This is a genomic window from Kribbibacterium absianum, assembly GCF_030067705.1.
GTDB classification, from domain to species: domain Bacteria; phylum Actinomycetota; class Coriobacteriia; order Coriobacteriales; family Atopobiaceae; genus Kribbibacterium; species Kribbibacterium absianum.
The window spans coordinates 1-57,671 of record NZ_JASJEX010000005.1 but is presented as its reverse complement, the minus strand read 5'-3'; the positions used below and the strand labels follow the sequence as shown (position 1 = coordinate 57,671).

42 protein-coding genes and 1 riboswitch (1 of these 43 running past the window's edge) are annotated in these 57,671 nt (G+C 69.5%); of the genes, 29 read left to right on the top strand and 13 right to left on the bottom strand.

From position 1 onward, the window contains the following. The 3 genes from QJ043_RS09345 to QJ043_RS09335 all read left to right on the top strand — a co-directional run. On the top strand, positions 1-532 hold the 3' end of the coding sequence (locus tag QJ043_RS09345) for a heavy metal translocating P-type ATPase (RefSeq protein WP_347177810.1). It extends 1,745 nt beyond the left edge of the window; the window shows 532 of its 2,277 coding nt (coding positions 1,746-2,277); the start codon falls outside the window, past its left edge; it ends in the stop codon at positions 530-532. Between the two features lie 155 nt (positions 533-687). Further along, a complete protein-coding gene (ligA, locus tag QJ043_RS09340) occupies positions 688-2,907 on the top strand; it encodes an NAD-dependent DNA ligase LigA (protein ID WP_283713483.1) in 2,220 nt (739 codons plus the stop codon). A 495-nt stretch (positions 2,908-3,402) separates the two neighbouring features. Then, positions 3,403-4,083, top strand: a complete 681-nt coding sequence (locus QJ043_RS09335) for a YczE/YyaS/YitT family protein (protein WP_488192452.1) — start codon at positions 3,403-3,405, stop codon at positions 4,081-4,083. Positions 4,084-4,286: 203 nt separating this feature from the next. Here the strand turns inward: QJ043_RS09335 and QJ043_RS09330 are convergent, their stop codons facing one another. Further along, on the bottom strand, positions 4,287-5,651 hold the full coding sequence (locus QJ043_RS09330) for an amidohydrolase family protein (protein WP_283713485.1): 1,365 nt from the start codon (positions 5,649-5,651) through the stop codon (positions 4,287-4,289). Positions 5,652-5,685: 34 nt separating this feature from the next. Here QJ043_RS09330 and QJ043_RS09325 point away from each other — a divergent pair, with 34 nt between their 5' ends. From QJ043_RS09325 to QJ043_RS09305, 5 genes are all read left to right on the top strand, one after another. Continuing rightward, complete coding sequence (locus QJ043_RS09325) at positions 5,686-6,615, top strand: M48 family metallopeptidase (protein WP_347177808.1); 930 nt, start codon at positions 5,686-5,688, stop codon at positions 6,613-6,615. Positions 6,616-6,762: 147 nt separating this feature from the next. Beyond that, complete coding sequence (locus tag QJ043_RS09320; RefSeq protein WP_283713487.1) at positions 6,763-7,902, top strand: glycerate kinase; 1,140 nt, start codon at positions 6,763-6,765, stop codon at positions 7,900-7,902. A 76-nt stretch (positions 7,903-7,978) separates the two neighbouring features. Then, entirely contained in the window at positions 7,979-8,647 is a 669-nt protein-coding gene (locus QJ043_RS09315; RefSeq protein WP_283722808.1) for a YczE/YyaS/YitT family protein, read from the top strand. A 224-nt stretch (positions 8,648-8,871) separates the two neighbouring features. Then, positions 8,872-13,560 (top strand): glutamate synthase large subunit, encoded by a 4,689-nt coding sequence (gene gltB, locus QJ043_RS09310; RefSeq protein WP_283713489.1) that lies wholly within the window; start codon positions 8,872-8,874, stop codon positions 13,558-13,560. Positions 13,561-13,562: 2 nt separating this feature from the next. After that, positions 13,563-15,197: a glutamate synthase subunit beta gene (locus tag QJ043_RS09305; RefSeq protein WP_283713490.1), complete on the top strand. Its 1,635-nt coding sequence runs from the start codon at positions 13,563-13,565 to the stop codon at positions 15,195-15,197. A gap of 245 nt (positions 15,198-15,442) precedes the next feature. Here QJ043_RS09305 and QJ043_RS09300 read toward each other — a convergent pair whose 3' ends face one another. Further along, positions 15,443-16,963, bottom strand: coding sequence for an ATP-binding cassette domain-containing protein (locus tag QJ043_RS09300; RefSeq protein WP_283713491.1), 1,521 nt, complete (start codon positions 16,961-16,963; stop codon positions 15,443-15,445). Between the two features lie 497 nt (positions 16,964-17,460). Continuing rightward, positions 17,461-18,354: a proline iminopeptidase-family hydrolase gene (locus QJ043_RS09295; RefSeq protein ID WP_283713492.1), complete on the bottom strand. Its 894-nt coding sequence runs from the start codon at positions 18,352-18,354 to the stop codon at positions 17,461-17,463. 200 nt (positions 18,355-18,554) lie between these two features. Here QJ043_RS09295 and QJ043_RS09290 point away from each other — a divergent pair, with 200 nt between their 5' ends. The 4 genes from QJ043_RS09290 (at position 18,555) to QJ043_RS09275 (ending at position 23,690) form a co-directional block, all read left to right on the top strand. Further along, complete coding sequence (locus QJ043_RS09290) at positions 18,555-20,210, top strand: ABC transporter substrate-binding protein (RefSeq protein WP_283713493.1); 1,656 nt, start codon at positions 18,555-18,557, stop codon at positions 20,208-20,210. 426 nt (positions 20,211-20,636) lie between these two features. Then, the gene (gene galE / locus QJ043_RS09285) at positions 20,637-21,689 is read left to right on the top strand and encodes a UDP-glucose 4-epimerase GalE (protein WP_283713494.1); all 1,053 of its coding nucleotides are present in this window, start codon (positions 20,637-20,639) and stop codon (positions 21,687-21,689) included. Continuing rightward, complete coding sequence (locus tag QJ043_RS09280) at positions 21,689-22,744, top strand: polyprenyl synthetase family protein (RefSeq protein ID WP_283713495.1); 1,056 nt, start codon at positions 21,689-21,691, stop codon at positions 22,742-22,744. Before galE ends, QJ043_RS09280 begins: the two co-directional genes overlap by 1 nt. Before the next feature lie 22 nt (positions 22,745-22,766). Next, positions 22,767-23,690 carry a peptidoglycan-binding domain-containing protein gene (locus QJ043_RS09275; RefSeq protein ID WP_283713496.1) on the top strand — a complete coding sequence of 308 codons (924 nt, stop codon included), beginning with the start codon at positions 22,767-22,769 and terminating at the stop codon, positions 23,688-23,690. A gap of 386 nt (positions 23,691-24,076) precedes the next feature. On the opposite strand, the gene QJ043_RS09270 is transcribed toward QJ043_RS09275, so the two are convergent. The 6 genes from QJ043_RS09270 to QJ043_RS09245 all read right to left on the bottom strand — a co-directional run bounded on the left by QJ043_RS09270 (position 24,077) and on the right by QJ043_RS09245 (position 30,038). Beyond that, positions 24,077-25,081, bottom strand: a complete 1,005-nt coding sequence (locus QJ043_RS09270) for an SPFH domain-containing protein (RefSeq protein WP_283713497.1) — start codon at positions 25,079-25,081, stop codon at positions 24,077-24,079. 231 nt (positions 25,082-25,312) lie between these two features. After that, positions 25,313-26,638, bottom strand: a complete 1,326-nt coding sequence (locus QJ043_RS09265) for a coiled-coil domain-containing protein (RefSeq protein ID WP_283713498.1) — start codon at positions 26,636-26,638, stop codon at positions 25,313-25,315. Between the two features lie 222 nt (positions 26,639-26,860). Continuing rightward, entirely contained in the window at positions 26,861-27,655 is a 795-nt protein-coding gene (locus QJ043_RS09260) for an energy-coupling factor transporter transmembrane component T family protein (RefSeq protein ID WP_283713499.1), read from the bottom strand. Continuing rightward, the gene (locus tag QJ043_RS09255; RefSeq protein ID WP_283713500.1) at positions 27,652-28,545 is read right to left on the bottom strand and encodes an ATP-binding cassette domain-containing protein; all 894 of its coding nucleotides are present in this window, start codon (positions 28,543-28,545) and stop codon (positions 27,652-27,654) included. Before QJ043_RS09255 ends, QJ043_RS09260 begins: the two co-directional genes overlap by 4 nt. Further along, on the bottom strand, positions 28,542-29,468 hold the full coding sequence (locus QJ043_RS09250; protein WP_283713501.1) for an ATP-binding cassette domain-containing protein: 927 nt from the start codon (positions 29,466-29,468) through the stop codon (positions 28,542-28,544). The genes QJ043_RS09255 and QJ043_RS09250 overlap by 4 nt, the downstream gene beginning before the upstream one ends. Continuing rightward, the gene (locus QJ043_RS09245; RefSeq protein ID WP_283713502.1) at positions 29,469-30,038 is read right to left on the bottom strand and encodes an ECF transporter S component; all 570 of its coding nucleotides are present in this window, start codon (positions 30,036-30,038) and stop codon (positions 29,469-29,471) included. Positions 30,039-30,043: 5 nt separating this feature from the next. After that, positions 30,044-30,184, bottom strand: a riboswitch (FMN riboswitch). Positions 30,185-30,327: 143 nt separating this feature from the next. Here QJ043_RS09245 and murB point away from each other — a divergent pair. Further along, positions 30,328-32,184, top strand: a complete 1,857-nt coding sequence (gene murB / locus QJ043_RS09780) for a UDP-N-acetylmuramate dehydrogenase (RefSeq protein ID WP_347177746.1) — start codon at positions 30,328-30,330, stop codon at positions 32,182-32,184. 79 nt (positions 32,185-32,263) lie between these two features. Here murB and QJ043_RS09230 read toward each other — a convergent pair whose 3' ends face one another. Further along, the gene (locus tag QJ043_RS09230; protein WP_283713503.1) at positions 32,264-33,628 is read right to left on the bottom strand and encodes a PFL family protein; all 1,365 of its coding nucleotides are present in this window, start codon (positions 33,626-33,628) and stop codon (positions 32,264-32,266) included. Between the two features lie 117 nt (positions 33,629-33,745). Here QJ043_RS09230 and QJ043_RS09225 point away from each other — a divergent pair, with 117 nt between their 5' ends. From QJ043_RS09225 to QJ043_RS09200, 6 genes are all read left to right on the top strand, one after another. Then, on the top strand, positions 33,746-34,291 hold the full coding sequence (locus QJ043_RS09225; RefSeq protein ID WP_283713504.1) for a histidine phosphatase family protein: 546 nt from the start codon (positions 33,746-33,748) through the stop codon (positions 34,289-34,291). Positions 34,292-34,587: 296 nt separating this feature from the next. Then, entirely contained in the window at positions 34,588-35,460 is an 873-nt protein-coding gene (locus QJ043_RS09220) for an ABC transporter substrate-binding protein (protein ID WP_283713505.1), read from the top strand. A gap of 566 nt (positions 35,461-36,026) precedes the next feature. After that, complete coding sequence (locus QJ043_RS09215) at positions 36,027-36,707, top strand: TetR/AcrR family transcriptional regulator (protein ID WP_283713506.1); 681 nt, start codon at positions 36,027-36,029, stop codon at positions 36,705-36,707. Further along, complete coding sequence (locus QJ043_RS09210) at positions 36,704-41,299, top strand: 2-hydroxyacyl-CoA dehydratase (RefSeq protein WP_283713507.1); 4,596 nt, start codon at positions 36,704-36,706, stop codon at positions 41,297-41,299. Before QJ043_RS09215 ends, QJ043_RS09210 begins: the two co-directional genes overlap by 4 nt. Before the next feature lie 175 nt (positions 41,300-41,474). After that, positions 41,475-46,508, top strand: a complete 5,034-nt coding sequence (locus tag QJ043_RS09205; protein WP_283722807.1) for a DEAD/DEAH box helicase — start codon at positions 41,475-41,477, stop codon at positions 46,506-46,508. A 171-nt stretch (positions 46,509-46,679) separates the two neighbouring features. Then, entirely contained in the window at positions 46,680-47,480 is an 801-nt protein-coding gene (locus QJ043_RS09200) for an SDR family NAD(P)-dependent oxidoreductase (protein WP_283713509.1), read from the top strand. A 135-nt stretch (positions 47,481-47,615) separates the two neighbouring features. Here the strand turns inward: QJ043_RS09200 and glsA are convergent, their stop codons facing one another. Continuing rightward, positions 47,616-48,596, bottom strand: coding sequence for a glutaminase A (glsA, locus tag QJ043_RS09195; RefSeq protein WP_283713510.1), 981 nt, complete (start codon positions 48,594-48,596; stop codon positions 47,616-47,618). A 160-nt stretch (positions 48,597-48,756) separates the two neighbouring features. Between glsA and pepT the strand changes: the two genes are divergently transcribed. The 4 genes from pepT (at position 48,757) to QJ043_RS09175 (ending at position 52,563) form a co-directional block, all read left to right on the top strand. Beyond that, positions 48,757-49,986: a peptidase T gene (gene pepT / locus QJ043_RS09190; protein WP_283713511.1), complete on the top strand. Its 1,230-nt coding sequence runs from the start codon at positions 48,757-48,759 to the stop codon at positions 49,984-49,986. 160 nt (positions 49,987-50,146) lie between these two features. Continuing rightward, positions 50,147-51,310: a hypothetical protein gene (locus tag QJ043_RS09185; protein WP_283713512.1), complete on the top strand. Its 1,164-nt coding sequence runs from the start codon at positions 50,147-50,149 to the stop codon at positions 51,308-51,310. Between the two features lie 30 nt (positions 51,311-51,340). Then, positions 51,341-52,024: a PspA/IM30 family protein gene (locus QJ043_RS09180; RefSeq protein WP_283713513.1), complete on the top strand. Its 684-nt coding sequence runs from the start codon at positions 51,341-51,343 to the stop codon at positions 52,022-52,024. 149 nt (positions 52,025-52,173) lie between these two features. Further along, entirely contained in the window at positions 52,174-52,563 is a 390-nt protein-coding gene (locus QJ043_RS09175) for a hypothetical protein (RefSeq protein ID WP_283713514.1), read from the top strand. Here QJ043_RS09175 and QJ043_RS09170 read toward each other — a convergent pair. Next, positions 52,461-52,853, bottom strand: coding sequence for a protease inhibitor I42 family protein (locus QJ043_RS09170; protein WP_283722806.1), 393 nt, complete (start codon positions 52,851-52,853; stop codon positions 52,461-52,463). The genes QJ043_RS09175 and QJ043_RS09170 overlap by 103 nt on opposite strands. 289 nt (positions 52,854-53,142) lie before the next feature. Here QJ043_RS09170 and QJ043_RS09165 point away from each other — a divergent pair, with 289 nt between their 5' ends. From QJ043_RS09165 to QJ043_RS09145, 5 genes are all read left to right on the top strand, one after another. Further along, a complete protein-coding gene (locus QJ043_RS09165; protein ID WP_283713516.1) occupies positions 53,143-53,841 on the top strand; it encodes a hypothetical protein in 699 nt (232 codons plus the stop codon). A gap of 71 nt (positions 53,842-53,912) precedes the next feature. Then, the gene (locus tag QJ043_RS09160) at positions 53,913-54,239 is read left to right on the top strand and encodes a hypothetical protein (protein WP_283713517.1); all 327 of its coding nucleotides are present in this window, start codon (positions 53,913-53,915) and stop codon (positions 54,237-54,239) included. Positions 54,240-54,241: 2 nt separating this feature from the next. Next, on the top strand, positions 54,242-54,853 hold the full coding sequence (locus QJ043_RS09155; protein WP_283713518.1) for a hypothetical protein: 612 nt from the start codon (positions 54,242-54,244) through the stop codon (positions 54,851-54,853). A 12-nt stretch (positions 54,854-54,865) separates the two neighbouring features. Continuing rightward, on the top strand, positions 54,866-55,756 hold the full coding sequence (locus QJ043_RS09150; protein ID WP_283713519.1) for a hypothetical protein: 891 nt from the start codon (positions 54,866-54,868) through the stop codon (positions 55,754-55,756). Between the two features lie 51 nt (positions 55,757-55,807). Further along, positions 55,808-56,449, top strand: a complete 642-nt coding sequence (locus tag QJ043_RS09145; protein WP_283713520.1) for a flavin reductase — start codon at positions 55,808-55,810, stop codon at positions 56,447-56,449. Between the two features lie 81 nt (positions 56,450-56,530). On the opposite strand, the gene QJ043_RS09140 is transcribed toward QJ043_RS09145, so the two are convergent. Beyond that, a complete protein-coding gene (locus QJ043_RS09140) occupies positions 56,531-56,821 on the bottom strand; it encodes a helix-turn-helix domain-containing protein (RefSeq protein ID WP_283713521.1) in 291 nt (96 codons plus the stop codon). A 254-nt stretch (positions 56,822-57,075) separates the two neighbouring features. Here QJ043_RS09140 and QJ043_RS09135 point away from each other — a divergent pair, with 254 nt between their 5' ends. Continuing rightward, entirely contained in the window at positions 57,076-57,357 is a 282-nt protein-coding gene (locus QJ043_RS09135) for a hypothetical protein (protein WP_283713522.1), read from the top strand. Positions 57,358-57,671 lie beyond the last annotated feature (314 nt).

Below are 57,671 nucleotides of genomic sequence, written 5' to 3'. Positions count from 1 at the left end.
CAAGCCAACGGCCGTCGAGGGCATCCGGGCACTGCTCGACATCGGGCTGCACGTGTCGCTGCTGTCGGGGGACTCGACGGAGGCTGCTCGGGCGGTCGCGGCCGAGGCCGGCATTCCGGAGGAGGACGTGATGGCCGACGTGCTCCCCGCCGACAAGTCCGCCGCGATCCAGGCGCTCGTGGATGAAGGCGAGCGCGTCTGCATGGTTGGCGACGGAATCAACGACACACCGGCTCTGGCCACGGCGACAGTGGGCATGGCCATGGCCGCTGGGTCGGATGCCGCGCTCGAAGTGGGTCAGATCGTGCTCATGCACGACGATGTTCGGGACGTCGCGCGCGCGATCAACCTCTCTCGGAAGACGATGCGGAAGATACACCAGAACTTCGGCTGGGCCCTGGGCTACAACTGCCTGTTGATTCCCCTTGCCTGCGCTGGGATCCTGGCGCCCGAGGTGAGCGGTGCCTGCATGGCTCTCTCGAGCGTCTCTGTCGTGACGAACTCTCTGCTTCTGCGCCGCGCGTCGATCTGAGGCACCGGCTCTCGGGCGGGGGTTTCTGCCGGGATTTGGGACACGCGGCTACGGCACTCCTGTCCCACCTGGGGCGCTGGGACGCACGGCTACGGCACGTGCGTCCCTCCTCGGGGGTACAGTCTTCGCTGGGAGCACAGACGAAAGGGGCCCTCATGGGACAGCTGGACCTGGACGGCAACGATCAGGAGGCCTCTGACCTCGAGCAGGCGCGCAAAGAGGCGGCGGAACTCAACCGCCAGCTCAAGTACCACGCGTATCGTTACTACGCGCTCGACAAGCCAGAGATCGATGACCATGAGTTCGACCTCATGCTCCAGCGGCTCATCAAGCTGGAGGAGCGGTACCCCGAGCTCCAGATGCCGGAGAGCTACACCCAGCGTGTGGGCGGCTATGTCTCCAACCAGTTCGCTGCCGTCCGCCATGCCGAGCGCATGTACTCCATCGACGACGCCATGGACATCGACGAGCTTGACGCATGGCTCGCGAAGACCGACAAGGCCCTCGGCGCCACGCGCGACAACCCGGTCGCCTACACGTGCGAGCTGAAAATCGATGGCCTCGGAGTCGCGCTCACCTATCGCGACGGTGCCTTCGTCCGCGCGGCAACACGCGGCGACGGTGCGGTGGGCGAAGACGTCACGCTCAATGTCCAAACCATCCACGACGTCCCGCTGAACCTCGATAGGGCGGGTATGGAGGCCGTCGCGCACCACGGCAGCGGTGAGACCATCGAAGTGCGCGGCGAGTGTTACATGCCGAAGAGCTCCTTCGCCCGGCTCAACGAGCGGCGCGACGCGGAAGGCCAATCCGTCTTCGCGAATCCCCGAAACGCCGCGGCCGGCTCGCTGCGCCAGAAGGATCCCAAGGTCACGGCGGCGCGCGATCTGGGCACCTTCCTCTACGCGGTGGCTGACCCGCGGATGGTGCACGTCTCCTCGCAGCATGGTTTCCTCCGATGGCTGCGCGACTGCGGCTTCGTCGTCAACCCGGAGGCCCGGCTCTGCCGGACGGCGGCAGAGGTCCATGACTACTGCGCCGAGGCCCTCGCGCACCGGAGCGACCTGGACTACGACATTGACGGCGTCGTGGTGAAGGTTGACAGCTTCGCGCAGCAGGACGCGCTCGGTTTCACGAGCCGCGCCCCCCGCTGGGCCATCGCGTTCAAGTTCCCCCCAGAGCAGAGGGAGACAGTGCTGCGCGAGATCAAGGTCTCCGTCGGCCGTCTCGGCGTGCTGACGCCGGTGGCCGAGTTCGACCCGGTCTTTGTGGCCGGCTCCACCATCGCCCGGGCGACGCTCCACAACATGGACGAGGTCGCCCGGAAGAACGTGCGCGTGGGCGACACGATTCTCGTCCACAAGGCGGGCGACGTGATCCCCGAGGTCATCGGCCCCGTTTTGTCCAAGAGGCCGGCCGATGCGGTGCCCTTTGAGATGCCCTCCACGTGTCCTAGCTGCGGAAGCCCGGTGGTGCATGAGCTGGGGGAGGTCGCCTACCGCTGCATTTCCATCGACTGCCCTGCGCAGACCCTTGAGCGCCTGACCCACTGGATGAGCCGCAAAGCCATGGACATCGACGGCCTCGGCCCGGAGATCCTCGGCCGCATGATCGACGCCGGCATGGTGCGCGACTGCGCGGACATCTACGACAAGGTCACGGCGGACGGGCTGGCGGCGCTGCCCACCGGGCGTTTCTACAAGACTGCGAGCAAGGCGAGCCACCGCGCTGGCGATCCGAAGCCGAGCGGCGGGGTCTATACGAGCACAGCGGTGCCCCATGAGGTCGGTGACCCGATTCCGCTGGGGGAGAAGGCCGCAGCCAAGATCTGCGAGCAGATCGAGAGGTCCAAGGCCAAGCCGCTGGGTCGCGTGCTGTTCGCGATCGGCATCCAGTACGTGGGGTCCAGCGTGGCCGACCTGCTGGCCGATGCGTTCCCGTCCATCGACGCGCTGATGGAGGCGAGCGAGGAGGAGTTGGCAGCCGTGGAGGGAGTTGGCCCCAGGATTGCGAGCAATGTGGCGGAGTTCTTCACGATTCCCGAGAACCTGCAGGTCATCGAGCGGTTGCGCGAGGCCGGGCTCAACTTGGCGAGCGATGCGGCCGGCGAGCCCGAACGGCCGCAGACGCTGGCGGGCCTGACGTTCGTGCTGACTGGTTCGTTGAGCGGGATGACGCGCGAGCAGGCCGGTGCGGCGCTGAAGGCGCTCGGCGCGAAAGTGGCTGGGTCGGTGTCCAAGAAGACGAGCTATGTGATCGCGGGCGAGGCCGCAGGCTCGAAACTGACGAAGGCCGAGTCCTTGGGCGTTCCAGTTCTCGGCCGAGAGGATCTGGAGCGGATTCTCGAGACGGGAGCGCCCCCGGAGGCTCGCTGAGCAACCGGGACGGAGGTGCCGGACGCGAGTGTCCCAATGGGCGCATAGTGCGCGGGACATAGGTGCCGGACGCGAGCGTCCCGGAATAGGGGCTGGGACGGAAGGCTCCGGCACCTGTGTCCCACCCCGCGCTAGCCTCGCACCGTTTATTCACTCACTATGTTGGTTTATTCATGCACTATTGGCCACGTGAAGACCTTGAGGCGACCTTGAAGCCCGTCAGGCCGCATCGTACAGTAGCCTTAATGGCTCCGCCCCTTCGCGGGCGACGAGGACGACACCCGGTTCTCGGTTGGCCAGCTTGTTCAGGTGTCCTTGCTTGAGGATGTTTTCGTGCCACAAATCAAGACTGTTCCCTCCGTCCGCTCTGGCGCGCCGGTTGGCGGCGCCCCGCGCACTCGCGCGCCTCGCGCACAAAGGCCGTCCGGCGCTCCCGAGAAGGTTGTCACCCACCACGAGTCCCCGAACCTGACCGCCGCTCAGGTTGCGCTGCGGGTGGCGGTGACGCTTTCCGGCGCCGTGGTCATGGCGCTCGGGGTCGCGCTTGCGGTCATCGCTTCTCTCGGCGTGCAGCCCCTTTCCGCGCTCCCGGCCGTCGGCGCCCGCCTGACGGGGGTGCTGGGCTTCCCCCTAACGCTGGGTTTCTTCACGTTCGTCATCAATGCTGCGTTCTTCTGTGGCGAGCTGGCGCTTCTGCGCGGGCAGTTCCCCGCAGCGCAATGGCTGCAGTTGCCATTGGTGTTCGTGTTCTCGGCGTTCATCGATGTGTGGCTCAATGGACCCCTTGCGGCGTTCGTGGCAAGCGGCCTTGCCGAGCAGGCCGCGGTGCTGGCGCTCTCGATCGTCGTGACGGCGCTCGGGGTGCAGCTCCAGGTCATGGGCAACACGCTGATCACCCCGCCCGAGGCGTTCATGGCGCTCGTCTCGAAGCGTGGGGGCGCTGCGTACGGCAACGTCAAGGTGGCGTTCGATGTCGCGCTCATGGTGGCCGGCGTGGCGGTTTCGCTGCTGCTGTTCGGAGACTTCGCGGACGTGAGCGTGGGGACCTTGCTCGCCGCGCTCCTGACGGGCCAGTGCGTCAAGGTCTGGGTAAGGGCGCTTCGCCCCCTGGAGCGGCGCTTGCCGGTGGGTCGCCTTCCGTTCCGCACGCTCCCGCTGGGATCTGACGCGCGGTAGGCCTCTCGTGCGGGACAATCGCGTCCGGCACCAGCGTCCCATCTGGCAGTGAGGGTGGGACAATCGCGTCCGGCACCAGCGTTCCATCTGGCACTGGGGCGGGACGATCGCGTCCGGCACGTGCGTCCCGCCCGGTTCCGTCCCGCTGGGACGCACGCGTCTGGCACGTGCGTCCCGTCTAGCACGGGGCGTGGGACGCCCGGCTACGGCACCAGCGTCCCGCGCTCCTCGGCCTTGGCGAGCACCTGCGCCATTGCGGCGTCCAAGTCCGCCTGGAGCGCCGGGTCCCTCTTGGGCCTCGGGTGCTCGATGATTCTGCCCCGCGCCACCACGTGGAACGGCGCACGCAACGCCGACAGGTCCTCGAGCGGGTTCTTCTCGAGCACAATCATGTCCGCCTGCTTGCCCGGAGCAATGGATCCGAGCTTCTCTTCGAGTCCAATGATCCGCGCATTGCCGAGGGTCGCTGTGTGCAGCGTCAGCGCGGGGTCATGAGCGACGAGCGCGTCGAAGTACACAAGCTCGCGCCAGAGGTCCCCGTGGCTGATGTAGGGGCATCCGGCGTCCGTTCCCAGGCCCACGGTCACGCCCGCCCGCAGCGCCTGCCGGGCACACTCGACCATCCCGTCGAAGACCTGGTCGGCGCAGGCTTTGACCGCTGGTTCGGAGTGGGTCTTCTCGGCAGGCATCGTGCAGAAGGGCACAGCTGGCGACAATGTACAGGTCAGAGTGGAGGCTCGCCCGGCTCCGTTCTTCTTGAACAGGCGCAGCATCTCGTCGTCGAGCGGCGCGCCATGCTCGATGGAGTCCACGCCCGCGAGGAGCGCCCTGCGCACGCCATCGCTGGACTCAACGTGGGCCATCGTGGGGAGCCCGAGCTGGTGCGTCTCCTCGACGATGGCGTCCGCCATCTCCTGGCTCATCAGCACGCGACCGGGGGTGTCGGGCGCGTCGGCGTCGTACACGCCTCCGGTGATGAAGAGCTTCACCACGTCGGCGCCGTGCTCGACGATCTCGCGCACCTGCCTGCGGGCGTCGTCGACCGTCTCGGCCTCCCGGGCGACGAGGCCCGCGCCATGTCCGCGCGTGGGCGTGATGCCCCAGCCTGCCGCGACGAGTTTGGGGGCGCTTCCTTTCTTGTCGAGACGATCGCGCAGCCGGATGTCGCCCCAGAGCGGGTCGCCGGCGCTGCGCACGCAGGTCACACCGGCCTGGACCGCCTCTCTGAGGTTGCCGTCCATGAGCATGGACCCGATGCGGTCGCTCATCGGCACCTGCGAGATCTTCGCCACGAGCGCCGCATTGTCACCCGAGCTGGCCGGCTTGCCGCCGCCGGCCAGATGGGCGTGGAGGTTGACGAGGCCAGGGGTCACGAATCTGCCGCCAAGGTCCCACACGCCCATGCCGGTGGGGTACTGCGCGTCCTCGTCGGGGAGCACCGCGTCGATGGTTCCGGAGTCCTCGCACCATATGACGCTCATGTGCTCTTGGGGTCGCATCTTGCGGGTTCCGTCGAGCAGCGTGCAGTTGCGGAACGCGTGGTAGGTGGGGAAGAGGGTCGAACCCACGGGGCCTCCTCGATGTAGTCCGGCGCTTTGGTTCATGCTAGGCCAAGGAGGGACACTGGTGCCGGTGCCATATGTCCCATCCCCGGGTCTCGGAGCGGGACGCAGGTGCCGGTTCCGTTTGTCCCGGCGCGGGACACTGGTGTCCGGCACGCCCGTCCCGCGTCCCAGCGGGCGGGACACTGGTGCCGGTCACGTTTGTCCCAAAAGGAGGCCAATGCCCACGCCCACGCGTTTCACCGTTCAGTGCGACGGGTTCGCAGCCGAGGTCACGCGCCGTCGAACCTCTCGGGTGTCGTTTCGTGCGTGGCCGGATGGGCGCGTCACCGTTTCCGCCCCGCTCGGGTTCACAAAGCGCGAGGTGGAAGGAATGGTTCGCGCACACGCCGACGAGATCCGGCGTCTGCTGGAACGGGCTATGCCGCCAGCTGCAGAGCAGGCCGCGCGCGAGGAGGCTGCGCGTCTGGCTCCCGGTGATCACGCGTGGCTGTGGGGCGAACGTCTTACTGTGCGGCATCTGGAGGGTTCCGAGCCTCGTCTGACCGTGCGACGGGAAGGGGACGTCCTCGCATTCATCGGCCCGGGCGAGCTGTTGGCCGACTGCTCCGCGCGTCGGCGAGCGCATGAGAAGCTCCTCCGACAGGAGTTGGCTGCCGCGCTGCCGGGGGTGCGTGCCGAAGCAGAGCGACTGGTCGGCGTCTCGGCCCGCACGTGGCGCATCCGCCGCATGCACAGCCGGTGGGGCTCGTGCCGACCAGATCGAGGGTCGGTCACGATCGCTCTTGAGCTGGCCACCCACGACCCGGCACATCTGCGGCTCGTCGCCATACACGAGACCGCCCACCTGCTGATATGCAACCATGGCTCCGACTTCCGGGCCATCATGGACCGGGCGTGCCCTGGATGGCGGGCGCAGCAAAGGGCGCTGGACGAGGAGGGCATGCGGCTGCCGCGTCAGGCGCCTTGAGGGACGGACGTCTCCGGCACCAATGTCCCGAGCGGCCCACGCGGCCCGGAGGCCTAGGGACAAACGTGTCCGGCGCCAGCGTCCCCGCTAGTGCGCCCTTAGGCTGGTGGGACAATGGGAACCGGCACCTTTGTCCCGGGAGGCACCATGCCGCGCTTCGTCTTTGCCGTCGACTCGCTCAAGGGAACGCTTTCCTCCGAGGAATCGGAGCGAATCCTGGCTGCGGCCGCTCGCCGCGCGTTCCCCGGCTGCACGTGCGTCTCGGTTCCCATCGCCGACGGCGGGGAAGGCACGCTCGACGCCGTGCGCTCGTCGGTGCCTGGTGCTCGGTTGCACGAGGTCGCCGTCACGGGGCCCTTGCGGGAGCCGACCACGGCGCAATGGCTCCTGTTGCCCGACGGCCGCGCCCTCATCGAGCTCGCCCAGGCGGCGGGTCTCACGCTCGTGCCGGAGCAGGACCGAGACCCCGCTGCGGCCACGACGCTCGGGGTCGGGCAGCTCGTCTCGGCCGCGCTGGACGCCGGTGCGCGCGACATCACGCTGGCCATCGGCGGGAGCGCGACCAATGACGGCGGCCTTGGGCTGCTCGCCGCCCTGGGCTGGTGCTTTCGAGACGAAACGGGCGAGCCACTTCCTCCTGTGGGCGCCTCGCTCGGACGCGTCGCAGCCATCGACGGCTCCGGCTCGGACCCGCGCCTCTCGTCCGCCGCGTTCCACGTCATGTGCGACGTTGCCAACCCGTTGTGCGGGTCCGCGGGCTGTGCCGCCGTGTTCGCTCCCCAGAAGGGCGCGACGCCAGCTCAGGTGCGGCTGCTTGACGAGGGCATGGGCAGCTTCGCGGAGGTCGCCTGCGCCCATCTCGGTTTCGACCGATCCGAGCATCCGGGCGCCGGCGCCGCCGGTGGCGTCGGGTTCGCGGCGCAGGCCTTTCTCGACGCCGACTTTGTGCTGGGCATCGACGCGTTGCTCGATATGGTCGGGTTCGAAGGGCTGCTCGAGGGCGCCGACCTTGTGGTGACGGGGGAGGGGCGCCTTGACGCGCAGACGGCGGGCGGGAAGGCGGTGGCCGGGGTCGCGGCCCGCGCTGCGGCGGCCGGCGTTCCCTGTGTCGCTCTGTGCGGGGCCGTGGAGCCGGGCGCGAGGATTCCCGGCCTGGCGGCGGCGGAGTCCACGGTGACGGCGATCGGGGATCTCGGCGAGCACCTCGCCCGGGCTGGCGAGGCCTACGGGGACGCGGCCGACCGGCTTTTTGCGCTGCTCGCGGTGGGAGCGGGCTTTGGGGCATAGTGGGTTGGCCCTGTCGCCCATTTCGAGAGATGAGACCGCACCCTTGACCGCTCCGCTCACGAAACCCCAGATTGCCGTGCGCATCTGTGTGACCCTGCTCGGCACCTTCGTCATGGCGCTCGGCATCGCGCTGGCCAAGCATGCCGCCGTGGGGACGACGCCGATCTCGTGCCTCCCGGCCGTGCTGTACAACTTCTTCGCGGGGCTGGGGCTGCCCGTCACGCTGGGGCTGTTCACGTTCCTCATGAACACGGGGTTCCTGGTGGGGGAGATGGTGCTGCTACGGGGCGCCTTCCCCAAGGCCCAGCTGCTCCAGCTGCCACAGGTGGTTCTGTTCTCGATGGCGGTGGACTTCTGGATGGGGCTCGTGGTGCCGGCTCTGCCGATGACGGCGCCGGTGCACCACTACGCGCTGCTCGTTGCGTCCATGCTGGTCATTGCGCTGGGGATCCAGCTGCAGTTGATGGGCGACACCATCGTGACGCCGCCCGAGGGGTTCATCGGGATCGTGGCGCGGCGGACGGGTCGCGAGTACGGCGACGTGAAAGTGGCCTTCGACGTGGGGTTTCTCGTGAGCGCGGCGGCGCTGTCGCTCGCGCTCATGGGAGGGCTGGCGGACGTCCGAGAGGGGACCATCGTCGCGGCGGCCGGCGTGGGCGTGGCAATCAAAGGGTGGGACCGGGCGCTCCGACCGCTGGCGCGCCGGTTGCCCCAGGGCCCGACGCCGCTGCCGCCGCTGCCGTAGGGACAAAGGTGCCGTAGCCGTCTGTCCCACCCGGCCTGCGCTGGGACGCACGCGTCCGGCACCAGTGTCCCGCCGCCCGTGCTGGGACGCACGTGTCCGGCACCACCGTCCCACCTCCGCCATGTTTCCCCTGTTTTTCCAAGCGGGCGCCGAAACACGCCCATCACCTTTGCCGCCTAGCCTTCTCCCAGAAAATGCCCCCGGCTCAACGAAAGGCGGCCGCCATGGCAGACACCCTCACCCGTTCGCCCCTCTGGGACCCGTCCTTTGAGCACGACGCCTGCGGCATCGGCGCCCTGGCGAGCCTTGCCGGTCGCAAGAGCCACCAGATGGTGGACGACGCCCTCTCCGTCCTCGTCAACCTCGAGCACCGCGGCGGCGCCGGCCTCGAGCGCAACTCCGGCGACGGCGCGGGCATCCTCATCCAGGTGCCCCACCGCTTCTTCCGCAAGGAGGCCCAAAAGGAGGGCGCGCTGCTGCCAGCCGAGGGCGATTACGGCGTAGCGATGCTCTTCCTCCCTCAGGATCCTTTCGGCGTGGAGGCCGCCCGTCGCGTCTTCGAGCAGGGATGCGCCGCCTGTGGCGTCCCGCTCCTTTTCTGGCGCGAGGTGCCGGTGGACCCGCACGACCTCGGCGACTCCGCCTTGGCCGGCATGCCCACCATCTACCAGGCATTTCTCGGCCGCCCGGAGGGCGTGGGCCTTGGCGATGACTTTGAGCGGGCGCTCTACGTGTGCCGCCGCACCATCGAGAAGGCCGCCGAGGAGGACCCGGCGCTCGAGGACCGCATCTTCTATGTCTGCTCCATGTCGAGCCGCACCATCGTCTACAAGGGCATGCTACTCGCCACGCAGATGCGCCGCTTCTACCTCGACCTCAACGACGCTGCCGTGGAGAGCGCCCTCTGTCTGGTCCACTCGCGCTACTCCACCAACACGACGCCCAGCTGGGAGCGCGCGCACCCCAACCGGTACCTGATCCACAACGGCGAGATCAACACCCTCAAGGGCAATGTCGGCTGGATCCGAGCCCGCGAGCCCGAGTTCTACTCGCCGGTGCTCGGCCCCAAACTGGCCGACGTCCTGCCGGTGATCAACCGCGAGGGGTCGGACTCCGCGATCCTCGACAACGTGCTCGAGTTCCTCGTGATGAACGGGCGCACCATGAGCCGGGCGGCATCGCTGCTCATCCCCGAGCCGTGGGAGAAGAACCCGCACCTGCCCGAGAAGCGCCGCGCCTACGACGAGTACCAGTCGATGCTCATGGAGCCGTGGGACGGTCCCGCCGCCATCGCGTACACGGACGGCCGCACCCTGGGCGCGTCCCTCGACCGGAACGGCCTGCGCCCCGCGCGCTACTACGTCACGCACGACGACCGCTTCCTGCTGGCGAGCGAGGTGGGCGTGCTCGACGTGGACCCGGCGGACATTTTGCAGGCCGGCGAGCTCGGCCCCGGCGAGATGCTCTTGGTGGACCCCTCTCAGGCCCGCGTGATCTGGAACGACGAGCTGCGCGAGGAGCTGGCGAGCCAGAAGCCCTACCGCGACTGGATCGCCGAGGAGACGCTCTCTGTGGGCGACCTGCCGGAGCCGGCCGGGACGCAGGTGCCGGACACGTCCGTCCCGTCTGGGACAAAGGGCTCCGGCACCACTGTCCCGCCTGGGACGCAGGTGCCGGACGCGGATGTCCCGCGCACCTTCGCCCGCGCGCGCCTCGGCCTTCACTACGACGACCTCGACGAGGCCTTGAGGCCGATGGCCGAGAACGGCTCCGTCCCCTTGGCCTCCATGGGCTTCGATGTCCCGCCCGCGGTCCTCTCGAACCGCCCGCGCCCGTTCTACGACTACTTCTGCCAGCTTTTCGCCCAGGTCACGAACCCGCCCATCGACGCGCTCCGCGAGTCCTACGTCACGAGCGATGTGCTCTACCTCGGCAACCACGGCAACATCCTCGAGGACATGCGCGACAACTGCCGGCTCGTGCGCCTCAACGGCCCCGTGGTCGACGAGGACACCTTCGAGCGCCTGCGCCACCTGGACCAGGAGGGCTTCCACGCGCGCACGTTCCACGGCAGCTTCGCCGTCGACCCCGTCACGGGCGCCGCGGAGCCGGGCGCGCTCGAGGCCGCCCTCGACAAGCTCTGCAACGACGTCGAGGAGGCCGTGCGCTCCGGCGTCAACATCGTGGCGCTCTCGGACCGCTGCCCCGAGGGTCAGGTCCCCCTGCCGTCGCTGCTCATGGTGGGCGCCGTGCACCACCACCTGCTCCGCGCCGGCATCCGCACGCTCGCGGACCTGATCGTCGAGACCGGCGACGCCGTCAACGCGCACGACTTCGCCGCGCTCACGGGCTACTCGGCCAGCGCCATCTGGCCGTACATGGCCCACGAGGTGATCGCCGAGCAGAGCGCCTCCGGCGTCCTTGCCGTGCCTGCGGACCAGGGCATCGCCACCTATGACAAGGCCGCCAACTCCGGCGTGCTGCACATCATGTCCAAGATGGGCATCTCCACCGTGCAGGGCTACCACTCGGCGCAGATCTTCGAGGCCGTCGGCCTCGGCCCCGAGGTCATCGATCGCTGCTTCACCGGCACCCCGAGCCGCGTGGGCGGCCTCGACTTCAACGGCATCCAGACAGAGCTCGAGGCCCGCTACGCGCGCGCCCTGGACCTCGCAAAGAGCCCCGCCCCCGACCAGCTGCCCTCCTCCGGCATGACCAAGTGGCGCCCCCAGTCCGGCCTCTACGCCGGCGAGGAGCACCTCTTGGACCCGCAGGCCATCTACCTGCTGCAGACGGCGTGCAAGTCCGGTGACTTCGCCGTCTTCGAGCAGTACCGCGACCACGTGCGCCGAGACGGGCGCCCGATGATGCTGCGCGACCTGCTCGAGCTCGTGCCCCTGCCGAGCGGCCCCGTCCCGCTCGACGAGGTGGAGCCCTGGGAGTCCATCGTCACGCGCTTCAACACCGGCGCGATGTCCTACGGCTCCATCAGCCAAGAGGCGCACATGTGCCTGGCCATCGCGATGAACCGCATCGGCGGCCGCTCGAACACCGGCGAGGGCGGCGAGGACCCGGCGCGCGAGGTGCCGTACCCCAACGGCGACTCTGCCAAGTCCGCCATCAAGCAGGTGGCGTCCGGGCGCTTCGGCGTCACGAGCCGCTATCTCGGCTCCGCGCGCGAGATCCAGATCAAGATGGCCCAGGGTGCCAAGCCGGGCGAGGGTGGCCACCTGCCCGGCAAAAAGGTGTATCCCTGGATCGCCCGAGTGCGCCGCTCCACGCCGGGCGTGGGCCTCATCAGCCCGCCGCCGCACCACGACATCTATTCCATCGAGGACCTGGCCGAGCTGATTTTCGACCTCCAGTGCGCCAACCCGTCCGCGCGGGTCTCCGTCAAGCTCGTGGCCGAGGCCGGCGTCGGCACCATCGCCACGGGCGTGGCCAAGGGCGGCGCTGCGAAGATCCTCATCAGCGGCTCCAACGGCGGCACGGGCGCCGCGCCCCGCGACTCCATCTACCACGCCGGCCTCCCGTTGGAGCTGGGCCTGGCCGAGGCGCAGCAGACGCTGCTCCAGAACGGCCTCCGCTCCCGTGTGGTGCTCGAGGCGGACGGCAAGCTCATGGCCGGTTTCGACGTGGCCGTGGCAGCCCTCCTCGGCGCCGAGGAGTTCGGGTTCGCGACGCTGCCGCTCATCGCGATGGGCTGCCTCATGCAGCGCGACTGCCAGCAGGACACCTGTCCCGCCGGCATCTGCACGCAGAACTGCCGCCTCCGCGAGCAGTTCCACGCGAGTCCTGACGACGTCGTGAACTTCATGCGCTTCATCGCCGAGGACCTGCGGCGCGAGATGGCCCGGCTCGGCTTCCGCACCGTGGACGAGATGGTCGGGCGCGCGGACTGCCTGCGCCAGCGCGAGGTGCCCGGCCACCCCAAGGCGAACTCCGTCGACCTCTCGGCGCTGCTCGCGCAGGTGCGGCCGCTCTATGGGGCGGCCATCCCCGGCGCCGAGTCCGCGCGCTTCCTGCGCTCGATGGCGTTCGACGCCCAGCTGGAGAGGACCCTCGACGCGACGCTCTTCATCCCGTACACGGCGTCCGCGCGCGAGCACCTGGAGCCGGTCTCGTTCCACGTGGACCTGGCCAACGTCAACCGCGCCTGCGGCACGATGCTCGGCAGCGTGGTGACCCAGCAGCACCCGGAGGGGTTGCCGGAGGACTCCATCAAGATCCACTGCACCGGCTCGGGCGGCCAGTCCTTTGGCGCGTTCCTGCCGGCGGGCCTCTCGATGTCCATCGAGGGCGACGCCAACGACTACTTTGGCAAGGGTCTCTCCGGTGGCATCCTGGCCGTGCGGCCGAACGCCGCCGCCACGTACAAGTTCAACGAGAACATGTCCGTGGGCAACGTCGCGTTCTACGGCGCGACCGGCGGCAAGGGCTTCATCAACGGCCTGGCCGGCCAGCGGTTCTGCGTGCGCAACTCCGGCGCGCAGGTGGTGGTCGAGGGCGTGGGCGCCTGCGGCTGCGAGTACATGACCGGCGGCGAGGTGGTGGTGCTCGGCGAGGTCGGGCCCAACTTCGCGGCGGGCATGAGCGGCGGAACGGCCTATGTGCTCGACGAGTTCGGCACCCTGGACGCGCGCGTGAACCACGGGCTCGTGGACGTCCTGCCGTTGGACGAGCGGGACTTGGAGCGCGTGCGCGGCCTCGTTGAGGAGCACGTGGCCCGCACGCAGAGCCCGCTCGGCATCAAGCTGCTCTATCGCTGGAACCACTACAAGCGGCAGTTCAAGAAGGTGCTGCCGCGCGACTACGCGCGCGTGGTCGCGATGGTGGCCTCCGAGCTCGAGGCCGGCGCGACGCGCGAGCAGGCAGAAGAGAAGGCGTTCGACGCCATCACGCTGGGGAGGTAGCCATGGGCAAGGTTGGCGCGTTTTTGGAACACGACCGCCGCGCGCATGGGGAGCGCCCCGTCGCGCAGCGCGTGGAGGACTTTGCGGACATCGCCGTGCCGCTCGACGCTGAGGACCAGCGCATCCAGGCGAGCCGCTGCATGTGTTGCGGCGTGGCGTTCTGCCAGACGGGCGCGAGCTTCGGGCCCGCGCGCGCGAGTGGGTGCCCGCTGCACAACTTGATTCCCGAGTGGAACGACCTTCTGTGGCGCGACCTCTGGGTCGACGCCGCCGCGCGCATGCGCATCACGAACCCCTTCCCGGAGTTCACCGGGCGCGTGTGCCCTGCGCTGTGCGAGGCGGCCTGCAACCTGGGGCGCGACCAGGGCGCGACCACGATCAAGGACGACGAGCGGGCCATCAGCGACCATGAGTGGGCGGACGGAGGCCCGGCCGGCTTCGCGGGCGCTCCGGCGGCGTTGGCGGAGCTGCGCGGCAAGCGCGTGGGCATCGTGGGCTCCGGCCCGAGCGGACTGGCCTGCGCCTGGGAGCTGGCGCGGCGCGGGGCCAGCGTGACGGTGGTCGAGAAGAGCGACCGCGCGGGCGGCCTCTTGCAGTACGGCATCCCGGAGATGAAGCTGCCCAAGGACGTGGTGGCGCGGCGTGTGGCGTGGCTGGAGGAGCAGGGCGTCGCCTTCGAGACGGAGACGGACGCCTGCGACCCGATGGTGGCCCAGGCGCTGCTCGGGCTCGATGCCGTGGTGATCGCGGCGGGCGCGGGGCAGGCGCGCGGGCTGAACTGCCCGGGCAGCGACCTGCCGGGCGTCGTGATGGCGGTGGACTATCTCACGGCCGCGACGAAGGCCGTGGACGAGTGCTGGGACAAAGGTGCCGGACGCGAGTGTCCCGGCGGGACAAAGGTGCCGGACGCAAGCGTCCCCGGGCCGGACGCAAGCGTCCCCGGGGACACTGGTGCCGGACACGGGTGCCCCACTCCGGAGGAGCGGCTCGCGGCCGACAAGGTCACCGAGGACGTCGCCGGAGCGCTCTGCGCCAAGGGGCTCGACGTCGTCGTGATCGGCGGCGGCGACACGGGCACCGACTGTGTGGCGACGGCGCTCCGCGAGGGGGCCCGTTCCGTGCGCCAGCTGGAGTTCCTCCCGATGCCGCCGGCCACGCGCTTGCCGAGCAACCCGTGGCCGCAGTGGCCCAACGAGCTCAAGAACGACTACGGCCAGCAGGAGGCCGAGGCGCTGCAGGGCGCCGACCCGCGCACGTTCGCCGTGGACACCCGTGAGGTGGTCGCCGGCGAGAACGGCCGCGTGGCGGCGCTGAGGACCGTGCGCCTGGACTGGTCGGCCGGGCGTCCGGACGCGGTCCCGGGATCCGAGGAGGAGATTCCGGCCCAGCTGGTGATCGTTGCGACCGGCTTCACGGGGCCCCGCTCCGACGTGCTCATGGCCTTCGACGTGGCGCAGGCCGAGAAGCGCCCCGTTGCCGCGGTTCTCGACGACGGTCATCGTGCGCTGCGCTCGCCGGGCGCTGACCCGACGCCGGTCTTTGCCTGCGGCGATGCCCGCAACGGCGCCACGTTGGTGGTCACGGCCATCGCCGACGGCCTCGCGTGCGCGAGCGAGGTGGCTGAGGCGCTGCGGTAGGGAGTTTGTGTTGCGGGGAAGCGCTTCCCCGCGAACCTTTGCAACCAGATGTGCGGAAACGGCGCCCTTCTCGAGCAAATCCCGAGAAGGGCGCCCCGCGTTGCGCCGTTTCCCCGCAAACGCGCCCCGGTCCTTGTGCGCAAACGTTTCCCCGCAAGCTGGCTGGGACACAGGTGTCCGGCACCCGCGTCCCACGCCAGCGTCCCGTCGCTTGGGACGCACGTGTCCGGCACTAGCGTCCCGCCTCACCCCTCCGAGGCCGCCCCCTCGCGCACCCTCACGAGCCCGTCGCCCTTCACCAGCTCCCAACGGCGGTCGCACGTCGCCCGCACCAGCGGCTCGTCGTGACTCACTAGCACGAGCGCGCCCGGGAAGGCCTCGAGGGCGCGCTCGAGCGCCTCGATGGCATGCAGGTCCAGATGGTTCGTGGGCTCGTCCAGGAGCAGCAGCTGCGGCCGTCCCATCACCGCCTCCGCGAGCCAGAGCTTGCGCAGCTCGCCCGAGCTGGCCTCGGCCCCGGCGAGCACGCGCTCAGGGTCGCTGTCCAGCTGCGCGACCACGGACAAGAGGCGGCCACGCTCGGCAGGGGCCAACTGCCGAACGTGCTCGAGGGTCTCGCGCCGCTGGTCCGCCGTCAGCTCCTGCGGAAGGTATGCCCAGCTCAAGGGCTCCGCCTGGCGCTCCAGCTGCGACACGAGCCGTCGCAACACCGTGCTCTTGCCCGCCCCATTGGGACCGGTCAGCGCCAGATGGTCGGCGCGTCCTAGCTGGAGCTCTGGCACCTCGAGCTGACACTCCGGGCCGCACGCAAGCGAGGTGGCCGGCGCCCGCAGCACAACGGGGCGGCGCGCCGGCTCGCAGCCCAACCACAGGTCTCCCTGATAGGTCTTGGGCACGCGGGTCTGGTCCAGCTGGCGCTGCACGCTCGCGACACGGGCGTCCATTCGCGCCGCGAGCCTCCCCGCCTTGCCGTCCTGTCCGCTCACAATCGCGAGCCCGATGCGCCCCTTGGCGTCATGGTCCTTGGGGTCGATGCCCCGTGCGCTTCGTCGCGCGTCGCTCTGGGCTGCCAGGTGGCGGCGCCGGTCCTGCTCGGCCTTGAGGGTCCCCAGCTGAGAGCGCGCGGCTGCCCGGGCGCGGTTCTTCTCGAGGGCCTCCCGCTCCGATTGCGCGCGGGCCGAGGTGTAGCTCCCCGGGCGGAGCACCGGTCCGGCCGGTTCGAAGCAGAGACAGCGGCTCACCAGCCCGTCGAGCAGGGCGCGGTCGTGTGAGATGAGGACGCCGATGCCGTCGTAGCCTGCGAGCACGGGGAGCAGCTGCTCCCGGCAACGGGCGTCCACGTGGTTGGTGGGCTCGTCGAGGACCAGGACCTCCGGGCGGCGCCAGAGTGCGACGGCGACCTGAAGCTTCTTCTGCTCGCCGCAGGAGAGCTCCGAGAAGCGCCAGGGCTGGTCGTCGTCGATGCCGAGTGCTCGCCGGAGCCCGATCGCTTCTCGACCGTAATCGCAGGCGAAGTCCTGCAGGAGGTCCGGCTCCACGCCCGCGTCTTGCTCGCAGAGGCAGGCCGACAGGCGCGGGCTCGCGGATCCGGTGTCCGGGTGCAGCTGGCCGCAGAGGATTCTCGCGAGGGTGGACTTGCCGCAGCCGTTGGCACCGACGACGCCGGTCCACCCGGGCGGGAACGTCACGGAGAGGCCGGCGAGCGCGGGCTCGGCGCATCCGGGATAGGTGTAGGTGACAGAGGTAAGCGTCAGCACTGACGACATGGTGGCTCCTTGGCTGGATTGGCGAATGCGAACGGCTCCGCGACGAAGCGCGGGGCTTGGGAGGCATTCCTACAGCCGCATTGACAGAGCTCCTTTGGATGCGGTCGCTTGGCATATGGGCGACCGGTGCTGGCACTGGGGCTCAGCCTAGCACAGGGCGCCGAGACGGGCGCTGCCTGGCCGGGGTGGGACGCACGTGTCAGGCACGTGTGTCCCAGTCCGGCACGTGTGTCCCAACTGGGACGCTGGTGCCGCACGCGTGTGTCCCAGCTGTCTATGGCCCCGTTGCGGAGAAACGCTTCCCCGCAAAGGAATCGAACCGCATGTGGGGAAACGGCGCCCTTCTCGGGCAAACCCCGAGAAGCATGCCCGAGGTGCGGACGTTTCCCCGCAAAATGTCGCTGAGACTTGCGGGGAAACGTTTCCCCGCAAGCGCGAGACCTGCCCCCACCTGCGCAAAGGCGCCCCTGGGACACTTGGCTACGGCACCGGTGTCCCTACTCCACCCGCTCCATGAACTCCTCAACCACCGCACAGTAGCGCTCCGGGAATTCCATATGCGTGCCGTGCGTGCCCGGCAACAGCTCCCATCGTGCGCCTGGGATGTGGTCGTAGATCAGCTTCTGCTGCACGGGGGTGGCTTCGTCCGCGATGCCGCTCGTGATGAGCACCGGCGCCTCGATCCGCCCCAGCTGGTCCACGATGCTCCAGTGCTTCAGGTTCCCCGTCATCAGGAACTCGCTCTTGCCCTGCATGGTCTCGTAGACCTCTGCGGCCACCGGATCGTCCCGGAACGGATTGTCCCAGGCCCCGCGCGAGCCCTCGGGCACCGCCGCCACGTGACGCCGGTAGTACTCGGCGATGGCCGCCCGCGCCTCGGGGGTCTCGTAGTTGTCCGTTTCATCCGCGCGCACCAGGGCATCCCGCATCGCTTGCGGCAGATAGCTGCGCAAACGTTGCGCCTCGTCCACCCACAGGTCCGTGTCCGCCAGCGTGCTCGCGAGAATCACGCCCGCCACGCCTTCGGGTCGCTGCGCTGCGTAGTGCATGAGCAGCATGCCGCCCCAGCTCTGGCCGAGCAGGAACACCCGCTCGATGCCGTGTCTCTCGGCCAGCCACGCCCGGAGCGCCACTAGCTCGCGCTCAAAGAAGTCCAGTGTCCAACGCTCAGGGTCGCTCGCGGCGCGGGAGTTCCCGCAGCCGATCTGGTCGTAATAGACCACTGGGCGCCCGTACCGCTCGGCAAGCAGGTCCAGCGGGCGCAGGTAGTAGTGTGTGTTGCCCGGGCCGCCGTGAATCGTGAGCAACGGGATCTTCTCGCCCAGGTCGCCCACGATGCGATACCACGTCTGGTCACCGTCGAAGGGCATGCGCCCGGTGGTCTCCTGCATGGCCGTCCTTTCCTCAAACGCCGTGGGCCGATGAGTCAAAACCCGGAGCCCGGTGATCCGTTGACGGGTTTGCAGGGGATTCTCGCACGAGCTGAAGACCCTCCGATGGCTATCGCGTAAACAAGAGACACACATTCGCCCCGCCGAAACATGCCTCGGCTTTGATGCAAGGACGTGCAGTCTCGCGAAAGAAGGCACCCATGCTCAATCGCCGCAGTCTCCTCACGGCCGCCGCGGCCGGATCGTCGCTTCTCGCTCTCACCGCGTGCACCAAGCAGGGCGTCACCGACCCCGCCGAGGCCGAGGCCGCCACCGCCAACGGCGGCACGCTCTCCTTCGCCATCCAGAACCCCACGGGAATCGAGCCCTACACCTCGGAGGACGAGAACGCCCTCGCGGTCGTCTACCAGCTCTTCGATCCGCTCACCCGCTACAACCCGGACACGCAGGAGCTCGAGCCCTGCATCGCCACCGCTTGGTCCTCCAACGACGACGCCACGGAGTGGACCTTCACGATCCGTGAGGGGGTCACGTTCCACGACGGCACTGCGTGCGATGCCCCGGCCTTCAAGCGCGCCTGGGACCGCCTGACGGACCCGGAGGGTGCCGGCACCGCGTCGGCGCTGGCCTACCACCTCTCTATGGTCAAGGGATACGACGAGCAGGTCGCCGGTAACGCTGACGGCCTCTCCGGCATCGCGTGCCCGGACGACCACACCCTCGTCGTCACGATGTCCAAACCCTACGCCGACTTCCCGTACGTGTGCTCCCTCACGACGCTCGGCCCCGTGCCTGAGTGTGCCCTTGAGGATCACGAGGCGTACCGTCTGGCTCCTGTGGGCAACGGCGCCTTCCGGATGTCCGGCCAGTGGGAGGACGGCCAGTACGTGGACCTCGTGCACTACGACGGCTATTGGGGAGAGCCGGCCCTGCTCGACGGGCTGCACTTCGGCATCTTCCGCGACAACCTGACCAGCTACACGGAGGTCAAGGCCGGCAGCTGCGACAACTCTGTGGTGCCCGCGGCCCAGATGGCCCAGGCGCAGGAGGACTACGGCGTGGCCGAGAACGACGGCTACACGTCCCAGCCGGGCGCCCAGGTGTTCATGGGCGAGATGCTCTACACGCAGTACTTCGTCTACAACATGGACGACCCGGTCATCGGCGGCGACGTGCGGATTCGTCAGGCGCTGTCCTATGCGGTGAACCGTCAGGCCATCTGCGACAACGTGTACATGGGCTCGGCGTATCCGGCCGAGGACATCGTCCCCAGGGCCATCGCGGGCTCATCGGAGGGTCACTGGCCGGTGCGCCACGACCCGGACCTCGCGGGCCAGCTTCTGGACGACGCTGGGTACCCGGCCGATGCGGATGGTCGGCGCCACCTCGCCGTCACGCTCATGACCAATGCCGCGTACGCCAAGGAGGAGTACGAGGCCATGATCGCGGACTGGGACGCCATCGGCATCGACGCGACGATGGACCGTGTGGAGTACGCCGCGATGCTCGACAACTACTACTCCGGTAACTTCATGGTGGCCACGCGCGGCTGGTACGCGGACTATCCCATCGCGGACAACTACCTGTACCCGCTCTTCGCGAGCGCGTCGTCGGACAACATGAGCCACTTCAAGGACGAGGCCTACGACGAGATGATCGCGGCCGCCCGCGCGACGCTTGACGCCGACGAGCGCGCGGCGGCGATGAGCGCGTGCGATGCGTACGTTGCCGAGCAGCTCCCGGTGGCGCCCCTCAACTGGAAGGCCATCAGCCGCTGCTCCAGTGCGCGGGTGCACGACCTGACCATCACGCCCCAGGTGCAGCCGGTTCTCTCGAGGGCACGGGTCGACGCCTAGCTGGGACGCTGGTGCCGTACGCCGATGTCCCAGCTGGGACGCGCGTGTCAGGCACGTGCGTCCCGGCGGGCGTTTTTGTGTGCTTTGTGGCTGGCCTCTTTGCGGGGAACCGTTTCCCCGCAAAGAGTTGGAACCACATGCGGGGAAACGTCGCCCTTTTCGGGCGAACCCCGGTAAGCGTGGCTTGAGTGCGGACGTTTCCCCGCAAACCGCCGCCGATACTTGCGGAGAAACGATTCCCCGCATGCGCGAGCCGTGCCGCTGCCAGCGTCCGGTCGCTGGGACACACGGCTACGGCACCAGCGTCCCGGGCGCCCTCTGGGACGCACGTGTCCGGCACTTCCGTCCCACCGCCCACAGGCATTCCATGAGCCCTCTTTATACTCGGTGCGTTTCAGACCCTTTTCCCTCGTGGAAGGACCTCCCTTGAGCACCGAACTCGCACCCCAGGACACGACGGTCCTCGTCACCGGCGGCACTGGCTTCATCGGCAGCCACACCGTGGTCGACCTGCTCGAGAACGGCTACCAGGTCGTCATCGTGGACGACTTCTCCAACTCGAGCCCGAAAGTCCTCGACCGCATCAACCAGATCGTCGGCGACGAGGCCTTCCAGCGCTGCACGTTCCACCAGGTGAACATCTGCGACAAGGCCGCTCTCGAGGAGGTCTTCGCCCAGCACCGGATCGACCGTGTGATCCACTTCGCCGGCTTCAAGGCGGTGGGGGAGTCCGTCGCGAAGCCGCTCGAGTATTACAGCAACAACATCGGCGGCACGCTCACGCTCTGTGAGTGCATGCGCGACGCCGGCTGCAAGGCCATCGTCTTCTCCTCCAGCTCCACCGTGTACGGCGACCCCGATGAGCTGCCCCTCACCGAGGAGAGCCCCAAGAAGCCGGCCACCAACCCCTATGGCTGGACCAAGTGGATGATCGAGCAGATCTTGGAGGACCTCTACGTGGCGGACTCTGAGTGGGACGTCGTCCTGCTCCGCTACTTCAACCCCATCGGCGCGCACGAGTCCGGCCTCATTGGCGAGGACCCCAAGGGCATTCCGAACAACCTCGTGCCCTACGTGGCGCAGACGGCCGTCGGGCGCCGCGAGGCCGTGCACGTCTTTGGCGACGACTATCCCACCGCGGACGGCACCGGCGTCCGCGACTACATCCACGTGGTGGACCTTGCCGCCGGGCATGTGGCCGCGCTCGCGTGGATGAACGGGAAGACCGGCGTCGAGGTCTTCAACCTCGGCACGGGCACGGGGACGTCGGTGCTCGAGGTCATCAAGGCCTTTTCCAAGGCCTGTGGCCGCGACATTCCCTACGTGGTCGATGGGCGCCGCGCCGGCGACATCGCCGAGAACTACGCGGACGCGTCCAAGGCCGAGCGCGAGATGGGCTGGAAGGCCACCCGAGACATCGCCGACATGTGCCGCGACTCGTGGAACTGGCAGTCCCGCAACCCCGAGGGGCTCCAGTGATGGCGGAGTCGAACGCCGAGCATACCGGCCCTGCCAGCTGGGCGCCCTTCGTGGACTACCTGGCCGCGCACCGCGACGCCGTGGACGCCGAGCTGGCCGCCGCCTTCGCGCTCGCGCCGACGCCGGACCTCAAGCGCTATCTCTACCGCCCGGTGCAGGAGTTCTGCGCCCGGGGCGGCAAGCGCGTGCGGCCGGCCCTCGTGCTCATGGCCTGCGAGGCCTGTGGGGGCGCCGAGTCCGCCGCCCTCCCGGCCGCAGCTGCGGTCGAGCACTTCCAGACCGCGGCCCTCATTCACGATGACATCGCCGACGAGTCCGAGACGCGCCGCTCGTGCCCCTGCGTCCACGTCACGGAAGGGGTCGGGCTCGCCATCAACGACGGGGACCTCGCCCTGGTGGAGGCCTTCGGCTGCGTGGCCGACGACGCGCGCGTTCCGGAGGGCGTTCGTCTCGCCGTGGTGCGCGAGCTGGTGGAGATGATGGCCCGCACCGTCGAGGGCCAGGCGCTCGACCTCGGGTGGGCCCGCGACGGGCGCTGGGACCTGACCCCCGAGGACTACCTCGCGATGGCCACGCTCAAGACCGCCTACTACACGGCGGCCTCGCCCCTGGCCATCGGCGCCACCGTGGCCGGCGCCCCTGCCGAGACCGTGGAGGAGCTGCGGGCCTTTGGCGAGGATGCCGGTCTCGCGTTCCAGATCGCCGACGACCTGCTCAACTTGGTGGGAGACCCGGCCTCGCAGGGCAAGGATTATCGCAGTGACATCACCGAGGGCAAGCGCACGCTGCTCGTGCTCTGGGCGCTCACCCATGGCACGTCGGAGCAGCGCGACGAGCTGATCCGGATCCTCGAGAGCCACACCGCCGACCCCGGGCGGCTGTCTCGCGCCGTCTCGATCATCGACGCCACGGGCGCGGTGGACCATGCGAGCGAGTGCGCCCGGGACCTGGCCGCACGGGCACGCGACCGGTTCCGCGCGATTCCGCTCGAGCCGGGCCCTGCCGCCGACGCCCTCGCCGCCCTGCCCGACTTCTTCGTTCAACGCGAGCGATAGGCCCGCACCAGATAGGAGCACCATGGAACCCGTCCGCAAGGGAACGACCGGCGTCGCCGTCGAGGACATTCAGGACCGCCTCACCGCCCTCGGCTATCGCGTGAGCGAGGTGGAGCGCAAGGCCCAGGAGTATGGCCCCTCCACCGCCGAGGCCGTCGAGCGGTTCCGTATGGACAAGGGCCTGCCGGTGGGTGACGAGGTCGACACCGCCACGTGGTCCGCGCTCGTCGACGAGGGCTACCACATGGGCGACCGCACCCTGTACCTGCGCCTTCCCAACTTCCACGGCAACGACGTGCGCACGATGCAGAACGCCCTCAACGTGCTCGGCTTTCCGGTGGGCGAGGTGGACGGGTACTTTGGCGCCCACACCGAGGCGGCCGTGAAGCTGTTCCAGGAGAACACGGGCATGCTCGCGGACGGCATGGCGTTCCAGGACACGTTCCAGGCGCTGTGGCGCCTCTATCACGTGTGGGGCGACAAGGAGGCCACCGGCGTGCCCGACTCGCTCGGCGCGGTGGGCTTCGCCCGCGCGGCGTCCGTGCTCGAGGAGAACGCCATCGCTCTCTGCGCCGGCGACCCGGTGGCCCGCAACGTCGCCGGCCGCATCTGGAACCTCGCGACCGCGACGAGCGAGCACTCCGGTCTCGTGCTCCTCAACAGCGCGGGCGAGCTGCCGCGCGACGCCACGGTGCTCTTCGAGCTGACGAGCGTCCCGAAGGAGCCGCGCCCGGGCGTGGCCCAGGTGTCGATGGACGCCTGTGGGGACGACCTGCCGCGGCGCCTGCGCACCGCCTACGCCGCGAGCCGCCACAAGCCGCCCTGCGTGCGCATCCAGCTGCCCGAGGCCGCGGCGGCCTACGACGGCTCGTTCACGAGCAGCCAGGCCCAGATGGTGGCGGGCGTGATCCTCGATGCGATCTGCTCGGCCTTCTCGATGGCATAGGTGACGCACCGAGCCATGAACCGTCACCGGTGCCGGTCGACGCGGAAAGGGGCTCGCCTCACCGGTGCGAGCCCCTTTCCGCGTCTGAGAGCTGTTTGAAGTCGCGCCCAGCGAGCGCGCGTCCGGGCGCCTTTATCGAGCGGGGTCGAGGGGCGTCACGTCTCGTCTGGGTCGGGAGGTTCGGAAGTCGATCGGTCTTCCGGTCGGTCCTCTGCTCGGTTTTCGGCGGAAGGGAGGCGCCCGGCCCGGCGCAGCGCGTCGCGAAGGATCCACTCCACCTGGCCGTTGGCGCTCCGCATCTCATCGGCGGCCCAGCGCTGGACGGCCGCCCAAACCTCGGGATCTATCCGCAGCGGGTACTGCTTGCGAGCCATGGGGCCACCGCCCTAATACAGGGACCCTGCGTTCACGATGGGTTGCGCCTCCGAGTCGCCGCAGAGCACGACCATAAGGTTGGACGCCATGGCCGCGCGCCGCTCGTCGTCCAAATCGATGGTGCCTCCCACGGAAAGCTGGTCCACGGCCATCTCCACCATAGACACGGCCCCTTCGACGATCTTGCGCCGTGCGGCGATCACGGCCTCGGCCTGCTGGCGCCGCAGCATCGCCTGGGCGATCTCGGGCGCGTAGGCCAGATGGGTGAGGCGGGCGTCGTCCACGGCCACGCCGGCCGGGGCGAGCCGGTGCGCCAGTTCCTCTCTCAGGGTGTCCGAGACCGTCTCGATGTTGGCGCGCAGCGTGATGACCTCGTCCGAGTCGGAGGAGTCGCCGGTGTGGTCATAGGGATAGATGCTGGCCACATGGCGGAGCGCCGTCTCGGCCTGCAGCGCCACGTAGCGCGGGTAGTCGTCCACGTCAAAGAGCGCTTTGGCGGTGTCCTCCACGTGCCACACCACCACATCGGCGATCTCGATGGGGTTGCCCATGCGGTCGTTCACCTTGAGGCGGTCGCCGTTCAAGGTGCGGGCGCGCACGCTCACCGTGGCGCTCGATCCCTTGGGGAGATTGGGCTCGGCGTCGGGCTTCTTGCCGTTCCCTTGGACCACCTCAGCCAAGGATTCCGGCGCTCCGCCGTCGCCGAGGGACCGGCTATAGAAGGGGTTGGCCCAGCAGAAACCCTCCTGGCGCACCGTCCCCTCGTACTTGCCAAAGAGCACGCACACGCGGGCCTGACCGGGCTGGATGGTGAAGAAGCCGGCGAACCCGACCACCACGAGGCAAGTGACGACCACGGCTGCCACCAAGGTGCCCGCCCCAAAGGCCGATTCCTCGTCGGCCACCAGCGCACCGATGGAGGCCCCATACAGGGCCACGTCCGCGATGGTCGCGGCGATCAACAGGGCCAGGACCGGCCAGCCCGACGCCACCCTGCGCTCTTTCTCAACGCTCATGGGATTCCTCTCTCGATGCGGCCTCTTGTCGGCCGCGATGAGACCATGGTGATATCACTCTGGATTCACGTCAAGGAAGGGGACGTTGAAGGGCGCTCGCATGGGCGTCTCCTTCCGTCTCGAGCGCTTTGCATCGGCCCCGGTGCGGGACGGGCCGAGCAGCCCGTCCCGCACCGGGGCCAAGGGTTCGTTCGACGCTCGCTCAGGGAGGCGGCTTGGCCGGCGGCCAGCCTACGCCCAGCCCCAGCGCGGGGTCGCGGAGGCGCCGTAGTAGCTGCACCAGGAGTCGAGGGACTGCGTGTTGATGTAGCCGACGTTCTCCATCACCATGCCGCCGCCGATGTAGATGCCCACGTGGCCGTAGATGCGGCCGGCCGAGGTGTGGGGGTGCGTCGGCACGGCGACGAGCATGCCGGCCTGCAGGTTCGCGCGGTTGGAGCTCGAGCAGTAGGCGTAGTACTGGTCCACCGCGTTGCCGCCCGGGTAGCCGTAGCCGGCGTTCTGATAGACCTGGCTCACCCACATCGCGCAGTAGCCGGCGCCCGGGGACGGCGTGCGGTAGCAGGCGTTGACGATGGCCTGGCCCTTGCTGCTGCCGCCGCCGCTTGAGATGGCGGTGCCGTTGGAGTTCACGGAGGGGCGAGAGCTGCTCGAGCTTGCCGCTGCGGCCGCCGCTGCCGCTGCGGCCGCCTTCTCGCGCTCCGCCTGCTCGGCCTTGGCGGCGGCGAGGACCTCGGCGTCGCGCTGGGCCATGAGCTGCTGGACCTCTGCGGAAAGGCTGTCGAGCAGCGCGCTCGCCTCGGCCTGCTTGGCCTGCATGTTGTCGAGCTCTTTGGCCTGGGCGGCCTTGAGCTCCTCGAGCTGGGCCTTCTGCTGCTCTTGGTTCGCCTTCTGGATCTCCAGGTCGCTCTTGGCGGCGTCGAGGGCCTTCTTGGCCTCAGTGACCTCGTCGATGAGCTGGACATCGGCCTGGGTCATCTTGTTCATGTAATAGATGTTGCTCGTGAGCTCCTCGAAGGAGGACGAGCTCATGAGCACCTCGAGGAAGTTGGTGCCGCCGCTCTTGTAGTTGGACGAGACGCGCGCCGCGAGCACCTCCTTCTTGGCGGCGAGCTCCCTTTCCTTCTCGGCGATCTGGGCCTGGGTCTCCTCGATCTTGGCCTCGGTCTCCGCGATCTGGCCGTTGACCGTCTCGATCTTGTCCATCGTGGCGGACATCTCTTGGGCCATGGCCTCGTACTGGTCGGCGAGGGCGTTGAGCTGCTCCTGCGCGGCATCGTACTGGGCCTGTGCGTCGGCGAGCGCGTTGAGCGTGCTTTGGGACGCCGAGGCGGCCTGTGCCGGTTCGGGGCCCAGAAGCGCGGCGGCCACCGCGCTCAGCCCGAGGCCGCCCAGCAGCTTCAGGGCGCCTCGGCGGGAGAGGGTGTGGGGGGTGTGCTGGTGCGAGGACCCGTCCTGGCCCTCGGGACTGTCACAGGGCGCCTGCGTGGCGCTCGGGTGCAACGTGGACTCGGGCGCCTGCAAGGGCGTCCGCCCGTCCCCGATGGAATGCGACATTGCGGCTCCGTTCAATCTGCGTGCACGTCGTCTTTCGCGCGGGTGATGCATGACTGTGGCCGGAAGTGGTGCCGCTCGGCCAGAGTGCCCCTTAGGATAGCCTCTCTGGTGCGCCTCGTGCGAGTCCCATAGAGAGACCACCGGCTCTGAGACAACGTTGAAATCAGCGGATGAGGCCACCGGTGGGACAAACGCGTGCGGCACCCGTGTCCCAGCCGTCGCCTAGCCCCACGCGAGCGCGACGCCCACGAACGCCGTCGTCAGCGCGATGAGGGCGGCGTCACGCCAGCCGGGGTGCGGGGCGCGCCAGCGGGTGCGGGGGGCGGACGGGTCGTAGGCGCGGGCCTCGAGGGCGAGCGAGAGCGTGTCCGCGTGGCGGAGCGCCCCAGTCATCACGGGGATCGCAAGCGCCGTCAGGGCGCCGACGCGCCGACGCGGGGACCCGCGGTCGAACGAGGCGCCGCGACAGCGCTGGGCGTCCATCACGGACTGCAGCTCGTCGGCCAGGGTCGGGACGAAGCGCAGCGCGAGCGCGAGCACCATCGCGAGCTGCTCCACCAGCACGCGGAGCACCTTGAGGGGCGAGAGCAGGCTCGCGAGCGCGTTGGTGAGGCCAAGAGGGTCCGTCGTGGCCAGGAGCAGCGTGCCAAAGCCGAGGAGGGTCGCCAGGCGGACCGAGTAGAGCGCGAACGTGTCGACGCCGCCGGTGGTGATCCTCAACGGCCCCCACTGCACGAGCAGGTTCCCCGTCTGCGTCACGAAGAGGTTGAGCGCGCTCACGAACACGAGCATGGCCAGGAGCGGCCAGACGGCGGCGAGCAGCCGGCCGGGGCGCACGCGGCCGAGCCAGCAGAGCGCGAGCACCATCGCGAGTGCCGCGCAGGCGCCGGGAACCGACGCGATGCGGAAGCACACCACCATCGCGGCCACCGTGCAGCCCACTTTGAAACGAGGGTCGCACCGGCGCAGGAACGAGTTCTCGGTGGCCCAGCCGCCGAGGTTGACGAGGCCGCTCACGACGCGCCCCCTTCCGCGTGCGCACAAGGGGCGAGGCCGGCCAGGACGTCGGCGAGCGCGCCCACGTCGAGCGGACAGCCCTCGGTCAGGGCTTCCGGCGCACGCGGGCCGAGCAGGTCGGCCAGCCGTTGCGCGAAGGCAACGGGGGCCGGCAGCCCGAGCCCGAGCGCCTCGAGCCCTGCGGCGTCGCGGAAGACCTCCCCGGGCGCCCCTTGGCTCACGAGAGCGCCCTCGTCCATCACGGCCACCGAGTCGGCGAGGGCGGCCGCGTCGTCCAGCTCGTGGGTCACGAGGACGCACGTCACCCCGTCGTCGAGGAGCCGGCGGAGCAGCCCGCGCATGCGCTCTCGGCCGCGCGGGTCGAGCGACGCCATCGGCTCGTCCAGGACGAGGTTGCCAGGGTTCATCGCGAGCACGCCCGCGATGGCCACAAGGCGCTGCTGGCCCCCGGAGAGCTCGAAGGGGGAGGCTCCGGCCAGGTCGCGGACCCCGAGGTAGTCGAGGGCCTCGTCCGCGGCCTGCTCGGCGTCGCGGTCGCTGAGCCCGAGGTTCTTGGGGCCGAAGGCCACATCCTCGGCCACAGTGGGCGCGAAGAGTTGGCGCTCGGGGCGCTGCATCACGTAGCCCACGCGGCGATAGAGGCCCGGCTCGCGGCGCGGCCTTCTCCGGAGCCCATGGCCGGGGAGCCATGCGGGCCGCTCGTCCACGAGCACCGTGCCCGCATCCGGGCGCAGCACGCCGGTCATAAGCTTCAGCACCGTTGACTTGCCGGAGCCCGTCTGGCCGATGAGCGCCAGGCACGAGCCGTGCGGCACCGTGAGCGAGAAGCCCCGGAGCAGAGGGGACGCGCCATCGTAGGCGAACGAGACGTCGCGCAGCTCGATGCTCATGCGCCACCTCCGATGAGCGCCGCCACCGCTGCGAGGAGGGTGTCCGTGTCCCAGGTGGGCGCCACGCGCAGCCCCCGCGCAGAGAGCGCGGCCGAGAGGCGCGAGGCGAACGTGGGCTCGAGGCCCTCCTGGGAGAGCAGGTCCGGGCGCGAGAGGACCTCGGCAGGGGCACCGTCTGCGACGATCGCGCCGCGGTCGAGCACGACGACACGGTCGGCGAGGAGCGCCTCGTCCATGAAATGGGTGATATGGAGGATCGCCGTGCCGGGCCCTGTGCTGTGGGTGGCAAGGCGACCGAGCACGCGGAGGATCGCCGCGCGCCCGCGGGCGTCGAGGCGGGCGCTCGGCTCGTCGAGGACGAGGAGCGCCGGCTCGAGCGCGAGGGCGGACGCGATGGCGACGCGCTGCTGCTGGCCGCCCGAAAGCTGCGACGGGTCGGCGCCCGCGAGGTCCTCCATCGCGGCCCGGTGGAGCTCGCGGCCCACGACCTCCGTGATCTCGGCGGCGGGCATGCAAAGGTTCTCTGGCCCGAAGGCGACGTCGTCGGCGACGTTCGTGGTGACCATCTGGTCGTCCGGCGACTGGAAGACCATGCCGACGCCGTGGCCTTCCGTCCGGGTGCCACGACGGGCGTCACGGTAGGCCGCAGGGTCGATGCCGGACTCAGCGTCGCGGCAGCGAACCCCGAGGATGTCGACCGAGCCCGTGTCCGGCGCGACGAGCCCGGCCGCGACCCGGGCGAGCGTGGACTTGCCAGACCCGTTGGCGCCGAGCAGGCACACGCGCTCGCCGCGACGCATCGCGAGGTCCACATCGCGAAGGGCCCACGTGCGGCCGCCGTCGTAGGAGAACCCGACGCCGTGGAGGTCGAGCGCGAGGGACGCCGGCGCCGGAGCCGTGCGTCCCCGGTCCTTCTCGGTCACCTAGCGGTCGCCGGCCTTCGCCACGCGTTGCACGGGGCCGAGCACGAGCGCCGCCACCACTGCGTTGATCGCGATCTTGAGCAGGTTGAACGGGACGAGCACCGGCACGATGAGCGCCACGACGCCCTCGACCGGCACGCCGGAGTAGAGCGGGGTGATGACGAGGTTGCCGAGGATCGCGACCACGAGGCACGCAACCCCGGACACCGCGAGCGCCCCGATGAGGCCGCCGCGCGAGTGCCACCGGCGGTACACCGCGGCCGCCACGAGCGTCGTCACGAGCGCGCAGGCGAGCGCCATGATCGCGCCGAACGGCTCGACGAACAGGTGCACGACCCACGGCAGCGTCGCCACTACCGCGCCGACGCCCGGCCCGAAGGCCAGCCCCGCCACGAGGCACACGATCCCGGAGGGGTCGTACTTCAGGTACGGCGCCGCCGGGAAGATGGGCAGCTCCACGAAGGAGAGCACGAGCGCCGCGGCCGTGAAGAGCGCGCAGACGGCGACCCTCCGGGTGTCCCAGCCGGCAGCGGCGGTGGTGGAATGGGTGCGATGCAGAGACGTGCCCATAGGGGCCTCCGTTTCTTCCGTCCGGACTGTGACCGTTGGCCCCGGAATCCCACCGGGTCAACCGCGTGCTCGCGGGTCGCGGGCTTCGAGCCGTTCCGTGGCTCGTCACCGCCAGTGGGGACTTTCACCCCGCCCTGAAACCGATGGCCTTACGGTAGCAAGGAAGGCCCGTCCTGTGCAATGCCGTTGCAGCCGGTCCGCGCGACGGCCATCTCTTTGCGCCGGCGGGTAGAATGCCCTCATTTGGGGGCGCCCAGCCGGGGCGCCCGCTCATGAGGAGGGACGCTCGGTGGCAGACACAGTGCGATGGGGCATTATCGGCGCGGGGAACATCGCGGAGCGCTTTGCGAGGAGCCTGGCCCAGGAGCCGCACAGCCGGCTCGTGGCGGTGAGCGGCCGCACGCCCGAGAAGGTCCGGGCCTTCGCCGAGAAGCATGGCGCCGGGGCCTGTGAGTCGCACGACGCGCTCCTGGCGCGCCCGGACGTCGACGCCGTGTACATCGCGGTGCCGCACCTGCTGCACGCCGAGTGGGCGGTCAAGGCCCTCAAGGCCGGCAAGGCGGTCCTCTGCGAGAAGCCCGCGGCGCTGTCGGCGCACCAGATGGGGGCCGTGGCCCAGGCGGCCATGGACGCCGACGTCCTCTACATGGAGGCCATGAAGACGCGCTTCGTGCCCCTGTACGAGCCGCTCATGGACCACATCGGCGACGGGGCGATCGGCGAGGTGGGCTCGGTCGAGGTGCGGCTCTGCCGCGAGTACGAGCAGGTGCCGGCCTACGCGATGGAGCCCATCGGCGGCGGCGTGGCCTACGACATGGGCATCTACGCCGCCAGTTGGGTGCGCCAGCTGGCGAGCGGCCAGATCTGCGTCGCGAGCGCGGAGCACACGGTCCGCGGCCAGGTGGACCTGGCCGACGACGTGGCGATGACGGTGGGCGACGTGGCGGCGCGGATCCAGGTGTCCGCGCTCTCCAACGAGGGCTGCTCGGCCGTGGTGCGCGGGTCGCTCGGCTCCGTGGAGGTCGACGACCCGCACCGCCCGGAGCACGCCGTGTTCCACTACGCGGACGGCACCACCGAGGTCATGGACGTGCCCTATGACGTCGACGACTTCTACGGCATGATCGAGCACTTCGTCGACCTGTACCTCTCGGGCGAGACCCAGAGCCCGCGCATGAGCCTGGCGGACTCGCTGGCCATGGCCCGGATCATCGACGCGGTGCGCTCGGGGTACGATCGCTACGCCGTGGCGGACTCGCTGCGTCTGGACGCGGGCGAGGGCTCCGTGGCGCTCGACGAGCCCTTGAGCGGCCGGACGACGTTCAAGATCGGCGGCCCCGCGGACGTGGTGGTCACACCCGAGAGCCGCGGCAAGCTCATCGACTGCCTGCGCACGTTGCGCGAGGCCAAGGCGCCGTTCTTCGTGCTCGGCAAGGGGAGCGACCTGCTCGTCTCGGACTCCGGCTACCGCGGCGTGGTGCTCGATTTGGGCGACGGTCTCACGGACGTCACGAGCGACGGCTGCGAGCTCACGTGCCAGGCCGGCGTGCCGATCGTCGAGGCGAGCGAGATGGCCGCGGCGCTCGGGCTCACGGGGCTCGAGTTCGCGTGCGGCATCCCGGGCTCCGTGGGCGGCGCGGTGTTCATGAACGCCGGCGCCTACGACGGGTGTGTGGCCGACGTGCTCAAGGAGGCCGAGGTGGTGTTCCCCGACGGGCACCGCGAGACGCTCTCGGTCGACGAGCTGGCGCTCGGCTACCGCACGAGCCGCGTGAGGACCGACGGCCTCGTGGTCGTGAGCGCCACCTTCGAGCTGTCCCGCGGCGACGAGGAGAAGATCCGCGCCCGGATGGACGAGCTCACCGCCAGGCGCGAGGCCAAGCAGCCGCTCGAGCTGCCGAGCGCCGGGTCCACGTTCAAGCGGCCGGAGGGGCATTTCGCCGGACAGCTGATCAGCGAGGCCGGCCTGCAGGGGTACCGCGTGGGCGGTGCGGAGGTCTCGACCAAGCACGCCGGGTTCGTGGTGAACGTGGACCGGGCCTGCGCGGCGGACGTGCGGGCCGTGATCGCCCACGTGCAAGAGGTGGTTGCCGAGAAGGACGGCGTCACGTTGGAGCCCGAGGTCCGCTTCCTCGGCTGGTTCTAGCAAGGCGTGCATTTGGGGACAGTCCCCAAATGCACGTTTCGAGACTGATGTGCAAACGGGGACTGTCCCTGTTTGCACATCAGTTCTTCAAAGAGTTCAGCGGGGCGGGGAAGTGCCCTCCACGATGGGCCAGGACGGTGCCCGCGTGCGGGTTGACGGCCATCACAGGCGCCTCGCCGAAGAGGCCGCCGAAGTGCAGCACGTCGCCCGGGCCGTAGCCGATGGCCGGGATGATGCGCACGGCGGTGGTCTTGTTGTTGATCACGCCGATGGCCATCTCGTCGGCGATGATGCCGGCCAGGGCCTCCACGCTCGTGTCGCCGGGGATCGCGATCATGTCGAGCCCCACCGAGCACACGCAGGTCATGGCCTCGAGCTTCTCGATGGAGAGCGCGCCGTCCTCGGCGGCGCGGATCATGCCGGCGTCCTCGCTCACGGGGATGAACGCCCCCGACAGGCCGCCCACGCTCGACGACGCCATCACGCCGCCCTTCTTCACCGCGTCGTTGAGCAGCGCCAGCGCGCACGTGGTGCCCGGGCCGCCCGTCTCGCCCACGCCGATGATCTCGAGAATGCGCGCCACGGAGTCGCCGATGGCCGGCGTCGGCGCCAGCGACAGGTCCACGATGCCCTTGGCCACCCCGAGCCGACGCGCGGCCTCGCGGCTCATGAGCTCGCCGGCGCGGGTGATCTTGAACGCGGTCTGCTTGATCCTCTCGGCCACGACGGTGAGGTCCGCGGAGTCCGGCAGCTGCTCGAGGGCGGCGGCCATCACGCCCGGCCCCGAGACGCCCACGTTGATCACGGCGTCCGCCTCGCCCTGCCCATGAACGGCGCCCGCCATGAAGGGGGAGTCCTCCACCATGTTCGAGAAGACCACGAGCTTGGACGCGCCCACGCACTGGCGGTCGCGGGTGAGCTCGGCCGCCTCGAAGACCTTCTCGGCCATGAGCAGCACGGCGTCCATGTTGATGCCGGCGCGCAGGGTCGCGACGTTCACGGACGCGCACACGCGGTCGGTCTCGGCCAGCGCGCGCGGGATGTCCTCGATCACCCGCCGGTCGCTCTCGCCGATGCCCTTGTGCACGAGCGCCGAGAAGCCGCCGAGGTAGTCCACTCCCAGGCTCTCGGCGGCGCGGTCGAGCGCGCGGGCCACCGGCAGCAGGTCCCGGTCCGGGCACGCCGCCACCACGTTCGCGATGGGCGTCACCGAGACGCGCTTGTTGATGATCGGGATGCCGTACTCGCGCTCGAGCGCCTCTGCCGTCGGGACGAGGCCCTCTGCCGTGGCGCAGATGCGGTCGTAGATCTTCGTGCACAGGCGCCCCATGTCGCTGCTGGCGCAGGGGAGCAGGTTGATGCCCATCGTGAGCGTGCGGATGTCGAGGTTCTGCTGCGACACCATGTCGAGGGTCTCGAAGACCTCCTCGGGGGTGATGGCCATGGGGCTCCTTAGGGTCGGCGTGCGGGGGTCGGCGAACAGTGCCCCCAATCTACCAAAGGCCCCGGCCGGGTCGGCCCGTGCGGCTATCCTGTAGCGGAAGCGACTCAAGGAGGAGACATGCGCCTTTTGGTGGTCCGGCATGGAGAGACGCCATGGAACGTCGAGAACCGCGTGCTCGGGCGCACGGACGTCCCGCTGAACGAGCGGGGCCGGGCGCAGGCCGCCGAGCTGGCGAGGCACCTGGCGGACGAGCGCATCTGTGCGGTCTTCTCGTCGCCGTCGAGCCGCGCCTTCGAGACCGCCGAGGCGGTGGCGGCCGGACGCGGGCTGACCGTGGTCCCGGACGACCGGCTGCTCGAGCGCGATTTCGGCATCTACGAGGGGACGCCCCGCGGGGGCGAGGAGTACCAGGCGGCCAAGCGGCAGTTCTTCAAGCGGCTGCCGGAGGGCGAGTCCTATGGCGACATGTTCGTGCGCGTGGGGTCGTTCCTCGAGGACCTGCGGTCGGGGGCGCTCGGTGAGTTCGGGCCAGACGACACCGTGCTCGTCGCCACGCACGGCGGGGTGGGGCGCATCGTCGCGAGCCTGTTCCAGGACATGGAGGACGAGGAGTTCGCGTCCTTTGTGATGGCCAACTGCGAGGCCCTCGAGTTCGAGCTCTGAGGACACGCCTGGACGCTTCGGAGAGAGCCGTTTGTCCACGCCTGGACGCTTCGGAGAGAGCCGTTTGTCCACGCCTGGACGCTTCGGAGAGAGCCGTTTGTCCACGCTCCGCTCGGCGACAGCGTGGACAGATCGCTTTGACCGAAGCGTCCACGCTATGCGCGGGAACGCATCAAACGGCTTCTGATACGCATCGGTTTCGATAACCGTTCCGTTAAAAGGGACGTCCGGCGCCAACCGGGGCGCACGGGCGCGACCACACTGTGCGGCTAGGTCCCCCAAGAGATTGGAAGCTCATGAAGAAGCACCACGGCCTCCTCGCGCTGGTCGTCTGCGCGCTGCTCGGCGTCTGCCTCACGCTCGGCCTCACGGCCTGCGGCGGCTCGGGCTCCGCGAGCGACGACTCTGCCACCAAGGCCACCTCCACCGACTCCACGGACAGCTCGAGCGACGGCGCCAGCACCGCGACGGACTACACCACGGTCACCGACGGCAAGCTCACGATGATCTCCAGCTTCGCCTTCCCGCCGTTCGAGTACATGGACGGCGACGACTACGCCGGCTTCGACGTGGACGTTTTCAAGGCCCTCTGCGACAAGCTCGGCCTCGAGCCCAACATCCTGCCCTCCGTGGCCTTTGACACCATCGTTCCGACCATCAAGAGCGGCGGCAAGGCGGACGTGTCGCTGGCGGCCATGACCATCACCGACGAGCGCCTGGCCGAGGTCGACATGAGCGACCCCTACATGGACTCCAACCAGTCCATCTGCGTGAAGAAGGGCGCGAGCGCCACCGACGTCGACTCCCTCAACGTCAAGGGCACCCAGATCGCCGTGCAGTCGGGCACCACCGGTGAGGCCTGGGCCAAGGAGAACCTGCCCAACGCCACGATCGTGCCGCTCGACGACATCATCCAGGCCATGACCGGCGTGTCGACCGGCCTTTACGCCGCGTGTGTGAGCGACCTGCCCGTTGTGAAGTACGAGATCGAGCAGGCCTACAGCGACCTCGAGGTCACCGTGGAGATCCCGACCGGCGAGCAGTACGGCGTCGCCGTCTCCAAGGACAACCCGGGCCTCACGAGCGCGATCAACAACGCCCTCAAGGAGATGGAGGACGACGGCACGATGGACTCCATCGAGACCACGTGGTTTGGCTCCTCGCTGTAACACGCAAGAGGGACAGTCACCGAGAAGGGCGCTCCGGGCGGGGCGCCCTTTTGCGTGGGCGGGACACGGGTGTCCGGCACCTCCGTCCCGCCATGCGCTCGGCGGCACGGGCCGGGAATGGCAGCGGCAACGGAGTTCAGGGGTCTCGCCGTTGCGGGGAAACGTTTCCCCACAAGTTTACGTGGGTGCTTGTGGGGAAACGTTTCTCCGCAACGCGTCCTGACGACAAAACCCCAGGTGGGCGTCAGCTGCTCGTGCATGTGCTCGACGTTTCCCCACATCCGGTTGCGAACCTTTGCGCGGAACCGTTTCTCCGCAAGACCGGGGGGTTCGCCATCCCGAGAGCCCCTTGCGCCGGGACACCCGTGTCCGGCACCTCCGTCCCAGTGGGCGGGACACCCGTGTCCGGCACCTCCGTCCCGTCCGGCACCTCCGTCCCACACCGCCCGTTGTAGGGGGTCGCCGGAATCCGCGGTTTCTGCGGGACTTTATTGCGCGCCTTGTGCAATACTGCACGGACTGTGCACTTACTGCACGAGCTGTGCAAAAAGTCCCGAGAGGAGCCCATGGACCCCTGTACCGTCGCGCGCACCGACCCGCGCTCCCGGCGCTCCCGGATCGCGATGCGCCAGGCGCTCGCCGACGAGATCGTCGCCACGGGCGACCTCACCTCGGTCACGGTCACTGCCGTCACCGAGCGCGCCGGCCTCACCCGGCGCACGTTCTACTCGCACTTCAAGGACATCGGCGCCCTCGTCACCGCCATCGAGGACGAGACGGTCGCCGAGGTCGTGCAGCTGGTCGAGAACCTTGCCAGCTCCAACCTCGACGAGGTCTTCGGCGCGATCGACGCCACCGAGCCCGCGCCCGGCGCCGTCCAGATCCTCCAGTACTTCCAAGACCGCGCCTCGTACCTCGTGCCGTTGCTCGGCGCCGGCGGCGACCCGGCCTTCATGCCGCGGATCCGCGACGCCGTGCACGGCGTGATGGCGTCCCGCGCGCTCCATGGCCTCGACCACCGGGCCCTTGGCGCGTTCTTCGACTACTACATCACCTTCGCCGTCGGCGCCGAGTGCGCGGTGCTCAGCCGCTGGCTCACCGGCGGCATGCAGGAGTCCGTCGAGGCCATGGCAAAGATTATGACGCTGCTCATGTTCGTGCGCCCCGGCGACCTCTACGGCAACGTCCACGCGACCGACATCCTCGGCTACGGCTGTGCCCTGATGAACGATTTGGAGACCGCATGACCTCGATTGAGTCCAAGAAGATCGACCTCGTGGAGAACGGCGCCGAGCTCAGGCCCGCGCGCCGGGAGGACATCCCCTCCGGCACCCTGCGCCTCGGCATCGACGTGGGCTCGACCACGGTCAAGCTCGCCGTGCTCGACGAGGAGGGGCGCCTGGTCTATGCCAACTACCAGCGTCATCACACGGACATCCGCGCCACGGCGCAGGAACTCTTCTCGCTCGCGCGCGAGGCGGTGGGCGACGTGCCCCTGCGCGTCTCCATCACCGGCTCCGGCGGCCTGCTGCTCTCCCAGTGGCTCGGCCTCGAGTTCGTCCAGGAGGTCATCGCCTCCAAGCGCGCGGTCGAGGCGCTGATCCCCGAGACCGACGTCGCCATCGAGCTGGGCGGCGAGGACGCGAAGATCATCTACTTCGACAACGGCATCGAGCAGCGCATGAACGGCACCTGCGCCGGCGGCACGGGCGCGTTCATCGACCAGATGGCGTCGCTGCTCCACACGGACGCCTCCGGCCTCAACGACCTGGCCAAGGACGCCACCCACATCTATCCCATCGCGAGCCGCTGCGGCGTGTTCGCCAAGTCCGACGTCCAGCCGCTGCTCAACGAGGGCGCCGAGCCCGCCGACGTCGCCGCGTCCATCTTCCAGTCCGTCGCCAACCAGACGGTCTCCGGCCTCGCGTGCGGCCACCCGATCCGCGGCCACGTGGCGTTCCTCGGCGGCCCGCTCCAGTACCTCTCGGAGCTGCGCCACCGCTTCTACGAGACCCTCGACCTCGACGAGGAGCACCGCATCGTCCCGGAGAACGCGCACCTCTTTGTGGCCTCGGGCGCCGCGATGGCCGGCGAGGACGAGACCGTCTCCACGTTCACCGAGGTCATGGAGCGGCTCGCGAACCTCGGCGACACCCAGGGGTCCGAGGTCCAGCGTCTGGAGCCGCTCTTCGCGACGCAGGGGGACCTCGACGAGTTCCACGCGCGCCACGACGCCGAGAAGGTCCCGACCGCCGATTTGGCCACCTATCGCGGCCGTGTGTTCATCGGTATCGACGCCGGCTCCACCACGATGAAGGCCGCGATGGTGGGCGAGGACGGCCAGCTCCTCCACACCTGGTATGGCAACAACAACGGCGACGTCCTCGGCACCGCCAAGCGGATCATGGACGAGTTCTACGACCGCATCCCCGACGGCTGCACGATTGGCCACGTGACCACCACCGGCTACGGCGAGGCGCTGCTCATCGAGGCCCTTCGCGCCGACTCGGGCGAGATCGAGACCGTCGCGCACCTGCGCGGCGCCAAGGCCTTCGTGCCGGACGTCGAGTTCATCCTCGACATCGGCGGCCAGGACATGAAGTGCCTGCGCGTCCGCGACGGCGTCATCGAGCACATCATGCTCAACGAGGCCTGCTCGTCCGGCTGCGGCTCCTTCATCGAGTCCTTCGCGAACGCGATGGGCATGTCCGTTGAGGACTTCGCCGCCGCGGCCGTTGGCGCCACCGCGCCCGTGGACCTCGGCTCCCGCTGCACCGTCTTCATGAACAGCCGCGTCAAGCAGGCCCAGAAGGAGGGCGCGACCGTCGGGGACATCGCGGCGGGCCTGTCCTACTCGGTCATCAAGAACGCGCTCTTCAAGGTCATCAAGCTCCGCGACCCCGAGGAGGTGGGCAAGGCGGTCGTCGTGCAGGGCGGCACGTTCATGTCCGACGCGACGCTGCGCGCCTTCGAGCTCCTCTGCGGCCGCAAGGCCATCCGTCCGGACATCGCCGGTTGCATGGGCGCCTATGGCGCGGCGCTGCTCGCCCGCGACCGTGCCGGCGAGGCCGGGGTGTCCCAGATCCTCCCGCGCGAGGACATCGACGCCCTCGCGCCCAAGGTGATCAAGGCCCGCTGCGGCCGCTGCTCCAACAACTGCCTGCTCACGATCAACGACTTCGGCGGCGGCCACCGGTTCGTGACCGGCAACCGCTGCGAGAGGGGCTCCGGCACCAAGAAGGCCAAGGCGGACGCCCCCAACCTCTTCCTCGAGAAGAACAAGCTGCTGTTCGACCGCCCGACGCTCAACCGGGAGGTCGCGCCCCGCGGCACCGTGGGCATCCCGCGCGCGCTCAACATGTACGAGAACTATCCGTTCTGGCACCGCTTCTTCACGGAGCTCGGCTTCTCGGTGGTCCTCTCGGACGACTCCACCAAGGCCACCTACGAGGCGGGCATCGAGTCCATGCCGTCGGAGTCGGTGTGCTACCCGGCCAAGCTCAGCCACGGCCACATCATGGACCTGCTCCAGAAGGACCCGGACTTCATCTGGATGCCCTGCGTCCGTTGGGAGCGTCAGGAGGACGACAGCGCCACCAACCACTACAACTGCCCGATCGTGATGAGCTACCCGCAAGCGCTCGGCCTCAACGTGGACGAGCTGGCGGCGGACGACATCGAGTACCTGTCGCCCTTCCTGCCCTATGACGACAAGCGCGAGCTCAAGCGGCGCCTCTACGAGGTGGTCTCGGTCCAGCGCGAGCAGGACGCCGCCCGCGGCAAGGGCCGCTTCACAGGGCCCCACATCACGCGCGCCGAGGTGGACGCCGCCGTCAACGCCGCCTGGCAGGAGGACCTCGACTTCAAGAAGGCGATGCAGGACAAGGGCGACGCCGCGCTCGCCTGGATGGAGGAGCACGACCGCCACGGCATCGTGCTGGCCGGCCGCCCCTATCACAACGACCCCGAGGTCAACCACGCGATCCCCGAGCTGCTCGCCAGCTTCGGCCTCGCGGTCCTCACCGAGGACTCCGTGGCCCATCGCGCCGAGCCGGAGCGCCCGATCCGCGTCGTGGACCAGTGGATGTACCACTCGCGCCTCTACCGCGCCGCACGCTTCGTCGCGGGCCGCAACGACCTCGACATGATCCAGCTCAACAGCTTCGGCTGCGGGCTCGACGCCCTCACCACGGACCAGGTGCAGGAGATCCTCGAGGCCTCGGGCAAGGTGTACACCGTGCTCAAGATCGACGAGGTGTCCAACCTCGGCGCCGCGCGCATCCGCGTGCGCTCGCTGCTCGCCGCCCTCAAGGAGCAGCGCGAGGAGCTGGAGGAAGAGGCTCGGGCGGAGAACCCCGAGCACCCGGCGGTGCCCGTCGAGCGCGAGGCCGCGAGCGCCGCGTTCCCCAAGGTGCGCTACACGGAGGAGATGCAGAGGGAGGGCTACACGATTCTCGCGCCGCAGATGTCCCCGGTGCATTTCGAGCTCGTGGAGCGCATCCTCCAGGACCACGGCTACAACGTCGTGCTGCTGCCGTCCGTCGACCACGGCGCGGTGGACGCGGGCCTCAAGTACGTCAACAACGACATCTGCTATCCGTCGATCCTCGTGACGGGACAGATCATGGAGGCCATCGAGTCCGGGAAGTACGACCTCACGAAGACGGCCGTGCTCATCTCCCAGACCGGCGGCGGCTGCCGCGCCACCAACTACATCGCGCTCATCCGCAAGGCCCTCAAGGAGAGCGGCCACCCGGAGGTCCCGGTCATCTCGCTCTCCGTCGCCGGCGGCCTCGACGAGGACAACCCGGGCTTCAGCATCATGAACCTGGACCTCGGCGAGTCTGCGGTCATGGCGCTCCTCCTTGGCGACCTCTTCATGAACGTGCTCTATCGCACGCGCCCCTACGAGGCGGAGCCCGGCAGCGCGAACGCCCTCTACGACCGCCTGATGGCCGAGGCCAAGGAGCACATCTCGGGGTGGTCCTTCAAGGACTTCTACCGCTTCTGCCAGCGCGTGGTGGACAGCTTCGAGCTGCTCGAGCTCACCGGCGACCGCTCCAAGCCGCGCGTGGGCGTCGTGGGCGAGATCCTCGTGAAGTTCCACCCCACCGCGAACAACCAGGTGGTGCAGGTCATCGAGCAGGAGGGCTGCGAGGCCGTCGTCCCGGGGCTCGTGGACTTCTTCCTCTTCGGCCTCACGTCGCCCGCGAACATGCGGCACGAGCTGGGCACCAAGTGGTACAAGCGCGCGGGCTACGGCGCCGCGATCAAGCTGGTGGACCGGCTCCGCAAGCCCATCAACGACATGCTGGAGGAGAGCACGCGCTTCACGCCGTACGTGCAGATCTTCGACCTCGCCGCCAAGGCCGAGCAGGTCCTCTCGCTCTGCAACACGATGGGCGAGGGCTGGCTGCTCACGGCCGAGATGGTGGACCTCATCGAGGAGGGCTGCCCCAACATCGTGTGCTGCTCGCCGTTCGCGTGCCTGCCCAACCACGTGGTGGGCAAGTCCGTGATCAAGAAGCTGCGTCAGATGCACCCGGAGAGCAACATCGTCGCCGTCGACTACGACCCGGGCGCGTCGGAGGTGAACCAGCTCAACCGCATCAAGCTCATGATCAGCGTCGCCAAGGAGAACTTCAAGGACACGGGCGAGTTCCGCTTGGCCGAGGCCCGCGCCGCCCAGCGCGCGGCCGCGCCGGAGCATCCCGTGTCCCTGTGCCACGCGCACGTGCAGGCGTCCCAGCCCATCGTGCTCTCCCGCGCGCAGCTGGACCTGATCGAGGAGGCGGAGGCGGAGGCCGCCGAGCGGGCGAGGCACAGCACGTCGGCCTAGCCCGACGCCCCATGCGCCCCGGCCCTCATGACCTGCGCGCGACGCGGCCGTAGCCACCCGGGCTGCGGCCGCGTCGCGCATTCTGGAGCCGGTCACCGCGTTGGGCACGGCACTGGCCAGCCGGCGGCCACTGGGTAGACAATCCCTTGCAAACAGGCGCGAGGCAAAGGGAGCCATGGACGACATGCGGACCGGATCGGTGCTCGAAGGCTTCTCTCCCTGGGTGCGCCAGTGGTTCTCGTCCACGTTCGACGGGCCCACGGCGGTGCAGGAGGCCGCATGGCCGCGCATCCAGGCGGGCGGGAACGTGCTGGTCGTCGCGCCGACGGGCTCGGGCAAGACGCTCGCCGCGTTCCTCATGGGCATCGACGGGCTGGTCCGGGAGGATGCCGGCCTCCCGTCGCCCCTCGACCAGGGCGCGCCCGCGAAGGCCGACCGGCGCGGGGTTGAGATCCTCTACGTTTCGCCGATGAAGGCCCTCGCGGCCGACGTCGAGAAGAACCTTCGCGCACCGCTCGACGGCGTCGCCGAGGTCATGGCGCGCGAGGCGGGCGTGGAGCCGGCCGTCACCATTGGCATGCGGACGGGCGACACGCCGCAGTCGGAGCGCCAGCGCATGGTGCGCAACCCGCCGCGCATCCTCATCACGACACCGGAGTCGCTCTACCTGATCCTCACGTCCAAGGCGCGCTCGATGCTCGCCGGGGTGCGGCAGGTCATCGTGGACGAGGTGCACGCCATCGCCGGTTCCAAGCGCGGCGCGCACCTGTCGCTCTCGTTGGAGCGGCTCGACGCGCTGTTGGAACGCCCGGCCCAGCGCATCGGCCTGTCGGCAACCGTGCGCCCGGTGGAGCGCGTGGCGGAGTTCCTCGGCGGCGCGGCGCCCTGCGAGGTCGTGGACGCCGGCGAGCGCCCGGCCATGGACCTCACGGTGCGCGTGCCGGTGGACGACCTCACGGCGGTGCCTGTCTTCTCGCCGAGGAGGCGCGCCGGCGCGCCGCACGTGTCCGAGAAGGACGCGTGGAAGACGGACCGCACGCTCAAGGCGCAGATGGCGGGGGCCGAGGCCGCCGACAAGCCGGCTCGCGGGAACGGCAACGCCGCGATGGAGCGCAGGCTCGCCGCCGAGCGCCGCAAGCTCACGCGCGAGAGCCGCGCGGGGTCGCGCTCGATCTGGCCGCACATCGAGGCCGAGGTGCTCGACCAGGTGGAGGCGCACGGCTCGACCATCGTCTTCGTCAACTCCCGCGGCCTCTGCGAGCGGCTCTGCTCGCGCCTCAACGAGCTGCACGCCGAGCGGCTCGGTTGGGTCGCGCCCGCGGCGGAGGAGGGCGCCTACCGCGGCAGCTACGGGTCGCCGGCCACCCACGTGGTCGCGCCCCCGGAGGGCATGCCGGTGGTCGCCCGTGCGCACCACGGCTCGGTGTCCAAGGAGAAGCGCGCCCAGATCGAATCGGACCTCAAGTCCGGCCAGCTCAAGTGCGTCGTGGCGACGTCGTCTCTCGAGCTGGGCATCGACATGGGGTCCGTGGACCTCGTGCTGCAGGTCGGCGCGCCGCTCTCGGTGGCTGCGGGGCTGCAGCGGGTGGGGCGCGCCAATCACTTTGTGAGGGGCCGCAGCCAGGCGGTGCTGTACCCCCGCACGCGCATGGACGTGCTGGACTGCACGGTCGCGGCCGCAGGGATGCTCGAGGGGGCCATCGAGGAGACGCGCCTCGTGCGCCAGCCGCTCGACGTGTTGGCGCAGCAGACCGTCGCCCGCGCAACACAGGGGCCGTTCGCCGTGGGCGACTGGCTCGGCGAGGTGCGCCGCTCGGCCAACTACCGCGACCTGTCGCGCGTGGCGATGGACTCCGTGCTGACCCTGCTCGCCGGCGAGACGGGCGGCACGGAGCTTGGCGCCGTGGCGCCGCGCATCCAGTGGGACCGCGACGCCGACACCGTGTCCGTGCTGCCGCTCGGCTCGCGGCTGGCTGTGGCGCTCGCCGGCACCATCCCGGACCGTGGTCTCTACCCGGTACTCGTGGAGAACGAAGTGGAGCCGGGAGCCACCGGCAAGACCGGGCGCGGCACTTCGCGCCGCCGGGTGGGCGAGCTGGACGAGGAGATGGTCCACGAGTCGCGCGTCGGCGACGTGATCATGCTCGGCACCACGTCCTGGCGCATCACGCGCATCGAGAACGACCGGGTGCTCGTCCAGCGGGCCGACGCCACGGCCGCGCGCCTGCCGTTCTGGCATGGCGAGGGCCCGAGCCGCCCCTATGAGGACGGCAAACGCAAGGGAGCGCTGCTCCGGGAGCTGGACCGGGGCCTGCCGGACGCGGCGGGGCAACCGGACCGGGAGTTGGAGCGCGACCTCGAGCGTTGGGGCCTCGAGAAGAACGCCCGCGCGAACCTCTGCGCGCTCGCCGTGCGCCAGCGGGCCGCCACCGGGGCGGTGCCAAGCGACCGCGAGCTGGTGGTGGAGTACGCCCAGGACGAGACGGGCGACCTGCGCATGGTGCTCCACTCGCCGTTCGGGCGCGCGGTGCACGAGCCATGGACGCTCGCGGTGTCCGAGCGGGTGCGTCGCCGGTGGGGCTTCGACCCCGAGGCCATGGCTGCGGACGACGGCATCGTGATGCGCGTGCCGGAGCCCGGGCCGGGGGCATCGGGGCCGGGCCCCGATGTGTTCGTCTTCGAGGACGACGAGCTGCGGGCGCTCGTGCAGAGCCACGTGGCTGAGACCGCCCTGTTCGCCGCGCGCTTCCGTGAGTGCTGCGCCCGTGCGCTGCTCGTGACCCCGCGCGACTTCGGCAAGCGCGCGCCCCTGTGGCTGCAACGCATGCAGGCGGGCCAGCTGCTCGAGGCCGCCAAGACGGCCGAGTCGCACCCGCTGCTGGTGGAGGCCGCCCGCGAGTGCCTCACCGACGTGTACGACCTCGACGGCCTGCTCGAGGTCATGGGCGGCCTGCGCTCCCGTCGGATCCAGATCCACTCCGCGCACACGGCGGTGCCGTCGCCCTTCTGCGCCAACCTGCTCTTCGGCTACACGATGGCGCACCTCTACGACGACGACAAGCCGCACGCAGAGCGCCGCGCCGCCGCGCTGGCCGTGGACCCGGCGCTGCTCGGCGAGATCCTCGGCACCCCCGACGCCGCGTCGCTCGTGGACCCGGAAGTGATCGAACAGGTGGGCCGCGAGCTGCAGTGGCTGGCCCCCGGAAGAAAGGCCACGGGCCGCGAGGGCGTCGCGACGATGCTCCGCACGCTCGGGCCGCTGAGCACGGTCGACGTGGCCGCGCGCTGCGATGACCCGGACGAGGCGCCCGTGTGGCTCGACGAGCTGGACGCCGCTCGGCGCATCGCGCTCGTTCGGATCGCCGGCGAGCCGCGCTGGGCGGTCGCGCAGGACCTGGGGCTGCTGCAGGACGTGCTCGGCTGCGAGGTGCCGGCCTGGGCGCCCCCGGCGCCTGCGTTGCCCCCGCGCACCTCCGGCCTCATGGCGCTCGCGTCGCGCTATGCCAAGACGCACGGGCCGTTCTCGACGGAGGCGCTGGCGGCGCATCTCGGCCTTGGCCGTGCGCTCGTCGCGGACGCGCTCGGGGCGCTCTGCTCGGAGGGCTCGGTGCTCTCGGCGGATTACGGCACGGACGAGCAGGGCGCCCGCCGCTGGGTCGCCACGTCCGCGCAGCGGCTGTTGCGCGCGCGCTCCCTCGAGAAGGCCCGCAGCGAGACGGCCCCTCAGCCGGCTGCGGCCTGGTCTGCGCAGGTGCTCCGGCTGCAGGCGGTGGGGTTGCCGGTGGACGCGGACCCGCTCGACGCGTTGGCCGAGTGCGTCTCGGTGTACGAGGGCGTGTTCCTGGAGCCGGGGCTCTGGGAGTCGCAGGTCTTCCCGGCGCGCGTGCGCGGGTACCGGCCCGCCCTTTTGGACGAGCTTCTGGCCTCGGGCGACGTGGTGTGGCAGGGCGGCTCCCGCGCCTCCGAGCGGCCCGGTGCCAACGAGGGGGCCGAGCGTCGCGTCGCGGCGTTCTTCCCGACCGACTCGCCGTTCGCCCCGCTGCCCGCCGCCGGCCCTGGCGATATAGCGGTGCCGAGCGAGACGGAGTCGCTCGAAGGGGAGCAGGCCCTCCGTGCTGGCGTGTTGGCGGCGCTGGCCGCCGGTGGCCGCTGGTCCTTTGATGGCGTGATGGCCGCCCTGCGCGCGCAACCGGCGCCGGAGGCCGCCGCCGCGACGCCGAGCGAGGCGTCCGAGGAGCTCACCCGCCTGCTCTGGGAGGGCACCGTGCTCAACCAGTCGTTCTCGCCGGCGCGCCGGGCTGCCACGGCGGCGACATCCAAGCCGGCCAGACCAACGCGCCGCTCGCGCTCCCGGTACGGCTCGCGCGCGGCCGCCGCCACACGGGCGAGCGCGGTTCTCGGTGACACCGGGGCTGTGGCCGCCCCCGCTGCGTCCCATGGGCTGTGGTCGGCCGCCGTCGAGCCGGACGTCCCCGCGGCCGAGCGGGCCATCGCCCTGGTGGGGTCGCTGCTCGCCCGCTACGGCGTGCTCGCGCCGAGCGTGGCGACGGTGGCCGGCGTGCCCGGCGGGTTCCAGGCGCTGTACCCGGTGTTGCGGGCGATGGAAGAGGCCGGCGTGCTGCTGCGCGGCACGTTCGTGGAGGGGCTTGGCAACCTGCAGTTCGCGACCAGGGACACGGTGGAGGCCCTGCGGGCGGTGGCGGAGAGCGAGGGAGGGAGCCGGGCGCCCGTGGTCGTGCTCGGTGCGGCGGACCCGGCCAACGTGTTCGGCGCCTGCGTCCCGTGGCCCGCTCCCGTGGAGGGACCAGGCCCGGACGAAGGAGACCCCGCTGGGACGCCCGTGTCCGGCACCAACGTCCCGCCCGATGGGACATGCGTGTCCGGCACCAACGTCCCGCGGCTGTCCCGCGCGGCCGGCGCGATGGTGGCCTTTTCGGGGGGTGCCCCCGTGCTGTATGCGGCGCCCCGGCTCAAGAGCCTTGCGGTGTTCTCGTCCGACGAGGACAGCGTCGCCCGCGCGCTCGAGGCCTGCGCCCGCTGGATAAGCGACGGCGCCCGGCGCAACGGCACCTCGCCGGCCCTGGAGAAGTTGCTGGTGGAGAGCGTGAACGGGGAGCCGGCGCTCAAGAGCCCCTGGGCGCCCGTGCTGCAGTCCGCCGGCTTCGTGCGCTCGACGGACGGCCTTCGCCTCTACCTTCCTCCGCTGTAGCCGCGTCACGGCGCGCGCCCCGAACGGCCGTGCAGCTTCCATCGATCCGCTGGCCGTTTCTTGAAAGTTCCCTACACTACAAGGGCGAAAGGTTCGCGGCGCGGGCCTTTCCCACACTGCAGGGGAGGCGGCCCGCGCTGTGCGGGCCTCCGCTTGAGGAAAGAGGGACCCATGGATCGTTTGCAGGGCAAGGTCGCCATCGTCACCGGCTCCACCAGTGGCATCGGCGTCGGCATCGCCACGCTGTTCGCCAAGGAGGGCGCGCAGGTGGTCATCTGCGGCCGTCGCCAGGAGAAGGGCCAGGCCATCGTCGACCGCATCGTCGCGGACGGCGGCAAGGCGTCCTATCACTTCCTGGACGTCACGGACACCGACACGGTCAAGAAGCTCATCGACGACACCGCCGAGACCTACGGCAAGGTGGACGTGCTCGTCAACAACGCCGCCAACGTCGGCCTCAAGGACGGCCGCGTGGACGAGGTGTCCCTCGACATGTGGGACGCCATCATCGAGAGCGACCTCACCGGCACCTTCTACGCGACGCAGTGCGTGCTGCCCCACATGCAGAAGAACGGCGGCGGCTCGATCATCAACATCGGCTCCAGCGCGTCCGTCGCGGGCGACCTGGGCTCGGTGGCCTACGCGTGCGCCAAGGCCGGCGTCAACTCGCTCACCGAGTACACGGCGGTGCAGTACGGCCGCGACAACATCCGCTGCAACTGCGTGCGCCCGGGCCTCATCGTGACCCCCGAGAACGACGCGCACGTGCCGCAGGTGCTGAAGGACATCTTCCTCGACAACATCCTGGTCAACCGCTATGGCTGCCCGGAGGACATCGGGCACCTGTGCGTCTACCTGGCCTCCGATGAGAGCGCCTACGTGACCGGCCAGATCATGGACGTCGACGGCGGCCTCAACTCCCACACCACGACGGTGGCCGCGTTCCGCGCCCTCAACTCGCGCACTTGGTAAACCAGGGACAGGGAGCGTGGCCCGAGGGGGCCAGCTTTGCGACGGGGCGCGCCCGCAGGCTCTCGGCCGGTTCCGGCCAGGGCTGCGGGCGCGCCCCGTCCCTTGTCTTCGGGTCGGGCGCTCACGCTCCTTGGCTCAGTCGCCCACCAGGGACAGGTGCCGCGCGTCGAAGATCGACAGGTCGAGGATCCGCATGAGCGCCTTCACCGCCGCTTGGCCGCGCACCGAGTTGCCGGCCCCGTCCAGCGGCGGCGCGAATGCGCACACGCCGAAGAGCCCCGGCATCACGCCGAGCACGGCGCCGCCCACGCCCGTCTTGGCGGGGATGCCGCTCTCGTAGAGCCAGTCGCCGGTGTTCTGATAGAAGCCCACGGTGGCGATCAGCGAGGTCAGGGGGCCTGCGAGCTTCTCGGCGAACACGCGCTCGCCGGTCACGGGGTTCTCGCCGCCGTTCGCGATGGTGGCGGCCATGATCGCCAGCTGCTCGGCCGTCACGCCGAGGGAGCACTGCCGCGTGTAGAGGTCCACGGACATCTCCACGTCGTCGTACAGGCGCCCGTAGTCCTTGAGCAGCCAGGCGATGGACCGGTTCTGGAAGTTCGTGGCGCTCTCGCTGCGATAGAGCTCGTCGATCACGGCCACCGGCGAGCCGCAGAGCGCCTCGATGTTCTGCCGGATCTCGCGCCACTTGCCCTCGGCCTGGCCCTGCGGCTCCACCATCGAGCACGCGGCCATGGCGCCGGCGTTCACGAGCGGCGTGGAGGGTCGGTCGTTCTCCAGGCAGACGGCCAGCACCGAGTTGAAGGGCAGCCCCGTCGCGTCGGCGCCGATGTCCTTGCGCACGGTCTCGGCGCCGGACTGTTCCATCACGAGCGCCGCCGTCGGCACTTTCGAGACGGACTCGATGCCGAAGACGGAGCTCGTGTCGCCCATGGAGAACCGCGTGCCGTCGGCCAGGCACACGGAGAGCCCGAACAGGCTCGGGTCCACGTTTGCGAGGTACGGGATGTAGTGGGCGTTCTCGCCGCCGGTGACCTGCTTGGCCTCGTCATAGGCCTGGGCGACGGCTGCTTTGATCTGGGCCTTGGTGAAGGTGTGGAACGCGCCGATGGCCATGCTCGCTCCTGTTCTCCTGAGGTTTTCCGGCCTGTACCCGCTTCTCGCGGATGCCCCGGCCACGGCGCCCCGTTCGCGTGCGGCCGGACGGCTCTGACGGTGCCGCGCGCCCCCCGAGGGGGTAGTGTTGTCTCGGAACCACGCGAGAAAGGCACTCCCCATGACCGATCAGCTCCCCGACGTCGCACAACGCTTCCTTCGGTACGTCCAGGTGGACTCGCCCGGCGATCCGGACGCCCCTGAGGACCGGGTCCCCTCCCTTCCGCAGCAGCACGACATGGCGCGGCTGCTGGCCGAGGAGCTGGCGGCCCTCGGGTGCGACAACGTCGCCACGGACGAGCACGCGTACGTCACCGCCGCCGTGCCCGCGTCGCCCGGGGCCGAGGCGGCCGAGCCCCTCGCCCTCATCGCCCATATCGACGTCAGCCATGACGTGCCGAACACCGGCGTCAAGCCGCAGGTCACCCTCTATGAAGGCGGCGCGCTTGGGATGGGCGACCTCACGGTGCTGCCGGACGAGGTGCCCACGCTCGCTGCATATGCCGGAGGCCTCGTCATCACGTCTGACGGCACCACGCTCCTCTCGGCCGACGACAAGGCGGGCGTGGCCGAGATCATGGCCCTCGTCGCCCGCATCGCCGAGAACCCCGAGCTCCCGCACCCGCCGCTGCGCATCGCCTTTGTCCCCGACGAGGAGATCGGCCATGGCGCGTCCCTGCTCGACCTCGACGCGTTCGGCGCCGCCTACGCCTACACCGTCGACGGCGGCCCCGTGGGCGAGATCTCCTACGAGTGCTTCAACGCCGTCGGCGCGGACGTCACGATCACCGGTTCCGTCGTGCATCCCGGCGACGCCAAGCACCGCATGGTCAACGCCCTCACGCTCTGGCGCCAGCTCGACGCGATGCTGCCGCAGGACGAGCGCCCCGAGAACACCGAGGGCTACGAGGGCTACTTCCACTGCACCAACCTCACCGGCGACTGCGGCGAGGTCCGCGCCCATTACATCCTTCGCGACTTCGACGCCGCGGGCATGGCCCATCGCCGCGTCCTGCTCGAGACGGCGGCCGGCTACCTCAACGAGAAGTACGGAACCGGGCGCGTCTCGGTCGCGTTCCACGAGGAGTACTGCAACATGGCGGAGCACCTCACGGACGTGCCGTTCCTCGTCGACAACGCACTGGCCGCCACGCGCGCCTGCGGCGTCGAGCCCCAGGTGCGCGCCATCCGCGGCGGCACCGACGGCGCCCAGCTCACGTTCCGCGGCCTGCCGTGCCCCAACCTCGGCACTGGCGGCGCGCTCTGTCACTCGCTCCGCGAGTTTGTGCCGGTGCGGGCCCTCGAGGCCGTTACGGACATCCTTCAGGACCTCGTGGCCCGCTTCGTCTAGCGGGTTGCTCGGCACGGGGGTTCGAGCGTTCGGGAACGGGGAGGGGGCGCCCGGCTCCCCGCGCGGGGACACGGCCCCTCGTCTGAGGGTCTCGGCCACTCAGGGACTCGGCTGGTTCTGGGTACACTGAACCGCACGACATCACTTTGAGGAGGGCGTCATGGGTCGTTCCGGCGGTGGCGGCGGAGGTCGTTCCGGTGGCGGCGGGGCCGGCGGTGGCCGTTCCAGCGGTGGCTTCTCCGGCGGCGCCCGAGGCGGCTCTGGAGGCCGGAGCGGCCCCGTCGGCGCCCGCGGCGGCATGGGGCGCGTCCCGCGCGTCGGCATGCCGGGTTTCGGCATGGGAGGGCCGCGCGGCCCGGTGTTCGGGCCCCCTCCGCGCAGGCGCCGTCCCGGCTCCGGCTTTGGGGGCGCGTTCCTCGGCGGCATGCTCGGCTCGGCGGCGGGGAACGCCGCGACCGGCCGCAACTCCGCCAACGACGACCGTCCGAGCACCGGCTGCGGGTGCGGCACCCTCTTTATCGTCGTCTGCGCGATCCTGCTCGTGGTGGTGCTCGCGACCTCCTTCGGTTGCGGGGGCACCACCTTTGGTTCCGGCTCGGGTTCCTCCCAGGCGCAGGTGGAGTCCACGGTCGACCGCACCCGGCTCGCTGAGGGCACGGCGGTCGTCACCGCCCTCTACACCGACGAGGACGGCGATTGGATCCACACCCCGGCCGCGCTCGAGTCCGGCCTCACGGCCTTCTACAACACGACGGGCGTCGCGCCGTACGTCTACATCCTGCCCAACGGGTCGGTGACCTCCAGCTCGGCGTGCTCCGCCAAGGCGACCGAGCTCTACGACCAGCTCTTCGACGACGAGGGCCACTTCCTGATGGTCTTCTGCGACGACGGCAGCGGCGGGTACGTCTGGGGCTACTGCGGCGGCTCGGCAACCACCTCCGTCATGGACTCCGAGGCGGTCCGGATTCTCGCCCAGAACCTCGAGAAGTACTACAACACCACGTCCATCTCGGACGAGGAGGTCTTCTCGAAAACCTTCGATGACACCGGCCGCACGATCATGGGCGCCCCGGCCGGCCGGACCCGAGCCATCGCGATCGGCGTTGTCGTGGGCGCCGTGGTCGTCGGGGGCGTGGCCTACGTTGTGGTCAAGAAGCGCAAGGAGAAGCAGGCGGCGGAGCAGAAGAGGATCGACGACCTGCTCAACACGCCGCTCGAGACCTTTGGGGACCAGAGCCTCGAGGACCTCGAGAAAAAGTACGAGGACAAGCCGGCCGGCGGCGACGCGTCCGCGCAGGACGCCTCCACCAAGGACGGCCATTAGGCGCGAGCGCCTGACGGAAAGGGGAGTGCCATGGGCATCCTGGATCGCTTCAGCTCCATCATCAAGGCCAACGTCAACGATCTGCTCGACAAGGCGGAGGACCCCGCGAAGATGGTGGACCAGTACCTTCGCGAGCTGACCGAGAGCCTCGCCGAGGTCAAGGAGGCAACGGCCGGCGTGATGGCGGAGGAGGCTCGCTGCAAGCGTCTCGTCGACGCCAACCAGGCCGAGGTCGACAAGTACGACGGCCTCGCCCGCAAGGCCCTGGCGGCCGGCAACGAGGACGACGCCCGCACGTTCCTGGCCAAGAAGCAGCAGCTGGTGGAGAAGAACGTCGGCCTCATGACCGCTTACGAGGCGGCCCATGAGAACGCCGAGAAGATGCGCGCGATGCACGACAAGCTTGTGAACGACATCACCACGCTCAAGGGGCGCCGCGACACGATCAAGGCCAAGGCCGCCGTCGCCAAGACCCAGGACAAGGTCAATCGGATGACCGGGGGCGCCGACAAGGCCGAGGGCGCGATGGCCGCCTTCGAGCGCATGGAGGCGAAGGCCGACGCGATGCTCGACCGGTCGAACGCGATGGAAGAGCTCAACGGCCAGCCCGAGGACCCGGCTTCCTCCCTCGAGAAGAAGTACGCCGCGGCCGGTCAGACGGCGGCGGTGGACGACGAGCTGGAGCGCATGAAGAGGGAGATGGGGCTCAGCTAGTCAACGCCGCTGCCCGCTGATACGCAGCCGCTCGCCGGCTGTCCGCCGAATAGCCTTTCCTGCCCACGGGGAAAGAAGTGCATCGAGAAGCCACATATCGATGCACTTCTTTTTGTTGAGGAGCGCGTCGCGGGATCAGGGAGGCGACCATGGTGCAGGGATTGGCGACGGTGCTGCTGTTCGTGCTCCCCATGGTCGCGTGGGGCCTCACCCTCGGTCGCACGGGCCTTCCCGAGCAGGGGGCCGTGCGCTTCTCGTGGGACGACCAGGCGGCCGTGGCCACCTGGATGTTGGTCTTCGGTCTTGTGGCCCTTGGGGCATCGGTGGCGGCCGGGCTGTTCGGCGGCCCGCTCGTCCAGGCCGTCTGTCTCGGCAGCGGCCTTGCGGCGGAGCTCATCCTCGGGGGCCTCTGGCTCTGGGGGCGCCTTCCGGACCGTCAGGCCGCGCTCTCGGCCTCCCATGGGGCCATCAGCTCGGACGAGATATCCGTGTCCACGGACTCGCGCGAGATCGTCGGGCCGTCCGTGCTGAAGCGGTAGACGGCGGTCGAGTCCACGGAGCCATCGGAGGCGTTCACGCAGGAGAAGCTCACCGTCGAGTCGCCCTGGCACGTGGCACGCAGCACGAAGGTCTGCACGCCGGCGGAGTCGGGATGGCTGCCGTCGACGGCCGCGTAGTCCTGGGAGACCTCTTGGAAGGAGCCGGCCGGCTCCACATCCAGCGTCCATTCAAGCCCGGCGGCGCGGTTGGCCGGCAGCTGCACGGTCACGGTAGGCGCCGAGGCCCGGTCGGAGAAGGCGACCCCGCAGAGCACAAGAGCGAGGCCCAACGCTGCGACTCCGCCCAACACTTTCGCCGCTGACCGCACGGAGCCTCCTCACGACACCGCGTCCCTGTGTACTTGCACGCCATAGTGGCCGAGCGTCGCCCTTGGAGATGTGCAGGTTGTCTGGCTTCACACCCTCACGATGCACCCTCCATGTCGGGCCCATCTTTCGTTCTGTGGCGGTGCGTTGCGGGCGAAGAAAAAAGCGAGGACTGCCTGTTACGCACCGGTGCCAAGGGTAGGTTGACATCGTTGGGCGGTGTCGTGTCGTGAGCTCGGGGCGGAGGGACCAATGGGGGCGCTGACGTTTTCGATTCTCGTGTCGGTGGCGTTCGCGTTGCTGCTCGTGGGGCTCGGCTGCTTCTTTGTCGGCGGATGGGCGGTTCTCCGCAAGACGGGAGAGCACGGTTGGCACATTCTCGTGCCCTTCTGGGGCGAGTTCCAGCTGTTCCGGGCCGCTCACACGGTGGTTCTCTTCTTTGCGGAGCTGGTCTGCCTGGCCGCCATCGTCGTGTTGTGGATGGTGCCGTGGCCGGAGGTGGGGCAGTTCTGGGGCATCCCGCTCTGCATCGGGTTCGTCCTCTATGGCTGGTCCTCGATGGCCCTCGCGCAGTGCTTCCATTTGGGGGCCGGCTGGCAGATCCTCGCCCTCGTCGCGCCCCCGTATTTCTATGTGCTCGCCGCTGCCAACAAGAAGGCCTCCTACGACCCGGACGCGGCCCCGTGGATCTGTGCTCCCTTCTGGAGGCTCGAGTGTGCCCTCTATGAGCGCGACGAGCTGGCCGACGACCCCCGCGTGGTGGGCGGCGCCGACGAGTCCATCGATCCGTACGCGATCTCGGACTCGATGGACCTCGACGACCCGATGGGTGGCTACGAGCTCTCTCAGGAGGCCGCCGAGGCATACGGCATGGAGAACCTGTTGGACGACCGGGGCCCTCGTCGGGAACCGGCCGTTCAGTCCCCCGACAAAAGCGAGGCCAAGGCCTGAGCCGCGCCGGCTCCTGTCGCGCGGACGGGTACAGACCTGTGCGATGAGACGACGTCGCGAAGGAGCATCCCATGAAGGAGAAGGTCAACCGGAGCGCCGACCGTCCGTGGCGCGGGGCGGAGTTCGACCCCGACGACCAGGGCCCGGGGCACCCCACCACTGACGCGCCGAGCGAGACCCCTGTGGTCGAGGATCGCGTGGACGGACAGACGGAGGGGCTCTTCGCCGCCGCGCTTGGGAACGAGTCCGTGATGCTCGACTCCGACTCAGCCGCCGGTGAGTACCTGGAGCGTGACGCGGAGGAGGCCCGCGCGCGGGTGCTCGCGACCGAGCGCTCCCAGGACAGCGCGGTCGCGGCCGTCGACCTGGCGGCCGCTGTCGATGAGGCGGGGGACTGACCATGGGCGAGAAGAAATGGACGTGCGCCCCGTTGACCGCCGTCCTGGCGGTCGCGCTTGTCGCGACGCTCGGACTGGTCGGCTGCTCTGCACCCTCAGGCGCGGACGGCTCTGCGCCCTCGGGCGCAACGGCAGGACAGCCCACGACGACGGCCGTTGCTGACGGCACGTTCACGGCCCAAGGGGTCACGCTTCGCGTGCCCGACGGGTGGCAGGCCGTCTCCACCGGTGGGGTGGCCGGCATCGAGCCCCCTTCGGGCGCCGGCTACATCGAGGTGTCCGAGCAAAGCTCCGACTTGATGTCGATGGGGGAGGGTGTGGACTCCTCGGAGGCCATGACCGGCTTTGTCGCCACGATGGTGGCCTCCGAAGGTCTCTCGATCGACCCCTCGTCCGTCGCGGTGACCGAGAAGGACGGCCGGTACCTAGCGGAGCTCCCGCTCGAGAGGAGCGTGGGGGACGTCGCATGCCGGGGCGTGCAGCTTCTCGTCGGCTCCGGCGAGACGGTGGTCGCGATCACGGCGCTCTGCCCCGAGGACAGCTACGATGCGGACTGGAGCACCTACCAGTCGGTGCTCGACACCGCCACGTTCGACGTGGGCACCGCCGAGTAGACAGGACCCGTGATGGCAGCAAAGGGCAAACGCTCGGACGTCGCCGGCTTCATCCGTGCGACGCTCGGGGACGAGCCGACTCCCGAGGCCCAGGCATGGGCGCGCGACGAGGTGGTGCGCCCGGAGCGTCGGCTCGTGGTCGGCCTCGTGGCCACTTGCGTCGTCGGGCTGTCCTGTCTGCTCGTGGCGCAGCTGGCGCCGACGGCGCAGGGCGTCCTGAACGGGGCCACCAACCTCGCGGTGGTGCTCGCGCTCGTGTTGTTCTTCCTGCTCTTCTCGCGCCGTCAGAAGCTCGGCGCCCGGTTTGCGGCGATGCTCGACGACCAGTGCGACCCGGTGGCCTACGGGGACCGCTACTTGGCCTACCTCGAGTTGGAGTGGCCCGAGGACCGCGGCGGCGCGCTCTGGAACTACGCCCGTGCGCTCCGTTGGCAGGGTCGCTGGGCGGCCGCGTGCGACCTGATGGCCGCCTACGAGCGGTCCCTGGACCACAAGGCCCCGGCGCAGTCCCGCTATCTGGTGGAGCAGATTCGCGCCCACTGCGCCTTCGACCAGCGGCGCCTTGCGGACCTCATCGACGCCGCCCATGCGCTCCAGGCCCTCGACGAGGCGGGCCTCCCCAAGACCTACTCTCAAGGGGTCGCTCAGACCGTCGCGCTCGCGAACCAACTGACCCGTGAGGAGCAGGGCGACTGGGACGAGGCGTTCCTTGTCTGGGAGGGCTACTTCAATGTGGCGACGCCGGTGCAGAAGGCGCTCTTTGCGCTGCACCTGGCCCGTTGTGCCCCCTCCGAGAAGGACTCCCGGCCCTGGGCGTCCTATGCGTCGGCCAATGGAGGAACCACGTGGTGCGCGGCGGCGGGTAAGAAGCTCAAATGGGAGACGCACGTCTCCCGGAGATAGAAGAGGGAAAGCGCCCGGGCGCCCTCGGGCTCGAGCAGAAAGAGAGGGTCCATGGACTTCGTCGAGATCCAACCGCAAGACCTGCAGTTCAACCCCTTTGAGATGATCGGTACCGACTGGATGCTCGTCACCGCCGGCAACGACTCCGCCTGGAACACGATGACGGCCTCCTGGGGGCAGATGGGCACGCTCTGGAACAAGCCGGTGGCCACCATCTATCTGCGCCCCCAGCGCTACACCAAGGAGTTCGTGGACCAGACCGACGACTTCACGCTCTCGTTCTTTGGCGAGGAGTGGCACGAGGCCCTCGAGACGTGCGGGTCGTTGAGCGGCCGCGACGCCGACAAGGCCCTCGCCACCGGCCTTGCGCCGATGGAGGTACCGGGGTCCATGGCCTTCGAGCAGGCCGAGCTCATCGTCGTGTGCCACAAGCTCTACGCCCAGCAGCTCGAGGAGCAGGACTTCGTCGTGCCGGAGCTCGTCGCCCAGAACTATCCCAACAAGGACTTCCACACCATGTATGTGGGGCGCATCGACCACATGTACATCGCCGCGGCCCTTCTTGAGGATGACGAGGACGAGTGCGGATGCGGTCACGAGCACCATCACCATGACGGTGACTGCGGCTGCGGCCATGAGCACCACGAGCACCACCATCATGACGGCGAGTGCTGCTGCCACCATCACGAGTGAGGGCGAGAGGCCGGGAGCGCCGTCACACCCATCGATAAGAAGGCCGGGGTCGAGCAGCGCTGCTCGACCCCGGCCGTTTGCTCACTGGTCCTTTTCGGGCTCTTCTTCTGGATCCTCGTCGTCCAGGTACGCGGGCACGAAGCGTTCGAACCTGAAGAACTCTGAGAGGTCCACGTCGTAGGCCACCGCCATCTTGTGGAGCGACTGGAGGCTCGGATTCCGCCGACCCTGCTCGTAATAGCCCATGGTCGAGCGTGACAGGCCCACCAGCTCGCCGGCCTTCTCCTGCGAGAGGCCGCGTGCCTTGCGGACCCTGCGAAGGTTGGCGCCGATGAGCGCTCTGGTCTCGTCAAACGTCCTTGGCTCGCCCATGGCTCAAACGATGGGTAAGAGGCGCGCGCCACTCCACTAACAAGTAGTTAGCAAATGGCCCGCTTCCCGGTAACCCGCTGGTCACGACCCTTACAGACGGTCCCCAGACTCTTTGTAAGACCGGTCAAGCTATGGGCACGTTCGTTGCTTCCCCACATTTAGGGGAGACAACCCGTCCGCGCAGGGGATACCTTCACCAACCAAGAGCGCCCCACGTGAGATGCGACGGGGCCTCGCTGCGGAGGGGTGAAACCATGAAGGCACGGGAGTTTGCGAAGGTCGCGAAGGAGATCTCCCCCGAGGCCGAGCTTGCCTTGGCTCAGATCGCGGACGACCAGGAGGTGGACGCGGAGAGCTTGGTCAAAGGGTTCTTTGCCGCGCTGAAGGCCGCGCGCGACACCACGCGACAGTTGGACTCGCTCCTGCTCGCTTCCGAGGGGGAGCTGCCGGAGAGGATCCGCGCCCTCGGCATCGACTGCTCCGATGACGAGGTGCTCAGTCTCGTGGATCAGTTCGGGCGCAACTATTGTTGGTGACGCATCGTCCAGGCCTCGTTGATCAGGACTATTGAGAACGGCCGACCACGGTTTCCGGGGTCGGCCGTTCTCTTTGTTGCCGGCCTCGCGAGGTGTCGATTCGCAACTCAAGGAACAGCGTGTGTCGACTCCTCAAAAGGGAGGACAGCGGTTTTCCTCGCGTTATACTGGATTCACGCTCTTGCGCATGCTGCCCGCCCCTGCCGATTTGTGAACAGAATGTGAACGCGGCCTTTCCCGGCCGCGGGCCCGGCGGGCCCGGCTATAGTTCTTTCTCGCGCCGCGCACCCGGCGCCCCGGGGAACCGGGGACGA

Coding starts and splice junctions, on each gene's coding strand:
- QJ043_RS09205 (WP_283722807.1), top strand. CDS start 41,475: ATGGACGACATGCGGACCGGATCGGTGCTCGAAGGCTTCTCTCCCTGG.
- QJ043_RS09180 (WP_283713513.1), top strand. CDS start 51,341: ATGGGCATCCTGGATCGCTTCAGCTCCATCATCAAGGCCAACGTCAAC.
- QJ043_RS09160 (WP_283713517.1), top strand. CDS start 53,913: ATGAAGGAGAAGGTCAACCGGAGCGCCGACCGTCCGTGGCGCGGGGCG.
- QJ043_RS09185 (WP_283713512.1), top strand. CDS start 50,147: ATGGGTCGTTCCGGCGGTGGCGGCGGAGGTCGTTCCGGTGGCGGCGGG.
- gltB (WP_283713489.1), top strand. CDS start 8,872: ATGGCAGACACCCTCACCCGTTCGCCCCTCTGGGACCCGTCCTTTGAG.
- pepT (WP_283713511.1), top strand. CDS start 48,757: ATGACCGATCAGCTCCCCGACGTCGCACAACGCTTCCTTCGGTACGTC.
- QJ043_RS09270 (WP_283713497.1), bottom strand. CDS start 25,081: ATGAGCGTTGAGAAAGAGCGCAGGGTGGCGTCGGGCTGGCCGGTCCTG.
- QJ043_RS09265 (WP_283713498.1), bottom strand. CDS start 26,638: ATGTCGCATTCCATCGGGGACGGGCGGACGCCCTTGCAGGCGCCCGAG.
- QJ043_RS09225 (WP_283713504.1), top strand. CDS start 33,746: ATGCGCCTTTTGGTGGTCCGGCATGGAGAGACGCCATGGAACGTCGAG.
- glsA (WP_283713510.1), bottom strand. CDS start 48,596: ATGGCCATCGGCGCGTTCCACACCTTCACCAAGGCCCAGATCAAAGCA.
- QJ043_RS09280 (WP_283713495.1), top strand. CDS start 21,689: ATGGCGGAGTCGAACGCCGAGCATACCGGCCCTGCCAGCTGGGCGCCC.
- QJ043_RS09305 (WP_283713490.1), top strand. CDS start 13,563: ATGGGCAAGGTTGGCGCGTTTTTGGAACACGACCGCCGCGCGCATGGG.
- QJ043_RS09320 (WP_283713487.1), top strand. CDS start 6,763: ATGCCGCGCTTCGTCTTTGCCGTCGACTCGCTCAAGGGAACGCTTTCC.
- QJ043_RS09210 (WP_283713507.1), top strand. CDS start 36,704: ATGACCTCGATTGAGTCCAAGAAGATCGACCTCGTGGAGAACGGCGCC.
- QJ043_RS09140 (WP_283713521.1), bottom strand. CDS start 56,821: ATGGGCGAGCCAAGGACGTTTGACGAGACCAGAGCGCTCATCGGCGCC.
- QJ043_RS09165 (WP_283713516.1), top strand. CDS start 53,143: ATGGGGGCGCTGACGTTTTCGATTCTCGTGTCGGTGGCGTTCGCGTTG.
- ligA (WP_283713483.1), top strand. CDS start 688: ATGGGACAGCTGGACCTGGACGGCAACGATCAGGAGGCCTCTGACCTC.
- QJ043_RS09245 (WP_283713502.1), bottom strand. CDS start 30,038: ATGGGCACGTCTCTGCATCGCACCCATTCCACCACCGCCGCTGCCGGC.
- QJ043_RS09150 (WP_283713519.1), top strand. CDS start 54,866: ATGGCAGCAAAGGGCAAACGCTCGGACGTCGCCGGCTTCATCCGTGCG.
- QJ043_RS09175 (WP_283713514.1), top strand. CDS start 52,174: ATGGTGCAGGGATTGGCGACGGTGCTGCTGTTCGTGCTCCCCATGGTC.
- QJ043_RS09155 (WP_283713518.1), top strand. CDS start 54,242: ATGGGCGAGAAGAAATGGACGTGCGCCCCGTTGACCGCCGTCCTGGCG.
- QJ043_RS09135 (WP_283713522.1), top strand. CDS start 57,076: ATGAAGGCACGGGAGTTTGCGAAGGTCGCGAAGGAGATCTCCCCCGAG.
- QJ043_RS09215 (WP_283713506.1), top strand. CDS start 36,027: ATGGACCCCTGTACCGTCGCGCGCACCGACCCGCGCTCCCGGCGCTCC.
- QJ043_RS09145 (WP_283713520.1), top strand. CDS start 55,808: ATGGACTTCGTCGAGATCCAACCGCAAGACCTGCAGTTCAACCCCTTT.
- QJ043_RS09295 (WP_283713492.1), bottom strand. CDS start 18,354: ATGCAGGAGACCACCGGGCGCATGCCCTTCGACGGTGACCAGACGTGG.
- QJ043_RS09290 (WP_283713493.1), top strand. CDS start 18,555: ATGCTCAATCGCCGCAGTCTCCTCACGGCCGCCGCGGCCGGATCGTCG.
- QJ043_RS09275 (WP_283713496.1), top strand. CDS start 22,767: ATGGAACCCGTCCGCAAGGGAACGACCGGCGTCGCCGTCGAGGACATT.
- QJ043_RS09300 (WP_283713491.1), bottom strand. CDS start 16,963: ATGTCGTCAGTGCTGACGCTTACCTCTGTCACCTACACCTATCCCGGA.
- QJ043_RS09200 (WP_283713509.1), top strand. CDS start 46,680: ATGGATCGTTTGCAGGGCAAGGTCGCCATCGTCACCGGCTCCACCAGT.
- QJ043_RS09255 (WP_283713500.1), bottom strand. CDS start 28,545: ATGAGCATCGAGCTGCGCGACGTCTCGTTCGCCTACGATGGCGCGTCC.
- QJ043_RS09230 (WP_283713503.1), bottom strand. CDS start 33,628: ATGGCCATCACCCCCGAGGAGGTCTTCGAGACCCTCGACATGGTGTCG.
- QJ043_RS09220 (WP_283713505.1), top strand. CDS start 34,588: ATGAAGAAGCACCACGGCCTCCTCGCGCTGGTCGTCTGCGCGCTGCTC.
- QJ043_RS09325 (WP_347177808.1), top strand. CDS start 5,686: ATGCTAGGCCAAGGAGGGACACTGGTGCCGGTGCCATATGTCCCATCC.